Here is a 46553-nt window from a genome sequence, read left to right as displayed (position 1 = left end):
AGGTGGCCGAGCTTGTCGAGGTTGCGGCCGTGGCGGAAGCCGGGGCGGTCGGTCTCGACCAGGATCAGGCTCATGCCGCGCGAGCCGCCGTCGGGATTGGTCCTGACGACCGCGATCACGAGGTCGCACATCTGCCCGTTCGAGATGAAAGTCTTCTGGCCGGAGATGACATACTCGTCGCCCTCGTGGACCGCGCGCGTGCGGATGCCCTGGAGATCGCTGCCGGTCCCTGGCTCGGTCATGGCAATCGCGCAAACGGTCTCGCCGGCCACCATCCGTGGCAGCCATTTCTTCTTCTGCTGCTCGGTGCCATAGCTCAGGAGATAGCCGCAGCAGACGTCGCTATGCACTGAGAAGTCGGTCGCGGGACCGGCGAAGCCGGAATAGGCCAACTCCTCGATCACGACGGCGTTGTGGCGGAAGTCGCCGCCGATACCGCCAGATGCCTCGGGCACCTGGGGGCAGAGCAGGCCGGCCGCGCCGGCCGCCGGCCACAATGCGCGATCGATGATCCCGGCCTTCTCCCATTCCTGGAAGCGCGGCGCGATGTTCGCAGCGGCAAAGCGGCGAACGCTGTCGCGCAGCAGAGCGTGCTCTTCGTCGTAGACCGGGCGGTTTGCCAGCATGTCTGTCAACGCGCGAACTTGTGGAAGTCCGGATCGCGTTTCTCGTTGAAGGCCGCGACGCCTTCCTTGGACTCGTCCGTGTCGTAGAACAGCTTAACGGCATGCAGCGCGAAATTGCTGATGCCGCGAATATTGTCGGAATCGGCGTTGAACGACCGCTTGGCGAGCGCGATCGCGGTCGGCGAGCGCTGCGCGAGCTTGTCGGTCCAATCCTTCACCGCGGCGTCGAGTTGTGCGGCGGGAACGACCTTGTTGACGAGGCCCATCTCGCGGGCCTGTTCGGCGGTGTATCGCTCGTTGAGATACCAGATCTCGCGCGCCTTCTTGTCGCCGACGTGACGCGCGAGGAAGGCGGTGCCCCAGCCGGCGTCGACCGAGCCGACCTTGGGGCCGACCTGGCCGAACTGCGCCGTGTCGGCCGCAATCGTCAGATCGCACAGCGTGGCGAGCACGTTGCCGCCGCCGATGGCAAAGCCGTTGACCCGGGCAATCACCGGCTTCGGCACGTCGCGGATCAGGCCTTGCAGCTCGTCGATGGGAAGACCGACGACGCCGCGACCGTCATACTGGCCCTCATGCGCGGACTGATCGCCGCCTGTGCAGAATGCCTTCTCGCCGGCGCCGGTCAGCACGATGCTCGCCACCTGGCGATCGTTGGCGGCGAGCTGGAATGCCTGGATGAGCTCCTCGAGCGTCTGGCCGCGGAACGCGTTGTAGACCTTCGGCCGGTTGATGATGATCCAGGCTGCGCGATCGCGGACCTCATAGACGACATCGGTGAATTGCTTGGGATCGGTCATGGCGTTTCCTTCCGCGCGTTAGATCATGTTCATTCCGCCGGAGACGGAAATGGTTTGTCCGGTGATGAATTTGCCGTCGTCGGATGCCAGCATCGCGACGATCCCGCCGTAATCTTCCGGCTCGCCCATCCGCTTGAGCGGGATACCCCTGACCATGGCGTCCTTCCACTTCACCGCATGCTCGCCCTCGCCGAGCACCGCAGCCATCATCGGGGTGTTGGTCGGGCCGGGGCAGACTGCGTTGAGCAGGACGTTCTTGCGCGCGAGTTCACGCGCCAGCGACTTAGTGAAGGAGATCAGTCCGCCCTTGCAGGCGGAATAGACCGCCTCGTCGCTGGTCCCGACGCGCGCGGCATCGGAAGCGATGTTGACGATGCGGCCTCCGCCGCGTTCGGCCATCAGCGGTGCGATCGCCTTGTGGGTATTGAGCGGCCCATACAGGTTGATGCGGATGATCTTGTCCCAGAGGTCCTTGTCGGTCTTCAAGAACGGCATCGGGCGATCCCAGCCGGCATTGTTGACCAGGAGCCAGATCGGACCGAGCTCGGCTTCGACCTTTGCGACCGCGGCCTCGACGGAGGCGGCATCACCGACGTCGACGGCGTAAGTCTTGATCGTGGCCAGCGGTGCGAGCTTTGCGGTTTCTTCGCCACCTTCAGGATTGATGTCGAAGATCGCAATCTTGCAGCCTTCTTCGGCCAGCCGCAGCGTCAATCCTCGTCCGATGCCCTGTCCGCCGCCGGTCACGACGGCAACTTTCCCTGATAGGCCTTTCAACGTCGATCTCCCTTGTCGCTTGTCGTTCTCTGGGCTCGTGCAGATGACCTAGGCCTCCCGAAGGAGGGAGGCCTATCCGGCCGACCCGTTCTTCTGGATGTCGAATCCGCGCTGGGAATACATCTGTCGCGCGATGATCGTCTTCATGATCTCGATCGAGCCACCGGCGATCTTGACGATCCGTGCGTCCGCATAGGCCCGCGCAATCGGATATTCCCACATGTAGCCCCAGCCGCCGAACAGCTGCAGGCATTCATCGACCGTTTCGCAGTGCAGCTCGGACGTGAACATCTTGGCCATCGCCGCGTCGACGGGATCGAGCTTGCCCTCCATGAAGAGTGCAATGCACTTGTCGGTAAAGACGCGCGCAACGGCCGCCTTTGTCCTGAGCTCGGCGAGCTTGAACTGGGTGTTCTGGAAATCGGCCAGCTTCTGGCCGAATGCGCTGCGCTCGGAGGTATATTGGAGCGTCCAGTCGATCACCGTCTCGGTGACGGTCGCGGACCGGATCGCCTGCGCCAGCCGCTCCTGGGACAATTTGGTCATCATCTGGGCAAATCCCTTGCCCTCCTTGCCGAGCAGATTGCCGGCCGGAATCCGGACATTGTCGAAGAACAGCTCCGACGTATCCTGCGCCTTCATGCCGAGCTTTTCCAGGTTGCGGCCGCGCTTGAAGCCGTCGCGATCGCTCTCGACGATGAACAGGGTCACGCCTTTGGCGCCGGCCTGGCTGTCGGTTTTGGTCGCGAGCACGACGAAGTCGCAGAGCTGGCCGTTGGAGATGAAGACCTTCTGGCCGTTGATGACGAACTCGTCGCCGTCGCGCACCGCGCGCGTTCGGATCGCCTTGAGGTCGCTGCCGGCATGAGGCTCGGTCATGCCCAGCGACCCGATCGCTTCTCCCGAGACCATCCTGGGCAGCCATTTGCGCTTCTGCGCTTCGGTCCCGAACGACAGGATATAGGTTGCGACCAGGTCGGTATGGATCAGAAAGCCGGGGCCGCTGGCGCCCGACCGCCAGAGTTCCTCGAAGACGACGACGTCAAAGAGGTAGTCCAGTCCCATGCCGCCATATTCCTCGGGCACGGTGCAGCACAAAAGGCCGGCGGCGCCGGCCTTCAACCACAGCTCCCGCGGCACAATGCCGTCCTCTTCCCATTTGGCGTGGAAGGGCACGATCTCGCGGTCGACGAAGCGGCGGACCGTCTGCCGGAAAAGTTCATGCTCCTCGCGAAAGATCGTGCGCTCGATCATTGTCAAATGGTGTCCCGTCTGATTTAGTTTGCTAGTGTACGGTATTCGGATTGGGTACGCAACCCGAAACTGAGCCAATGCGAATACGATCGTACATCAATGAACGGTTGCGAGTGGAGCTAGATCGATGGCAAGCCGGCCGGAACTGAAGCAATTTCGGATCGAGGTGACGGGCAGTGGCGTGCTGCAACTCATCTTCGACATGCCCGGCCGCTCGATGAACGTGTTCTCGAATGCCGCGATCGAGGAAATCGGTCGATTTGCCGACTGGCTCAGGGAAAGCGATGTGGCTGGTGTCGTGATCCGCTCCGGAAAATCCGCGGCGTTCTGCGCAGGCGCGGATCTCGCCGAACTGGAGACCGCCTACGACATGATCATGGCGGCCCCCGCCGGCGAACGAGATCGCCTGGCCTTCGATCATTTCTTCCGGCTGAGTTGCGGCCTGCGCAAGCTCGAGACGGCCGGCAAGCCGGTCGCGGTGGCGGTCGCCGGCCTTGCCTTGGGAGGCGGCTGCGAGTTCGCCCTTGCCGCGCATCACCGCGTGATCGCCGACCACCCGCAAGCGACGTTCGGCTTGCCAGAGTCACTGGTCGGTTTGCTGCCGGGAGGAGGCGGAACCCAGCGGCTGCCGCGCCTGATCGGAATCGAGGCGGCGCTGCCGGTACTGCTGGACGGTGCGCGGATCGGCGGGCAGGCCGCCATCGCGACCGGCCTCGCACATGAACTGGTGGCACCAGGCGAGGAGGTCGCCGCCGCCGAACGCTGGGTGTTGTCACAGCCGCTGGCCCGGCAACCCTGGGATCGGCCGGACTGGCGCGCAGCAGACGCAGCGCGCGTGGCGGCCATGGTCGCACAAGCGCGCAGCAGCATGCTTGCCGAGACGCTCGGACACTATCCGGCGCCTTCAGCCATTCTCGACTGCATCGAGCAGGGACTTCCCCAGGATTTCGACACGGCGATCCGCACCGAGATGCAGATCTTTGCCAGGCTCATTCAGCGGCGGGAGCCGCGCAATATGATCAGGACACTGTTTCTTGGCCGGCTCGACTACGAGCGGTTCAAGAAGAAGGAGATCAATCCGAAGATCATGGAGGCTGTCGCGGCGGTGTCGGAGGTCCTTGGCGCGGGTTCGGAGCTTGGCAGCGAGCTTTCCGTTGCGTTTGCACGGGCCGGTTTTCACATCGACGGGCAGCGCAAGCCCGACTTCGATGGTCGCATCGCAGGCGACGTCTACTGGCATGAGGATGAACCGAACAGCTGGGGCAAGGATTTGCTGCGCGCCCGGCTGGCGGATGCGGATGCAGCGGCCGCGGGCTGGCGCAGGCAGCTCAACGAGGCGGAGCGGCGGGCTGCCGATTACGTCCTGGTCACGCAGCGCGGCTTTCCGGCCTATCTGGGCGGCTTGTTCGCGGCGGGGCTGAACTAGCTCGCGCTTCAGGAAGGAGATACGTCGTGCCAAGACCTCTTGACGGTATCAAGGTTCTCGATCTTTCGAAGGTGCTCGCCGGGCCACTTTGCGCGCAATATCTCGGCGATCTCGGCGCCGAGGTGATCAAGGTCGAAGCGGTGGGGCATGGCGACGAGACGCGGGGATGGCCGCCGTTTCCCGCCGCCGGCCTCGGCACCGTGTTCCTCAGCGCCAATCGCAACAAGCGGAGTATTGCGATCGACATGAAGTCCGGCAAGGGACGCAAGCTCGTGCATGAGCTCGCGAAGTCGGCCGACGTCGCGATCGAAAGCTTCGGCACCGGCGTGGCAGAGCGGCTCGGTATTGATGCCGTCAGTCTTTGCGCGCTCAACGACCGGCTGGTCCATTGCAGCATCTCCGGCTTCGGCCGGACGGGTCCTCTCAAGAATTCGCCGGGCTACGACGTGATCTTGCAGGCCTTCAGCGGCATCATGTCGATGACGGGCGACGAGGGCGGCGGTTACATCCGCAGTCCGATTTCCCCGATCGACCAGATGACGGGCGTGCACGCTTTCAGCGGGATCTTGGCCAGCCTGCTGGCGCGCGAGAAGTCGGGCAAGGGCGCGGCGATCCAGGTGTCGCTGTTCGACACCGCGCTTGGGCTTCTCGGCTATAATCTCCAGACCTTCTGGGAAAAGGGAACGCAGCCCGCCAAATGCGGCTCCAGCCATGAATCGCTGTGCCCCTATCAGGCCTTTGAGGCGGCGGACGGTCCGATCATGATCGGCGTCGCCAACGACAATCTCTGGCGCAAGTTCTGCGCTGTCGCCGGCCTGAACGCGATCGTGGACGACCCGAGATTCCGAACCAATGCGGATCGGGTCAGGCATCGCGCCGAGACGCTGCAGCATGTGCAATCGGTGATCGCCGGCAACAGCGTCGCGCACTGGAATGCCGTACTCAACGAGGTCGGCATTCCCTGTTCGCCGATCAATTCGCTGGCCCAGCTGCTGGATCATCCGCACACCCGGGCCGACCAGCGGATCATGCAGTACGATCATCCCGCGGCGGGTCGCCTGAACTGTGTCGGCCACCCCGTCACCTTCGTCGGGGAGGAACGCAACCCCGGCCTGCCGCCGCCGATGCTTGGACAACATACCGACGACGTCCTGAAGGAAATCGGCCTGTCCGCGGCGAGCATCGCCGAACTGCGTCGCGAGCAGATCGTCGGTTGACTGGCGTGAGGCGGCGGTGCTCCTGCGTCAGTTCGTCGTGAAGAGCAGCAGCAGTGCACCGTCGACACGTGCCGGCGCTATTCGTCGAGCAGCTTCCAGGATGTCTTTTCGAAGATCGCCATCCGCAGGGCGCGGTAGGGAGCATAGTTCTCCTTGGAATTGGTCAGCTCGATTCCCGGCAGCAGCATGCCGACCCGATCCTTGTTGAAGCTCGTTGCCTGGGCGAGCAGGTTCTCGCGCGTCAGATTGTCGCCGCATCGCTGCAAGCCCTTCGCGATGGCCTGCGCATTGATGTAGCCGGACAGCGCGACGAAATCGTTCGGGCTGTCGTTCGGTGCCCACTTCTTCATGAAGGCGATGTAGTCCTTCACCTCCTGGTCGTCGGCCCAGGCCGGATCGCTGGCCTGCTTGGCGAACTGCGTCGTGTAGGCGCCCTGAACGTTCTCGAGGCCAACCGGAATCAATACGCCCTGTATCGAGTTGACCGGACTGGCGAGAAACTGGACCGGCTTCCAGTTGATCTCGTTGATCTTCTTGATTGCCTGTGCGGCAAACTTCGGGGTCGCGAAATAGAACAGCGTATCGGCGCCCGACGCCTTGAGCCTGAGCACTTCGGAATCGACCGTGGGAGAGCTGAGCTCGTAGCTCGCTTCCGCCACGATCTTCGCTGCGCTCTCTCCGCCGAGTCCCGTCTTGAGACCGGTGAGGTAGTCCTTGCCGTAATCGTCGTTCTGATAGAGCACCGCGATCTTTGCGTTGGGCATCTTGTTGAGTATGAACTTGCCGAAGGTAGCGCCTTCCATCTCAAACGGCGGATAGAACGGGACGGTCCACGGGAAATTCTGCGGATCGTTGAAGCGGCGGCCGCCGGCCGATATGAAGACCTGCGGCACCTTGTTCTGGTTGAGATACTTTTGAACGGCAACGTTGGGCACGGTGCCGACCGTTCCGACTTCGGCGAGCACGCCATCGTCGTCGACCAGCTTGCGGGTCTGCTCGATGGCCTTCGGCGGGCTGTATGCGTTGTCGAGCGAGATCAGGTTCACTTTCCGCCCGTTGATCCCGCCGGCTTCGTTCAGCATCTGGAAATAGCCGGTCATGACCCGGCCATAGCTCGAAAAGGCAGACGCCGGTCCGCTGTAGGGGACGGTCTGGCCGATTTTGATCTCGGTGTTGGTAACGCCCGGGCCGTAGTGCTTCTCGCCGGCGATGGCATCGACTGCATAGCACCCCAACAGCAGCGCCGAGACGGCACCCAGGGTCGAGACTTTCATGTTTCCCCTCCTTTTGCGGATTCTCAAGTGCGTCAGGCGCGGCCACCCGATATAAGTATGCAAGTGTACGATATACTGCAAAACGGAGGTCGCGTCATGCGATATTTGCCGCGGGCGTGTGGCGGTGCAGCGCGTAGCCTCGGAAATACCGTGCATACTCGAGCCCCTTGAACGCGAGCCGATCTATGCTATTGATCGTACTAAAGCGTACTAATTTTTTCGATCGGGAAGTGCGGCGTTGAGCCTTCCGGTGGTCGAAGGCGTGGGAGCGAACATGGGAACCTCAAGCGCGACGGCTCTGGCCGCGTTGAAGATCGGAGGGCGGGTGGCCTATGAGCGGCTGGTGCGGCCGAAGGCGCGGCAACATGATGATGTGCCATGCTCGCCCGGCGCGATCACCACGCAGTGGCTGACGGCAGTTCTATGCGACAAGGTGCCGGGGGCGATGGTGACGCAGGTCGAGGTCAAGCCTGCGAGCGCCGGAACCCATGAACGGCATCGTCTGGTCGTGACCTACAACGAAGCGGGGAGGCGTGCGGGCCTGCCAGGTTCGATGTTCACCAAGTCGCTGCCGAGCGTCGTCACCAGGATGATCGGCGGCTTCAACGGGACCGCTCGCGCTGAGGGGCGCTTCTACATGCAATTGCGGCCGCAGCTCGGGATCGAGGCGCCGGCCGGGTATCACGCTGCGTTCGACCCGCGCACGCTCGCCTCGATCCTACTGCTGGAAGACCTAGTGGCGGCGAAGTCGGCCAGCTTCTGCAGTCACAGGACATACGTCTCCCGCGCCATGGCAGAGGACATGATCGATCTGCTCGCTGCGCTGCATGCCCGCTTCTACGGCGATTCCGCGTTCGCGACCCAGTATCGGTGGGTCGCCCCTTACCCGCGCTGGTTCACCATCGGCGCGCAGAAGATGGATCTGGAGCATTACACAAGGAAGGCGTTCGATGCAGCCTCGCACGTTATTCCGCAGAACGTGCTGGCGCGGCGCGATGCGGTATGGCCGGCGGCCATGCGCGCGCTCGCCGTGCATGAAAGCCAGCCACAAGGCTTGCTTCATTCAGACGTGCACATTGGAAACTGGTACCAGACCGGCGCGGGGAAGATGGGCCTGTGCGACTGGCAATGTTTGGCGCGCGGTCACTGGTCGCGAGACGTTGCCTATGCCGTCACGGCGGCACTGACGCCGGAGGATCGCCGCAAGTGGGAGAGGGATCTGCTGGCCAGGTATCTCGAGCGCTTCGCCGAACTGACCGATTTTAAACCGGACTTCGAGGAGAGCTTCCGCAACTATCGGCAACAAATCGTGCATGCGCTCCTGATGTGGACGATCACACTCTGTCATTCGCCATTGCTGCCGAATATGCAGCCGGAGGATACGACGCTGACAATGATCGAAAGGATATCAACGGCAATGGCTGATTTGGATTCGTTGAAAGATTGATGGTCATCTCCATCATTAGCCTTTTGCTCGGGCAGCGAGCGGGCCTCGGCTCTTTGTCCATAATGCCGTTCGCTTCCGCCGTCCTGTCGAAGCTGGCTCAAACTGACTGACGAGGGACTGGAATGAGAGTTAAGGCTTTTCAACCGTACTGAGCAGGCAGTATTGTACCGCGCCAGTGGCCGCGTCGCGGCCGACACGGGTGCGACAACGCGTACGTGACATCTGCTGCAACCTCCGATACAGAGGGGCAGGGGATGGGGAATGCGTCGTCACTGGTTGACCGGTTTTTCTGTTGCCGCGGCTTTCGGTGTTCAACTGAGTTCGGCCGCGGCAACTGACCTTTGGGAAATCGACTTTACCTCGTCTCACGGCGGCGGTCAGTTCCTGATCAATCCGGCGAACTTCACGATCCCGGTTTCGGCGGGTTCACCGACATCGTTCTCAATCATCGGGACAAGTATCAGCATCGATGGCGGCGGCCTTCTTGGCCAGGTCCAGTTTGGCAACGGCAGTGCCTCGACAAGTGCGTGCACTCCCGCAGAATGCAGCGTGACATTTTCGTCGACGCCCAACGCTGTTCCGGGCTTCGGAACGTATGTCCCGCTCCTGCAGCTGAATTTCGAGCGCATCTGGGTCGACTGGAGTTCGCCCAGTCAGCAGCAGATCCAGATGTTCTTCAGCACCAACCCGAATACGCCGATCTTCAACTGGAATGACGTCGCAACAGCGACGCGCCAAGTCATATCCGTTCAGCCAGGTTGGCTCGCAACGCCGGCGAACAGCAACTGGAATACTGCCGCCAACTGGACAGTCGGATCGGTCCCGACTGCGACCGATATTGCTCAGTTCGGGGCATCGACCGTTACAACAATCGACATCAATCAGTCGACGCAGGTCGGTGGGCTGCGCTTCCTGAATGGTGCGGCTGCATTCACGTTCAATGTCACCGGAGGAGCTGGCGGATCTGCCTCGTTGGTGTTTGGCGGAGCTGGCGTTGACGATCAGTCGGGCAATCATCCGAGCTTTGTGGTCAGCGGTGCGTCCGGCAACTTAGGTACGCTTCAGTTCGCTAATTCCGCTGCAGCAGGCGACGCCATCATCACCACCAATGCCTTTGGCAAAACGCTCTTCACCGACACCAGCAGCGGCGGGACGGCGCAGCTCGTCACCAATGCGGGCGGTACTGTCGATATCTCCGGATTGACGTCGAACGGGTTGAGTGTTGGGTCGATCGCGGGCGCTGGCGACTATGTCCTGGGCGCCAAGAATCTGACCACCGGGTCGCTCAACACAAACACTGAGGTGTCCGGCACGATCTCTGGTAACGGCGGGAGCCTGACAAAGATTGGGACCGGCGCACTGATCTTGTCCGGCGCCAACAGCTATTCGGGTGGCACGCAGCTGGACGGCGGTACCATCGTCATCGGCAATGATAGTGCGCTTGGCACCGGCGACGTCAGGATGGCGGCTGGAACGAAGTTATCCTTCGCAGCCGGCAACTTCACCATCGGCAATAACATCAAGCTCTCAGGCGATCCGACCTTCACGGTTGCCCCTGGTACGACCACCGCCATTGCTGGCGTCATTAGCGACGCGCCAGGGCCTCCCGTCGTGCCGGGTGATGTCGTGGTCAACGGGGGAGGCACCTTGGTTCTCTCCGGTCACAACACCTACTCAGGTGGCACAACCATCTGCGGCGCATCGGGCGGCGCGGCCTGTGGCGCTTCTGCGGGCCCCAGCACGCTGCAGCTCGGTGTCGACACCGTGTTCAACACACCGGGACAGTCAAGCTCCGGCATCGCCTCCTCGGCGATCGGCACCGGAACATTGACTTTCGACGGAGGCAAGCTGCAGGCCCAGGCCGGAATCAGTGAACGGGTGATTGGCAATGCAGTCCAGATCACGGCCAACGGCGGCACAGTGGATTCCGGCTCGGGCTTCTTCCGCTTCACCGGCGATCTCAGCGACGCACCAGGGGCGAGCGGCGGCAAATTCGTCATCGAGAGCACCGGCGTCGGCGTCGAGAGGCAGGTGATCTTCGCCGGAAACAACAGCTATTCCGCGATCACCTATATCGACTCGGGGGCCCTGATCGCCAATTCGACCACCGCGCTTTCCCCGAATTCGGCCTTTCAGGTGAATGCGGGCGCAATGTTGACCCTGAGCGGCTTCAGCAACAGCATCGCTTCGCTCGCTGACGGCGTCGCGGGCGGCGGCGCAGTACAGAACGCCAGCGCTTCGGGTCTGGCGACGCTTACCATCACTGGCGCGAAAGGCAGCACGGACACTTTCTCCGGCGCCCTGAGGGACGGGGTTGGCGGAGAGGGCGGTGCAGCGGGCCCCAAGCTTGCGATCGTCAAGAACGGCAGCAGCACGCAAGTTCTATCAGGCATCAATCACTACACCGGCACGACTATGGTGAACGGTGGTGCGCTTGAGGTCAACGGGTCGATTGCACCGTCCAGCATGACAACCGTGAACGCGCTCGCTCAACTGACCGGCATTGGTACCGTTGGCAATACCACGATCGCAACAAACGGCGCTTTTGCCCCGGGGAGCGGTGTCGCGGGCACCTCAATGACTGTGAACGGCGGCCTCGCGCTGCAGTCGGGCGCGCAGTATCTCGTGTCCCTCAATCCGACGACGTCATCGTTCGCGCAGGTGACCGGGATCGCGACGCTGGGCGGCGCGACGGTGAATGCGCGCTACGCCAACGGAAGCTATGTCTCGAAGCGCTACACGATCCTGAGCGCGGCAGGCGGGATGAACGGTACGTTTGGTCCTTTGGTGAACACGAACCTTCCGTCCAACTTCAAGGCCAGCCTGAGCTACGACGCCAACACAGCCTATCTCGACCTCGCGCTCAACTTCACACCGCCGGCCGCGCCGAATTTCGGCTCGGGCCTCAGCATCAATCAGCAAAACGTCGCCAATACGCTTGTCAACTATTTCAATACCACCGGCGGAATTCCAATCGCACTCGGCGGCCTAACCCCGGCGGGATTGACCCAAGCGTCCGGTGAAGGCGCCACAGGCTCACAGCAGGCCACCTTCGATGGCATGAAACTGTTCATGGGACTGCTGACCGATCCCTTCGTGTCCGGGCGTGGAGACGCCGCCGGCCTCAGTGGCACCTTGAGTTACGCCGAGGAGAGCCTCTCCTATGCGGCGAAGGGCTATGATACGCGCGAGCGCGATGCCTATGCGGCGATAAACACGAAAGCGTTGCCGGGCGCGCAGACCTTCGCGCAGCGCTGGAGCGTCTGGACTGCGGGCTATGGTGGCTCGCAGAACACCTCCGGCGATCCACGAGGCCTCGGCTCCAACGACTCCCGTAGCAGTATCTATGGCACAGCAGTTGGCGCTGACTATCGATTTTCGCCGGATACCGTCGCCGGGTTTGCGGTGGCAGGTGGCGGGACCAGCTTTAGTGTCAATGGCCTTGGGGCCGGCCGTTCTGATCTGTTCCAGGCAGGAGCGTTTGTCCGGCACGACGCCGGTCCTGCCTACCTTGTCGGCGCGGTTGCCTATGGCTGGCAGGACATCACGACCGATCGTACAGTGACGGCCGCCGGAGTGGATCGGCTGCGCGCCGAGTTCAACGCCAATGCGTGGAGCGGCCGGCTCGAGGGCGGCTATCGCTTTGTCGCGTCGATCGCAAATGGCGTCGGCATCACCCCTTACGCGGCGGGTCAGTTCACGACATTCGATCTTCCTGCCTATGCAGAAAACATCGTCTCGGGACTCTCAACCTTTGCGCTGAACTACACCGCCAAGAATGTCACTGATACGCGAAGCGAGCTCGGACTTCGCGTCGACAAATCCTTCGCGATGCAGGACAGCATCTTGACCTTGCGCAGCCGTGCCGCCTGGGCCCACGTCTTCAATCCGGACCGCTCGATTGCCGCGACATTCCAGACGCTGCCCGGCGCGAGCTTCGTGGTGAACGGTGCCGCGATGGCATCCGATTCCGCACTGGTCACTGGATCGGCCGAAGTGAAGTGGATTAGCGATTGGTCGCTGGCTGCCACCTTCGAGGGAGAATTCTCGAACGTTACGCGCTCATATGCCGGAAAGGGAGTGGTACGTTACGCGTGGTGAGCGCGGTTAGCGCGATGCCTCAGTCAAGCAACCAAACAGTGGCTCCGACGATCTATCGCTTGCTATTTGGAGCGGTATGCCAACTTCTTGCGTGAGCCGGCCGGCTGCTGCCACTTCCTGCCTCTGCTCGGAACAAATTTGCGCGCGGCGGCGTAGCGAGCTTCCATGGCGGCCACATCTGCCTGCTGGGCGGACTGATCGTCAACCGACACGGACGCCACGATTGCATAGCCGCAAAGTTGCCAACGTAGCGGTTTCCGACCCGGAACAGATTCAGGATGGCGGCTTGGTTGGTCGTGATTGAGTAGAGGTTGCACATGAAGTTAGGAAAATTCTGCCAGGCTAGTCTTGGGGCCCCATGCTGCGCTCGATCAGTGGCGAGCGCTACCCGACTTTCTTGCGGAGCGATTTGTTGTTTGCGCCGGTATCTGACTGAGCTCGCGGAAAGAGGTTAGGAAGGTCGCGTTTTCATGTTGTTTCGCCAGAGGAAGAGCGCCAATTCTGCTGCATTCTTCTCGCGACGTACGCAGCCTGCCATAGAGAGCTGCCATAACGGCCTCAAGGCTGTCGAGCCGCATTCGACTGAAGAGACGATCCGACACGCGTAGCTTCTTTCTGTCCTTCGTCAACGGAAGCGCCGCGGTTGGGAGAAGGAAATAGTCGCGAATGCGGCTATTGCCATCGTCCATCCGAATTAACAGCGTAAGTTCGGCCTTTTGGTACTTGAGCTTCCGTACCTCCCATCGGCGAGACCTGGTGTCGCCGTCCGAAACGGCGCGCGCCACTGCTACCGATACAGTCAATCCTCCGGAAATCGTAACAAGGTACAGCTCGTGCAAAAACGAGGCGTTCACGCCGCGCCCCCTAAGATTGATGATGATATCATCGACCACCGAGCAGATCGTGCGATCAATTTCGACTGCGATCTCCATAAAGCGGTACCGATTGCCGGGCCTGTAGCCAACTAGTTCATAGGCTCTCATGAGCGACCCAAATCTGTTTGTGTACACAGCGGGGTGGCGCACGCCCTTTGCCGCCTGGATGATGTGCACTGACAATCGGCCCTTTCGTCGCAGGAGAGCCGCCAAACTATCGAGCAATTGCTGATCAGTTTCCTTCTTGTTGTTTGCGACTTCAGCGAGCCGCTTTCGTGCCCGAGCGAAAAGACGCGAATCGACGATGCCTTCGAAGGCGTTGTCGTGGCGTATCCACATTTCAGGCGGGTTGTCGACACGTCGCCCGGCAAGCTTCATTGAGCTGCGATTGAAAACGATATGACCCAAGTAAATCTCATTCGCGAGGAGGTTGCTGACAGTCAGCGCGGTCCATCGTTTTCCACCGGGACTCAATAGGCCTTCAGCGTTTAGCTCCTCCGCAATTTGGGTCCTATTTTTCCTGTGGATCACGAACGACGAGAAGATGCGACGGACGATCTTGACTTCCCAGTTAGGCCCTCGGACGAGAACGACCCGTTCAGATTTCAAGTTCTTCTGCTGGCCGCGCTCCAGCACTCCCTTACGCTTGCCGTTTGCGTCGACCAGCATCCGACGCAGCCCGTAGGGTGCCGCTCCGCCCCGCCAATATCCTCGGTCGACGATATTCGACTGGCCCATAAATGCATTTCGCGACAGGTCCCGGCTGAAGCCAGCAGCTCCCGCGCGTTTCAAGTTCTTGAGTATCACTGATGACAGGCTGCCATCGTTCTCGAATTCTTCAGAGCAATAGTGGACCGATATTCCCGCCCGTGTGCAGATGAATTCGTAGAAGGCGCTTTCGTCAGTGTCTTGAAAACGCCCCCAACGGCTAATGTCGAAGACGAGGACACAATCAAAGTCCGACCGTCCACTGTCGACGTCATCTATGAGTTGCTGCAAACCTTTACGGCGGGCAATGGTAAGACCGCTGCGCCCTGGATCAGAATAGGTGCGCACGATTTCCATACCTCGGCGTGCTGCGTAGACAGCGATGGCGGCTACTTGAATTTCGATCGAGTATTTTTGAGGATCGGACGACATCCGCACGTATTGTGCTGCGCGAAGCGTCGGAGGCGACTGCTGACGCGCTTGGACGGCGGGGGTACTTGCAGGCTTTCGTCCGCGCGAAACCGTTGCACGTTCTCTGAACTTCGCAGAAGATGATCGTGGCCTGGGCACCGTCGAAGACCTACGATATCGATGCAACCGTGCAACCGCCGCAGGTCGGTAATGCCGACAATGCCCACATGGTTCCTTGGAAAAGCCGGGACGAGCAGGCTTATCCCTGCGGTTTCATTCCCAAGCGTTGGCCGCAAATGCTGCCATACATGCCCACGACTCCGCCGACGCATATCTGGTGTTTGATCTCGCCGCTTGCTCGTCAGCCGTGACGCCCGACCAATTAGCAAGTCGTCTGCACCATTCCGCCAACCCGCCTCGATTGGCATGTGATTGGCGGTCGTAACATTCGGCTCAAGGAGATCCACCGGGTTGAGACGCCAGGTGCCCCCCGCGCTGCTGCAGACGGCGCCTATCGCCTGAGCGGCGGACGTCGAAATACCCCGCCAGAAACTCCACTTGGCGGCCATTTTTCGTGCCATGATAGTTCCCATGGTTGCCGGAGAGGGACACGGGGAGATACCGGTCACGGCCCAGCCGATGCGGCCACAGCCGCCGCACGGTCTGGACGCGCACATGCCACGATGGCTATTGCAGGCGGCGTCCAGCGAAGCCGAGCCGTTGCGGCCATGGATCAGACCGCTGCGGGCCACGGCGCTGTTTGCCGATATCTCCGGCTTCAGCCGGCTGACGCGAATGTACCAAGACAAAGGCGATGAGGGAGTTGAGGAACTCTCGCTGACCATCAGCGAGTATCTCGGCCGCCTAATCGACTGCGTGTTCACATGGGGCGGTGATATCGAGAATATCTACGGCGACGCGATCCTGGCATTCTGGCCAGAGACCGTGCCTGATCCGGTGGCGGCTACGCGCCTGGCGCTCGGCTGTGCAGCCGACGTAGTCGGCCGGCACGACAATCACGTTGCACCGGGGGGCGTTGCATTGCGCATTCGCGTCGCGGTGGTAGCAGGCGATCTCTGCGCCGTGCAGGCCGGCGGTGGGGACGGAGAGTGGATTTTCATGCTGGGCGGCGACTGCCTCGGCGAGATTTCACCGCTGCTCCAGCTCGCCCAGCCAGGGCAAGTAGGCGTTGCCAGTGCGATCCGCGCTGCGTTGCCGCTCGTCCCGGAGATCGCGACGCCGCGGCTGCTGAACGGCCTGATCGGCGCATCGCCGACGCGGGTGGTGCGCCCAGCCGCGCCGCTCGCTGCAGAGGCAGCACTGGTGCGCGCTTTCCTGCCCGGGGCGATGCGCCGTCGTGGGTTGCTGCGTTCGGAATGGCTGGCGGAATTCCGCTGGCTGGCAATGCTTTGCGTCGGTATCCCCGGGCTGCGCTGTACCGCCGCCGACGATCTCGCGGCCATTCAGCAGGCCGTGCATTCGATCCAGGATGAGGTCGCCCGGTTCGAGGGCGCGCTGATCCGTGTCTCGGCCAGCGACAAGGGACCTATGGCGATGATCGCCTTTGGCCTGCCCGACCAGGCTCACGACGACGATGCCGTACGCGCGGTGCGCGCCGCACAGGAAATTCAGTTGGCGCTTGCTCGGCAAGGGTTGCATGCACGATGCACGGTGACGTTCGGCCTAGCCTATTGCGGCGTGGTCGGGAATCGCAGTCGGCACGTCTATACGACGATGGGCGATGCGGTGAACCGTGCCGCGAAGCTGCTCGATCAGCGCGATTTGCCGGCGCTGCTCTGCGACGCGGCGATCGTGCAGATGACAAGCCAGCGCATTGTTTTTGAACAGGTCGACGCGAGCATACTGAACGGCGTAGCGCTATTCCGCCCGATTGAATATCGGCATGCGGCAGCGCCGGTGGCCGGAGCGTTGATTGATCGTGTGAGTGAACGTGCCTGGCTGCGGCAGCGGCTTAGCCAGCTCGGTACGCCGATTCAGCGCCCGGTGGTGCATATCGACGGACCGCCGGGGATCGGCAAATCGGCTTTGGTCGGGGCGCTCGCCGCAATGACGGAGGGCCAGTTCCCTTGCTTGCGTGGTGCCGCCGACCCGCTGGCCGGCATTGCTGAGCCTTTTGCGGCCTGGAGCCCGGTGTTCGCCGCCGCCTTCGCCGCGGAGGTCATTGGCCCGGAGCTATGCGAAGCACAGCTGCGCACCGCTCTGGGGCGGCAGGGGCTGCCGCAAGACCATGCAGCGCTCGCCAGCGTCGTACTACCCGCAATGCGCGCTCCGGCGCGTGCTCCGCCCTACCTGCCGCCCGAGGATATGGCGCGGGTCACTTGCGAGACACTCGTAGCCCTGCTGCGCGATCGGATCGGCGGTGGCGTGCTGATCGTTATCGAGGACGTGCACAGAATGGACTCCGCCTCCTGGCTGTTGGCGGGCCATGTTGCGCGCTTGATGCCAGGCGTAGTGCTGGTGCTGGTGTCGCGATCGGACACGGTGAATCCGTTGTCGGGCATGCGCGCGCTGGCGGCGAGCATTCCGGTCGAACGGCTGGTACTCACGCCGCTCGACCACGATTCTGTGGCCGACGTCATTGCCGATGCACTCGGCTGCCGCGAGATCGCACCGGAATTGCTCGGGGTCATCCAGGAGCGCGCGGCCGGCAATCCCTTGTTCGCACGCCAGCTCGCGCTTGCGCTGCGCGACCAGGGGGCGCTGAGCCTGCGCGACGGGATCTGTCGACTGGCCGCGCCGTCGGCCGACGCGGCCTCGCTGCAAATACCAGAATCGATCCAGCGAACCATGGTCGCGCGCGTCGATCGGCTGCCGGCCGAACTGCAATTGACCCTCAAGGCGGCGAGCGTCATCGGCATCAACTTCTCATCCCGCGCGCTGACCGCGGCGCTCGGCGCCGCGGATCTGGGCGCCGACGAGTGCCTGACGCGGCTCGTCGAGTTCGGCATGATCGGCGTGCTGCGTCCCGGCGCCGATCCGCTCTACGGCTTCGACCACGCGCTGACCCAGGAGGCCGTGTATCAGCTCCTGCCGTTCGAGCAGCGGCGCCGGCTGCACACGACCGTAGCCGAATTCTTCGAGGCCGAACCCGAGGGCAATCGTCCGGCGCCGACACTGCTCGGCCTGCACTGGAGCCGAGCGAATCGGCCCGACCGCGCGTTGCCCTATTGGGAGACGGCCGGCGCGACCGCGCTCGCGGGCGGCGCCTACCACGAGGCCGTGATGGCGCTGGGCGAGGCGCTCGGCGCGATCACGGCGATCGAGACCGCGCCGGGCGCGGCAGCGATCGACGCCGATCGTGCCGGGCAGTTGCACCGCTTGCGCGGGGAGGCGCTGATGTTTGCAGGCGAGGTGCCGCAGAGTATCCATCACCTGACCAGCGCCCTTGCGAAATTCGGCTTCCGGTGGTCCGACAGCGTGCTCGGCAACTTCTGCACGTTCGCTCGCCACGCGCTGATGCAGACGATGTCGGAATGGCGCCGGCCGGCGGATGCAAGAGACGTCTTGCCGCAGCTTGTGGCGCAGGACGGCGCTACCGACCGTGTACGCCAATCAGCGCTCGCATTGGAGACGCTGGGGCAGGGGTTCGGCCACCAATCGAAGCTGGCGGCGATGGCGACGGCGACGCTGGCGGCGGTCAACCTATCGCAGCGCGCGGGCGACGGCGCCATTTATTCGCGGTCGGCGGGGCTGCTCTCCCTCGTGTTCCTGCTGTCCGGCATGCCGGGTTTGGCCGAACGCTATCTCGCCCGCGCACGGCGCACGACCCCGGACCTCGATAAGCCGCACGATCGGCTGATGACGATCGAATACATCGCGCTGTTCCTGCTCACGGCCGGGCGGCTCGCGGAGGTCGAGACGGAACTACGCGGCATGCTGGAGCTGGCTGCAACTTCGCACAACCGCCGCCGCCAGCTCGACGCCACGTCGCTGCTGATCCTGACTCTCACGGAAACCGGCGCCTACGTCGACGGCGCGGAGCTCGCGGCACGGTTCGTGGTGGAAGCGGATCAGGCGAGCGACCCGCAATTGCGTTGCTGGGCGCGGCTTGAGGCGGCCGGGCTGGCACTTTGCAGCGACGACATCGGCATGGCGGAGCATCGGCTGTTCGACGCCAGCGATCTTCTCGACAGCGTCGGACGCAACGAGCGGATCTGGACGCTGGGACTGCTGGCACTGGTGCATCTGCGGCGTGGGCGGAGCGACGAGGCGTTGGCGCACGCCCGCCAGGTGATGGGCGCACTAGCCGATTGGCGGTCGCTCGGTTTCTATGTCCAAGCCGGCGTGTTCGCCGCTGCCGAGGTATTCCTTGATCGCCTCGGCACGGGCGGCCGGCTGAACTTTGCTCAGCACTTGGAAATCTGGCGGATGATGCGCCGGGTCAAGTGTTTCGGCATGCGCCAGCCATTGACGCGTCCTAGAGCGCAGCTCGTGCTTGCACGCTACGCTGAGCTGCGCGGTCGTGGTGCTCAGGCCATGGCGCTGACGAAGCAGGCCGCGGCGGAGGCCGCGCGCTTGCAACTGCCGGCTGCTGGCGTCGCGGCGCGGGCAGCGCTGGAGCGGCTGAAAGCATGATCGGACGAGGCGATACCACCTGTCCGCGCCGCAATCAGATGTCCTTCTCGCCGGCAATGCGCCGGGGCTGTCCGGTTAGCGCGCGGGAGACACGCATCCCGGTGATCACCGTTGCCTCGATGCTCGAGATGTTCACACCGGAATCGGCCCATTCGCCGGCGATCGAGAGGTTGTCGAAACCGGTCTGGCCGGGCTGAATTCGGACCGAAGCGGTGTTCGCCTTGGCGATGACGTAGCGCTCGGTCGGATCGGTATTGGCGCGCCAGTACTGTGCCTTGAGCCGGTCCTCGCCCCGCAGGGACGGGTCGGCGTAGAGGAGATCGTATTTGAAACCCGCTTCGTCGACGGCGTTCGGCCAGAGCGGCGCTGCATCGGCGCTGAGGAAATCGCGCAGCCTGGCATAGACCGCGTCGTCGCCCGGGGCGGTCTGTTTAGCCAGCGGACCGCAAGTGTAGTTCAGGTAGCGCGGGGCATTGCCGGCGGGCCACGCTTCGCGCGGCAGCAGGTGAGAGAAGTCGACGAGGCTCGACCATGGCTCAAAATAGCCACCGAAAATCTCGGGCGTTGCATCCATGCCGAGCTGGGCGCGGTCGGCGGCGAACCACAGCTGCGCGGCCTGGGTATCGGCACTATCGAGCCCGCCGATCATGGCCTTCCAGCGGGGATCGGTGCTGAGTTCGTGCGTCACGTCCGGCAGGACGTCATACGAGATGCCAAGCACGACATGGTCGAAATCGACGCCACGCGCGAGAGAAAACTCTCCGCCGGTGTCGGTCCAGCCACTGTTCCAATGCTCGATATTGGCGCCGGATGCGCTCAGCGCGGCTCCGTCGGTGATTTGCCCGAACAGCGGCGCGGAGGGCCAGCAGAGGAGATCGTTGACGGTGATGAGCGGTTTGTACGCGGTACCGTCGGGGATCTGGACCTGACGGCTGAACGTCATGCCTGCGATCGACTTGAGGTCGGCATCGAGTTGCAGATTGGTGAGGCGGTGAAAAAAGGCGAAGTGCACGTTCCGCTGCTTGAGCACGAGGTAGAGCGGGGTGAAGACGGTGTCACCCATCCCGGCCTGCATTTCGAGGATGATCGGCCCGGCATAGTCGAACGCGATGCGTAGTATGCAGCGCAACGCCACGCTGGCGGCGGCGTTCGGCTGCTTTGCGTCGCCATCGACATAAGAGAACGACGCGTCGTAGAAAGCCTGCAGGCAAGCCGAGAAGAAAGCGAGCTTGTCGGCGAGAGGTGAATCGCCGGGCTGGTCGAACGAGGTGTGCTTGGCAAGCCAGTCGCGCATCTCGATGTTTTCGACCGCGTCGAAGCCTTTTTCGTACAGCTGATCGTCGAGCATGCCGCGGGCGAAGGTGATGCCGAGATAGGCGAGAATCCAGAGCCGCCGTGCTGCGTCATCCTTCGGTAGCTCCAGCTGCAGCAAAGGGAACAGCATGCGGGCGACAACCCGCATTGTGTCCGAGAGCACCCCTGCCTGACGGCTGGCGTCTTCCGTCCCCGGCTCGAGGAATTGGATCCGCGCTTTCGCAAAATCCATCAAGTGCTGCGCCGTTTGATTGGTGACCCCGGCGGGCCCGGCCATCGCTGCGATCGCAGCAGCTTCCTTGGGGTGCGCGGTCTTGGCGAAATCGGCGACGCGCAGTTGCTCGAACCCGGGGATGCCGGCGACGTGGCCGCTCAACCAGCCGATCAGCTTGCGCAGCAGGCCGAGCACGGTGAGGCCGTCGATCAAAGGCAGGTCGGGACTATCGATGGTCCAGGGGTGGCACTCTCCTTCGATCTCCTCCAGCAGCACGAGGCGTCGTTGCGGCTTGAACGCGTCATCGAACGTCGCCAGCGGCGCACCCGGGGGACGCCCGAGCTCGGCGTAGCAGCTCCGCATCAGCGCGATCGCGTTGTGATAGGTGCCGAACCAGATATGCAGTCCGTGCTCTTCGATGCGGCCGTTGCGCTTCTGGTTGCGGCCGCTGGCGCCCTTGCCGCCGAGCCGCCAGCCCATCGTGTAGACTGTGACCTCGTAGCGTCCGCCGAGACTGGGATCGGTCAGCCAATAGGCGGCGGTCAGTGCGCCCATGCCGCCGCCAACGATGGCGATTTTTTGCCGCGTCGCCGGAGCGCCTATGCCTGCCATAGCACCTTGCCGTTATCCAGTTGCATGTCCATCTCGACCCGCATTCCAAGACTGGTCTGGGTCGCCGGCGCGAGCCCGAGGGCGGCGGCGACGGGTGTGCTGTCGAGCGTCTTGAGGTCGATCGCGTACTGATCCTCGAAGCTGACGCTGATCAGCCTGGTGACGTTGTAGCGGGCAAGCGTGACGGCCTGGTAGCAGGCGCGCGTGCCGTCGGCGATGTCGCGAAACTGCTTGAGGAAAATCTGCGGCAGGCTGCCGGTGAGAAAATCGGCGAACGCGGCTGGCGCGATTGTTGCGCCGCTGGCTGCCGCCTGCATCGCCGCGGCGAGATTGCGTGCGGCTGCCTTCGGGTCAGGCCAGGGCAGGCCGAGCGGCGGGTGGGGCGCGGCCGCCGCCATGCGCCGCAGGGTGATGAGGCACTGCTGGCCCCAATTTGCGGTTGGGCTGAAGCTGGGGCAGCCATAGACATCGGCGGAAAACCCGGCGCTACCGGGGTCGTCGGGCATGCCGATCTGTCCAGTCTGTTTGAAGAAGCCGTAATTCTCCCGCCCCGTCATCAGCGCCACTGGATTGTCGAGGAACAGGAAAGGCATGAACAGGGCAAAGCCGATTTCGATGGGAATTGGCCCATCGAAGCTCGTGTATATGCCGGGGATGCCGAACGAAAGCTCGCGCTCGGTCGCGACGCCGCGGTTCGCGTAATTGACGAAGACCGAATGCGGGAATTCGGTGAAGCTCATGATGACGCTGGGCATCGGCGTGAACCGCACGCGCCCGCCGCTGGGCGTGGCGATCAGGCGGTCGCACAGCGTCTGCAATACGCTACCGTCGGCAGCGAGGTAGAACGCGGACATTCGTACGCTGGTAAAAGCAATCGGCCCGGGCAGTGTCTGGACGCTCGGATAATCGACATAGGCAGGCAGCGCGCCTGCCGGCTGTGGGTCAGGCATGGTCAGCTCTCGTCGAATGGGTTACGCAGGATCGGGCGCGGATCGCCGGTGATGGCGTTTGCCGCCATCAGCCCGGACATGACCGCGCCCTCGAAGCAGCCGAGATTGAGCCCATAATCGGTCCAGTCGCCGGCAAGGTAGAGGTTGGCGTAGCCGCTGGCACCCGGCTGCAGCCGCGTCTTGCTTGAGCCGACCAGCGTCAGCACATAGCGATCACCCGGATTGATTGCCGCCCCCCAATATTGAGCTTGAAAGCGGAGCGGGCCGGAGCTGGTGGCGGGGGCGGTGAGCGCCGACCAGTCGAAACCGTTGGCGCTGGTGAGCGCGGGCCAGAGCGGCGCCGCGGCGTTGAGGAATTGCTGACCGGCATTGGCCACGACCGCTGCCTCGGCGCCGGGAAACGCATGATCGCTGGGCGGCGGCGCGGCGCCCAGTTGCACCAGCGGGCCGCACAGAATTGCCATGTGAACCGGCGCAGGTGCGGGCCAGTCCTCGAACGGGATCACCTCGCTCGCATCAAGCCAGGTGTCTATCGAGGCACGGTCGTAGCCGGTGACGACCGGCGCGGCGCCTGTGCTCCAGCCGGTGTCGCGGTTGAGCCATACCTGCACGCTCTGCGTCCGCACGGTGCTTGAGCCGGCTAACATCGCAAGCCAGCTGGGCTGGGTGAGTTTCGTGGTGAGATTGCCGAGAGCTCCTACAGGGATTGCCAGCACGACCGCGTCGAAATCTCCGGCCGAGCGCGATAGAATGATCGGCGGCACAGGGTCTACCCAGGGCGTCCAGAAAGATTCAAGGTCGATGTGGCCTTCCCGTAGCGCGTCGCCTTGGACGAGCTGGTTATAAAGCGGCCGGTCTGGCCAGGCGGGCACGCCTTTGACGTTAATCAACGGCTGATATCCGCCAGCGTTCGCGGTCGCTTGAACGCCGATGCGAATGCTCTCGATGGTACCGTCGGCGGCCGGGATCAACTCATCGACTCGGTGAAAAAAGTTCACGGTAACGCCGCGCTGGACAAGCACCTGATACAGCGGCGCGGCAGTAACATCGCCGGTGCCGGTACGCATCTTGTAGGACGGCGCGCCGCGATAGGAGATCAGCCCCTTTTGCGTGAGAACCGCCGAACCAGCCTCGACGTTGCCGGGCACATTAACGTCCCCGCCAGGATAGGCGAAGACAGTGTCGTACATCGCCCGGACGATTGCCGAGTTGGCGGTCTCAGACAGAGCGCCGTGCCGCAGTAACCACGCGCGATATTCGAACTCGTTGGCTGCGGCGACCGATTGACGCGTCGGCCAGATCAGGTTGTCGAGGGCCATGCCGATGGCGGTGGCAATGGCGAGGTCGGCCAGTATCTTCAGCCTGCGCCACGAGACCGATTGGCCAGCGAGCCCTGGCCTTGCTGCCTGAATGGCACCTTGCAGCTGCTTGAGGCCGTGAGCGAAGGGGGCGGTGCCGGCCTCGCGTCCCTCCGGACTGGCCTTGATCAGTGTGTCTGCCTGCAGTTTCACCGTCGCCAGCGTCGAGACGATCAAGGCGCTATGGAGCGCATTGGGGCCTGGCGCTTGCTGCGCGGCAAGCTCGGTGGCGTTTCGCTCGATGATGCCCATCAGCGCGTCGAGGGCCTGCGCCTGTGGCTGCGGCAAGCCATCGCCGGGTCGGCCGGGCAAGGTGGGAAGGTCGATCACCCAAGGCAGCCAAGACCGGTCGTCTTGCTGCTCCATCGTGGCGAGGCTGTTATGGGCGACCAATGCCTCCTCAATGGTCGGAAATACCCGCGCGGGGTCCGCCGCGAGCGCCGTGTAGGCCTCGCGCAGTACGGCGAAAGCGTTGTCATAGAAGCCGAAGAAGATATGTGGCCCATGCTCTTTGGTGCGCAGCGCAGTATCGAGATCGCGCCCGCTTGCGCATTTGCCGCCAAGACGCCAGCCCAGTTGGTGCAGCGTAACCTGGAAACGGCCCCCGTGCCTCGGGTCGGACAGCTCGAAAGCAGCCGCCAGTCCGGCCACACCCCCGCCCAGCACGGTGACCTTGACCGGTCGCACTCCGGTATCGGCCCCCATTCGACTGGCCCCCCTTTGCGATCCGTTTCGGAGATTACACTATTGGCGTCTCCATGGGTGCGGAATCTTTGAGAACATCAAGCTCGCTTCATACAACGTGGCTCGGACCGTACATGGGCCCTGGGTTCGCGAACGCAGCTGCATGAGCCCAAAATCAGCTCGCTTGGTCAGAACGTCCGCGAGCAGGGACTTGCGCGCTGGTCTGCTGTTAAAGTGCAATCCACTCCGCGCTTCGTCAGCATATTTCCGATCTTGAGACCGCGAGCAGCAGCGTATGCTGCAATCGCCGCCTCTTGGCTTAGCGTTGAGTAATCCTGCTTGTCCGCATACGGACGTACTGTGCGGCTCGCCTAGCCATATCAGAGCTACGCTGATCGTCTTGTCGCACAACTGAATCGTTGGCCATCGGAACGTGCCTCCGCTGGGCGACCGTCAACCGATATTCGTCGCCAATTAGGCGGTGACGATCCTGTCCTCTTTTTCTTGGCCTCGCATGACGATCTTGAGGACGTTGTCCGGCAGTGGCCGTTGCAGCGCCTTCGCTTCGTCCCATGGTGCGCGCATCCAGACGTCGCGTTCTTCGTCGGTGGTGAGAATGACCGGCATGGCCTTGGGGTGAATAGGCTCGACGACTGCATTCGGTGCCGTTGTCAGGAAACCGTAGACGTTGTGTGGCCCAGGGATCGGTGTGGACTTCGTCCCACGGTCACCCCTGAACTCGGTCCAGATACCGGCGAAGGCTGTCAGTGGTCGATCGTCGTTAAGCGCGAACCAGACGACGTCCTTTTTCTTGGTCTCGGGGTTAGGCTCCGGCGCGTACTCGGCAAAGCTGTTGAACGGGACCAGACAGCGGTTTTCCGGCTTCAGCCAAGCGCGCCAGTGCGGTGAGGAAGTGTTGCGGATGTTGGTCACCGGCGGCCCGCCTGTTCGCAGTGGCGGGGGCATGCCCCAGCGCATCAACACGATCTCGCGTTCATCACCTGTGTTGCGTATTACCGGAGCGGGATAATCAGGGAAGACACCCGGCATGGGAGCGAGGTTGCCGACATACCGGTTGACCACCCGAAACAGGTTGAGGATCGCCGCCTGGTTGGTCGTGATGCTGTAGAGATTACACATCACTCAAACATGAGGCGTTCCGGCTTCGCCGTCGAGTGCCTTGTCGGCTGTGCGGCCTTCGGCCATGGCCTCGACAGTCTCGACAATGTGTCGCCGCGTCGCCCGATCCTTGATCGAGCGGAATGCCCGCAGCAGTCGGAATATTTCTGCGGCGTCGCGAGCGAGTTGCTCCTTTGTCAAATGTGAATCCTCGCAATGTCGACCGCTGGAACGGGCCGTTGAATCGAAAAGGACCGTCCCAGGGGCGGTCCTTTCCGGCCGGCTGCAATAGGCCTGTAAAAAATCAAAGGTGAAAAATGCTCTGCAAGTTACGGTAACAACGGCTGAGATTGTATTACGTCCGTCCTATATTTTCAGAAATCCGGATCAATACGGTGTTCTGGCCGTCGAACGAGCCGTAGTGTTTGCGACGGCCCGCGGTCCGCGGATTCGGTTTTGATCCGCCCGCATTGGCACTGTCATCGCTCCTCAAGCAACAGTTGTGAGTAGATGACGTCGCCTGCGACGACGGTCAGGGCGCGCCAAAATGGCACTGCAAATCGAGAGCGCGCTCAATCCTGCCTGGTTCTGCGAGGTCGGCTGCGGGCATAGCCCCTCGAACTCGCCGCATAGGCCTCATTCAATTCTGCCTCCAGGAGTCCTTTGGCGACGATCAGCGCGCGCACCGCGGCGCGGACGTCTCCGTCACAGGCCATGATCACCTGATCTGCAGCAGCATCCAGCGGGTCGATACCCTGAGGCGCGTTTGCATCGGTCTGCATGGTTTGACTTCCAGTTGGCGGCTGCAGTATGTTCTTGTTATGTTCTTTTGTCAATTGTGCGATGCTCATGCGTGCCGTCGCTCGCGCAGGCAGTGTCGAACTGTCGGGGACACCACCGTTGGGGGCTGAGACAGTGCCGGATGGCGCGGGACTGGCGATCCAGAGCGATCTTGCGCGCCGCTGGTCGCGGCCGGGCTCTCGTGAACCGTGCCGCTTCGTGTCACGGCCTCACGGCTTCGATCCCTCGCGCCGGATCAGGGCCGGGTTGAGTGCACTATGCGGCAACAACTGCAAAGCTGCTTTTCCCGCTCGCGACTGCGATGGCTTTGGCTTCACGATCGAAATTCCTGCGCAAGGCGAAATACAAGCCGAACCGAAAACACGTCTGCCTGGCCAAATGCCGACCCTCGTACATCAGTTTTTTCGACTGCCATGCGGTATCTCGCTACACGAGCAGGCGCGGTTGCTACAGCGTCAAGTTGTCACACAACTATCGTCGCGTGCGTCGCAATTGCGGCAAGTTCCGCTTGCAGCCAAGCTCAATTCGAGCTCGCTCAAAATTGCCTGCGTTCGAAATACGAGCTCATAAGGCATTGCAATCACCGCGATTTGGCTAACGCCGTGACCGTATCTGAGGTTGCATGCATGCAGCGTTCGAATCCAATCGCACGGCTTCCCGAAAATTCGAGTCACAATTTAGTTCGATTGTCTCGCGAATCCGCGCATCGGCGATTTAAACAACCTTAGGCTTTGCCGCCCTAGTTCGCTTCTGGACGCGACAATGCGTCTCGATAGAAACTGGGCAGGTGCAATGATGAAGACTGTTTTTAGTGCATTCTTAAGGGATGAGTCGGGCGCTACGGCCATTGAGTACGGGCTGATTGCGACTGGCATTGCTATTGCGATCATCGGAGCAGTCAGCGGTGTTGGTACGAACCTGAAGACGACCTTCGAGAGCGTTAAAACGGCTTTGACGTCCGGTTAGTGATAGCCTGGCGCGACCCCCTTGACCAAAGCGTTCTCAGCGCGCCGTGGCTGGTCAAGGCGTTGCACCGGGTGTCCTGTGTCACCCGGTGCGTTTGCCCAAAAGATAAACCGATCAAAGTCTGCCTTGGATCAAGCCCAAGAAAGTAACCGGGTGTGAAGTCGCCCCGACCAACAGCAGTTCAGGTTGCTGGAGCGCACGCCCCAGCGCCGGCGCGGTCATTCGTGAATGCCTAGAGCAAAAAGGCCGGAGGTCAATCTTGCAAGGCGGTCGGCGCGCGGAAAGTGTCCATGGGCCACACGCCGACATCCAGTGGACGCCATGGATGGTCCCTAGACCCTTATGGAAAATCGGTCGAACGCGGTGAGTGTCTGGGTCCGTATCTCGGCGTCTCTTTGATAGATCGTTCCCTGGAGGTATTCGATTTCGGCAGCCTGATCCGGTTCATCGACGTCGATGTACCAGGACCGCGGCCGGCCATCGGCGCCGTCGCTCCAGCGATAGCCGCGCCGTTTGAGCTCGTCCTTGAGTTCGAACGGCGATTGCTCGGCCCAGACCCTGACCGTCTTGCGGCGGGCCCGTTCCAGCAGAACGGAGAGCACGGTGCGGTCGAGCTGGGGCAGGGTGATCGCGAGGATCTCGAGCAGCGCCAGGCAATCGTCGACCGCCCGGTGCGCCTCATGAAACAACCCGGCCTTCATCAGGAGATAGGACAGGCGCGACCCCTCGAAACCGTGGCCGCGCCATTCGACCTCGCTGACTGAGCAGGCCCAGGCCTTGTGCGTGAACAGCGGCGCGTAGCGCTCCATGAACTTCCGATCGAAGCTCGCGTTGTGCGCGATGACCACGACCGCATCTGCGGCGAACTTCTTGATGCGCTCGTCATCGAGGCTGTGGCCTTCGACCATCCCGTCGGTGATGCCGGTCAGGGCGGTGATCTCGGCGGGAATTGCGATCGATGGCTGGTTGAAGCAGCTGAAGGTATCGATGACCCGGCCGATCCGTCCGTCGGGAAGATACGTGAACTTGACCATCCCGAGCTCGATGATCTCGTCGCGGGCGGTATCGAGGCCGGTGGTTTCGACGTCGAGCAGGATCGCGGTCTTGGTTGATTGTCCGTCGCTTGGGGCAAATTCGGAGCGGGGAACCAGCCGCCGCAAGACCCGGTAGTCGGACGACTGCTCAAGCAAGCCGGCGATTTCGGAGAGGGGCGGCTGGACGGTCATATCAAGCGGCGGACGATCATTTTGGTTGAAAGCTCGCCAATCTACCCGATCGGGCCGGTCCCGGCATCAGATGCCTGTGGATAGGATCATGGGCGGATGGATAGCGCCCGAGCAGCGCGACAGCCTTTCACGCTTGGAACTGGCAGGGGGCGGAGCCGGTTTGCGCGCCGTAGGATGCGGGCGGGCTCTCTTGAACCGTGCCGCTTCGCGTCACGGTAGGGTAGGCGTGGAACACCTCCGCGGAGGATGTCCCTACGCCTCCCCCCAAACCGTGCGGGCACCTTTCAATGCACACGGCTTTCCGTACGCGCATGCTCTCGAAGTGATTCAATTCTTCTCTAAATGGTAGCGGCCTGCATCAGCAGAACCTCTCCGTCAAAGAATCTCTTCTACGCATACTGCAAATGCCGTTGTTAGCGGCATCGTCCTTCCCCCGATCGGAGGCGCTTTCGGTCCGGCCGCCCAGCTTTATACGCATGATCGTCCGCCTCACGGCGGCGGTCCCGGCTATGCGCCGGGCATTTGGGTACTATGACGGCTCCGTCGCCATACAGGTCCTCGAAAGAACCTGCTGCAGGCAATCCCGTAGTTACGTGTGAGGGGAGTTGTGGTGTGTTTAGGTGTCCCATTCGCTTCCTTGACCCACGGATGGCGGTCGTCCCACGCGGACTGGTGGCAAATCACACTGGCCGGTGCGATTTGCCCCGCGTGGCGTAGCGTGTCAGCCGCGTTCGCTACTGCCAGCCCTTTGGCGACTGGAAACTGGGATTCAGGCAATACAGCTTTCACCATGCACACCTTACTCTGTACTCTCCACCGGGCTGCGGCGCTCGGTTTCGAGACGTTTCCCGACATGCTCTGGTCCCGTTCCTCTTTCGAGGTCTCAGTCGTTTCCGACACCGGTAAGTCGGGCAAGTAAGAGCCAAACCAGTAGGCTCCATTCTTTCGAACACTCCCTTCTTCTTCACGCCACAACGGCGCACGCCTTGCGGCTTCGATCCCTCGCCGGCTGCGAGCCGGGATGTAAGCCCGCTCATCAACAGTCTCATCCGTTCTGCAAGATGTGCACGAAACCAGCGCTGCCCAGGCCGGCGTTCTGTTGCAGACCGATGCGAGCACCTTCAACCTGGCGGGGACCGGCACGGCCGCGGAGTTGCCACGTCAGCTCCGCGATCTGGGCTAATCCGGTCGCCCCGAGCGGATGCCCCTTTGACAAGAGACCACCAGAAGGATTGACGACTATATCTCCTCCATAGCTGCCGCGGCCCTCGAGTATGAAGCGTTCGATCTCGCCGTCGGAACAAAAGCCAAGGGCTGAATACATCAGTGCCTCGTTGCTGGTGAAGCAGTCGTGCAGCTCGACGACGTCAATGTCTTTTGGTCCAACTCCGGCAGTCTCATAAGCTTTGTCCGCAGCGTCCTTGCCGAGCGCACGGAACATCAGATCCAGTGGGTTGCCTGCAAAATGTTCGCTCCGATCACTCGTCCATCCAGACCCGATAACACGTACATTGGTCGGCAGACCGTGCCGCGCCGCGAATCTGGGGCCGCACAGAACGGCAGCTGCTGCCCCACAGCTCGGCGGGCAAGCGAATAGCTTGCGAAGGCCTCGAAAGAGCAAGGGGCTCGCGAGGACTTCATCTTCCTGCAGCGGTGTCCGGAACAGCGCATGGGAATTGGCTGCGGCGTGACGGCGCGCCTTAACGGCAATCTTGGCCAACGCTCGATCGCCGACTCCACACTGGTTCTGCAGCAGCTCGACCTGACAGCCAAAGAGCTGGATCGCCGGCGGTCGTGTGCGGTCGTTGGTGCTGAGGCTCATCATCTCTGCCACGCGGCTCAGATGCGGGCCGACCGGAGTGGGACGATCGCCGAATACGACATCGAGTGCGCCCGGAGCCATCTGCTCAAATCCGAGCGCAAGGACACATGCGTCCGGCTCGTTGCGGACTGCCTCGACGGCAAGCGCGAAGGCGGTTGAGCCACTTGCGCAGTTATTGTTCACGTTGACGATCGGGATTCCCGTTGCGCCAAGGTGGCCAAGCGCGGCTTGGCCAGCGCAACTATCGCCGTACACGTAACCAGCATAGGCTCGTTGCACGTTGGCATAGACGACGCCGGCGTCCTCCAGCGCAGCGCCTGCGGCTGTCGCACCCATAAGATCGTAGGTCTGGCCTTGACCGGGCTTGGTGAAGGGGATCATGCCAACCCCCGCGATCAGGACATCAGTCATGCTGCTCCACCTTAGTTCACTGCGCGCGTCCGCCCGTGCCAGTAGGCTGCCCTCAGCTCGGCCTTGAGCACCTTTCCGGCCGCGCTGCGCGGCAAGTCATCGACAAAATCCACGCTCTTCGGTGCTTTCACACCGCCAAGAGCCCGCTTGACCAAGGCTATTAGTTCGGCCTCAGTCGCTTTGGCTGCAGTTTTCAGCTGGACCACAGCCTTTACGGCTTCGCCCCACTTTTCATCCGGGACCCCGATCACAGAGCAGTCCTGCACGGCCGGGTGGCTGGTCAGGATCTGCTCGATCTCGTTAGGAAAGATGTTGAAGCCCCCCGAGATGATCATGTCCTTCTTCCGGTCGACGATCGTGACGTAACCGTGCTTGTCCATCACGCCGACATCGCCGGTGTGGTGCCAGCCAAACCGGCGGATAGCCGCCGTTGATGCAGGGTCCTTGTAGTAGCCAGGCGTAACGAGAGGCCCGCACACACAGATCTCGCCGGGGCTGCCACGCGGCTGCTCTGCGCCGTCCTGATCGAGGATGGCAACCTTGTTCCACACGCCGGGCCGTCCGACGCTATGCAGGCGGTCCAGGTCGATTTCGCCGGCCGCGTTCAGATAATCCCATGGTGCCTTGAGGCAGATCGCGGCCGGACATTCGGCCTGACCGAACGTTTCGGACAGTACCGGCCCGAATACTCTTATGGCTTCCTTCAGCTTCTCCAGAGAGGAGGGTGCCGCCGCCACCAGCAGATGCCGCAACGACCCATAGTCATGTCCGCAAAGGTCAGGGTGCGCCAACAACATGTAGAGAACAGTCGGCGGAAGAAAGAGATGGGTGATGCGGTGGTCCTGAATCGCCTCGAGGATGGCGCGGGGATCAGCCTTTGCCATGATGACGTTGCATCCGCCCCGACTGAAATGCAGGCAGCCGAGAATGCCGGCCGAATGCGTCATCGGAGCCACGACAAGATGCCGCGCGCCCTCGTAGTAACCGAAGTGGCTCATGAAATTGCTGAACATAGCCGCGATATTGCGATGAGTTATCATCACCCCCTTCGGCTGACCGGTTGTTCCGCCTGTTGGGAAGATCGCAAACATGTCGTCAGGCGAATATTCGCTGGTGGGGACAGCCGCCTGATCCTGACTCGTCCAGGCCTCGAGCGAGGGGCCAACCAGGCTCTCGGCGTCGAGGCAGACTGTGGCGCGCAATTCAGGGATTTCAGAAGCGAAGTGTTGCGCGTCCCTTTCGTGGACCTTGCTGAAGAACAGCAGCTCACCGTCAAAGCGTCGCAGCAGGTCGGCATTAACGGCGGGCGGATTGCGGGGATTGAGCGGAAGCCAAACTGCATCGGCGCGCATCAGTCCGATCAGCGTCACGAATGCAATGCTGCTATTAGGCGCCAGGATGCCGATTTTGGCGCCCTTGCCAAATCCATGACCCCGAATTGCGGCGGCGAGCAGCCGCCCGCGATGATCGGCCTCTCGGTAGGTCAATGTTTCGCCGCCGGCGAGGTCGTGGAAGGCAACGGCGTCCGGATAATAAGCAACGCCCTGATCGAAATGGTCGATGATCCGCATGGCTATTCGCTTCACACAGGAGCAGTTCGAGGAATGGTACGATTGACGATATATTTGTACCGGATTGGATTTGTCAACTTGGCTCTGGGATGATCGCAGGATGTCGCGCTATATCGGGAAACCCAGGTGAGGAGAGATGAGATGAGCCCAAATACGCGCCGGAGCGAAGACCGACAGCTCCGGCGCCACGAGAAGATCCTCGATGATCTCGAGCAGATTTTCCTTACCGAGGGCTTCCAGACTCCGACCGTTGACGATCTGTGCGCGCGACTGCGGTGTTCGAAGCGCTCTCTGTACGAAATCGCCCGCGGCAAGCCCGAGCTCTTTCTGGTGGTCTTGCGGCGCCTGCTCGATCGGATTCGCCGGCGCGGCATGCGCGCCGCTCTCGAGAATGAAGATCCGCAGGCTCGTATTCTCGCCTATTTGCAGCCGGGCATCAGCGAGAGCTCCCGAGCGACACAGCAGTTCAACGAGGAATTGCGAGCCTTCGAGCCGGCTCGTCGGATGCTTGAAGAGCATCAACGGGAGCGGGTTGCAGTGCTACGTGATCTCATTGAGGACGGCATTCGTAAAGGGCTCTTCCAGCCGTTGCACGCGCACCTGGCTGCTGAAGTCTATTTCGCCGCCGCAAGGCTCATCAATCAACCCGAGGTGCTTGCCTCGGCCGGGCTCACGATGAGTGAGGCGTTCGCCGAGCTTCCAGCTCTCCTCTTCCAGGGCCTGTTCAAACGCGAAAATGCGGCGCCGCGGGGCGAGACGCCGAAAAAGCGCTAATCGGAAAATACCAGCCCAGAGGCAAAGACTGGAAACGTGGTGCCGACTCAAGGGCACTACACGCTATCGCTCCCGCACGCCCGCAGAACAAAACTTGAGCGAGCTACTTGACAAATCGTTCGGTACGAAAATAACGTAGTTCGTACCAAATGGCATGGCGAAGCAAGCTGTTGCCGATAGGGAGGCGGAATGGCGCAGCCGGTCGACGGTTCGCCATGTCGGTCAACTGTGCCCGGAGATCTCCCTTCGGCTGTGCTGCCAATAACAGAGGAGATTCCATGAGACGCATCATTGTCGGAAATGATCAGAGCGGAAAGTCAGACGTGCTGGCCGTCGACGACCTCTCAACCTTGCCACATCTCGGCTTCAACATTTTTGGCCGCGATCTATGGATCACGCACGAGACGCCGGCTGATCTTTCTTCGTCTCGGGACCCCACGCTCAACGCTCCGGTGCGACACGAGCCGCCAGATGGAGGCACGATCTTTCGTATCGTTCGCTTTGCGCCCAGCGCACAACCGCTTTCGGCTGCGGACGTGGAGGCGATGCATCGATCAATCCAAAGCGTGCACGTGCCGTCAAAGGACGAGATGGCAACCGCAAAGCACAGCTCCATGCACAAGACGGATACCTTGAACTATTTCATGATCGCTTCGGGACGGGTGTGGATGTTGACCGAAGGGCAGGACGTTCTCCTCCAGGCCGGCGATGTGATCGTGCAGAACGGCGGCATGCACGGCTGGCGCAATGACGGCCCCGATGAATGCGTTTTGGTCGGAGTGCTTGTCGACGGGAGGGCCGCGGCGTGAAACTCGTCACCTTCACTGCTGGGGGCTCCCGGTCGGTCGGAGCTCTCCTGGCTGACGACCGTATTGTCGACTTGACATCGTCGACCAGAGCAGACCAGCGAGGCAGGTGGTTCTGTTCGATGCAGGAGATGATTGAGGGAGGCACTGAGGCACTCCGTCTCGCGGAGCAGATCCTTAGCAATCCGCCCCGATCAGCCATTCTGCCGTTGGTGGAAGCGCAACTTCTTGCTCCACTGCCGAGACCGGTTCGCATGCGTGATTGCAACCTGTTTACGGAGCATGTGGAACGCTTCTTTGAGCGCAAGGACCAGCTCGAAGCAGAGGCTGCTGCCGGTTCAGAGCAGGCGGCAGCTCAACTCGCCCTAGCCAAGCGGATGCGCTTTGATCTGCTACTCAAGCGGTTGACCTATTATACGGTCGATCCGCTGTCCGTGTCGGCTCACGAAGAGGATATTGAGTGGCCGGCCTATTCAAAGGCCGCCGACTTCGAGCTGGAATGGGCTGTCGTCATCGGAAAACGAGGCAAGGACGTTCCACTCGAAGCGGCGGCAGGCCACATTTTCGGCTACACGATCTTCAACGACTGGAGCGCAAGAGACGAACAACTGATCCACATGGAAATGGGGATCGGGCCGGGCGGCGGCAAGGATTTTGACGGAGCCAAGACTCTCGGGCCCTGTATTGCCACTCCGGACGAGTTTCGCGACCTCTCCGACGTCCGCATGATCGCGCGGGTCAACGGCGAAGAATGGACCAACCGGTCCTCCCGGCATATGCGCTTCACGTTCGAGCAGGCGATCGTGGAGATGAGCCGCTCTCGCACGATCTACCCTGGCGACATCTTTGCCTCAGGCACGGTGCTCGGAGGCAGCGCCGTCGATCACGGACGGTCGCTCAAGGATGGCGACGTCGTCGAGCTCGAGGTTGAAAGCATAGGGGTCCTGAGGAATCGCCTGCGAATGCGGCACGGCTTGTCTGACCGATAGCGACGTTCCTGAATTCCATGAGAACGAAGACGGCAAGTCAGGCTGAGGAAGGACGATCAATGGATTGACCAGCGGGGGAACAATGGCGGTATGCCGAAGGCCGGGACCTGATCTGCGGTGCATTCGGTGTAGCGTGGGCAATCTCCGGTCGAGATCGCGATCGGGGTGGGAAGCAAGGCGGCATAAGCACAAGTAGTGCCTGCAGCATGACGTGATTGCCGGCGAGGGCGCCGTCGTCACGGATCACGTTGCAATCAAGCAGCCAATAGAAAACGACCAAATCACCAACGGTGATTCCGCTGGCGAGGATAGCTGCGCCTTTGTCTGCGAGGCAGAGCGACCCATCCTGATGATTTCCGGGCGCTGCGAGGCTTTACAGGAAAACGACAAAAACATTGTCAAGGGGAGGAGAGAATGCATCCAGAACGCATCGTCAGTACTCGAACGGAAGGAACGGTCAACGGGAGCGATCTCCGTCTATATTGGCGGAGAGTGGTTCGCTCGGGTTGCCTGGGCCTGGCGTTGCTTGCCGTCAATGACGCGTCGGCTCGTGCAGGGTCCGCAGAGCCAAATGCAAAGGAGGTTGCATCAGTCACTCACAAGCAAAAGGCCGTTGGTCCAAAGGGGAGAACGGTCGATGATACGAAGCGCGCATCGCCGCAAATCAAATCGCCCGTCGCACGAAACCCTGATCCGAAGATCGCCGACGCGATGCGTCAGCGCGAGCAGTTGAACGAGCTGAACAGACGCTATGGGGTAAAGGGCTGGAACATACCGTTTCCCTCCTATGCCGACTCGCTTCTGCGCGACGATGGCGGTTGGCGGTCGGCACTGGCGTCAGCAGGCTTTGGCCTGCAGGTCTACGACCTCGGCATCTTTGAAAGCAATATGCTGGACACGCCGCGACATGTGCCAGGCTACTTCCCGCCCTGTTCTCGCTACTCCCAGGCGACCGGTGCACTGTGTGCGGGAAACCAGACCTATCTCGGTCAGCGTCCAAGCTACATTAATGAGACGATCGCCTGGCTGACCTACGATCTGAGCCGCTGGGGCGTGCCCGACGGGCAATTGATGGTGGCCGGGCTATACAGCACGGGTAACGATGTCGGATACCTTCCCAACACTCTCCAGCTCTATCAGCTGGCCTGGTATCAAACGCTGTTCGACAAGCGGCTCGAGATCAAGTTCGGTTACGTAACCAACACCACCGAGTTCATGGGGACTTTCGTCGGTTCGAATCTGGCCAGTACATTCGGTCCAAGCGGCTCAATTCCGGTGCAGCTGGGGCTCTCGATTGTGCCGACTCCAAGCTTCAGAACGACCTGGCACATCACCGATACGATCTATAATCAAGCCGCCGTGCAACGCAGTCTCCCGATCAACAGTGTCACGGGCAATGTAGTGTTCGACGAAACACTGACGAACCCTTCAGGGTTCAACTGGAGCGGACCGAGGGGAACCGGGGAGCTGTTCATTGACGAGATCGGCTACAAGCGGCCGGCGAGCCCCGGAAACCCGCAAACCTGGTTGCGGCTTGACGTCCTCTACAACAATTCGACCTTCCGCGACTTTTCACATCTTCCGGGCAATCCGTTCGCAACACATGCTGGCAATGTCGGCGTGACCGTCCTGGCCGATCGGCAACTATGGCAACAGGATCCGTCGTCACCGCTGACGGCGCACCGCGGCATCTATGCGGGCATGTCGTTCATGTACGCGCCACCCGAGACGACGGGCATCTCTCAATATTATGAGGGCCGAGCGTACTGGATCGGACCGTTTGACAGCCGCCCAACCGACATGTTCTCGGTCGTCACGGCTCGAAACGTCGTCAGCCATTATCTGGCGGACGCGACCAACCAATTCTCACGCCTTACCGGAGCGTTTGCGGCGCGGACCTCCAATTCAGTCACCGCGACATACACTGCGCATCTCATGCCCGGTCTCTGGGGAACCATCGGGGTAGGCTATACGGATCATCCAAGCCTGGCGTACTTCAAGACCGAGGGGCCCTCTCTCAATGTGCTCGCATCCCTGCTCGTAAACATGTAGCAGCGCGTCACCTGAAGCCATCGATTGGATCGTCGGGTCGCGATCCAATCGATGGAGAACGCATCCATTGCTGGAGCAGGCCGGGGTGTGGGCCGCTGCTTGCGGCGCCGGAGGGCGAAAGCAGCTCGTTTGGTCCTGTGGCACGCTTCGTGTTTCTCCTTATGGCCGGCTGGCCGATGGCTCGATGATAAAAGCAGTGAACCGGTCATTTCAGGAGTTCGTCGATGCAATCTGGACGGCAGACGACGAACAAGGGTTCGAAAGTGTCGCAAGGCGCGTGACCCGGCGCCTCGGATTCCGATGGTTCGCCTATCTGCAGATCGCGAACCAGGCGCCCACGCTCGTTTCCTCCTATCCGAAGGCCTGGACCAGCCGATACTTTGAGCTCGGCTATCAACAGCTTGATCCCGTTGTGCGTCGGGCTCGTCACGAAAACGATGTTTTCTGCTGGGGGGACGGTGCACCGAAGCCCGCGGGAACAAGGCAACAGCGCAACTTCTTCGATGAGGCCATGACGTTCGGTATCAGATCCGGCGTCACCGTCCCGATCAAAGGCGGCTTTGGACGGATGGCAGCGTTCACTCTCGCAACTGACGAGCCGGTTGCCTCGACAAGTCGACTGGTCATCGATGCGAAGCTCGCAGTTCACCTTGTAGGCCTCTATTTTCACACCCACGCGGTCGCCCGACTGCGAAGGCCAACGCAGGGCAGCAGCGTTCTTACCCAGCGCGAGCGCCAATGTCTTGCCTGGGTCGCACAAGGCAAGACTGTCGCGGATATCGCCGTACTTGTTCAGATATCGCGCCGCACGGTCGTATTCCATCTCGAGAACGCCCGGCGCAAGCTGGATGCCGCCACAATCGCCCAGTGCGTCGGCGAAGCGCTGCGCCGGGGATTGTTGCCCTGAGTTCATTGCGAGCGGTTGGAATAACAACCCACATCTAAGCAGACCTCTCGTCTGCTGAAGAGGTGTCCTCGATTGCTGAGCTTGGGCTTATCTTTGCTAAAAGTGGCGTTGGCTTCCATTGGATCGGCTTTCGACCTGCAAGATTCGACAGGCGCATGGTCTGTATACCTCTGGTTCTGTGACCTCCTGTTATCAATCAGGAGGTCACCATGCATGTCGTTGCTCTCCGTCATCATCAATTCGGGCGGCATCTCGATCTACTCGCGGCGATGTTTCGTCTTCGCCGGCGGGTGTTCAAGGATCGGCTCGATTGGACTGTGTCTGTATCGGGCGAGTTCGAAATGGACATCTATGATGCTCTCAACCCGACCTATCTTCTGATTACGACCGAAGACCGGGACGTCGTGGCATCCGTTCGGCTGCTGCCGACCACGGGGCCCACCATGTTGGCCGATACGTTTCCTTCCTTGCTGGGAAGCCAGCCGGCGCCGCGAAGTGACCAGGTCCTGGAGAGCTCGCGGTTTTGCGTCGACACCGCTCGCGCTGCCGAGTCGACAGGGAGCGGGCTCAATCGCACGACTTTCTTGCTCTTTGCGGCCATGATCGAGGGGATGCGGGCCGCCCAAGCCGATGCGATCGTGACCGTCACCGACATGCGCATGGAACGAATTCTTCGGCGCGCTGGATGGCCGCTGGAGCGGATCTCGACGCCGCAGAGGATTGGCCAAACCATGGCATTGGCGGGCTTGCTGCACAATTCCGATGCGGCACTCGCTGCAATGTACAGACAGGCAACCGTTGAAGGGCCCGTGCTCAGGGAGGAGCCGCTGCCTCTCGCAGCCGCGTGACCTAGATACGTTCTGCCTTCAATGGGCGATCCGGTGCATTTCTTGGATCAATGCGATGCTGGCAGATCCGCGGCGCAGTCGTCTGATCCTGATCAATCCCGGGCGTACCAGACCCGGGACAATATCGATCGACCGCGCTGTAGACCGACAGGAGAGCCTTGCACTCCTGCCCGCGGTGTTTCAGGTGTTCAGCATTACGCTCAACCTCGTCGGAGAGCACGAGCCTTCGTGGGCCGGCCAGTTGCCTGGTGTTGTCACGATACCTGACGCGGATCCTCTGGAGCTGTGGCACGATGCGCGGTTTATCGCGAGCCTGACAACCTCGAATACCAGTCTGCTATTTTTGGGGGGAGCGTGGCTGGAGGAGGACGTGCTCATCGCCGCGCTCGAGGGCGCAAAGCTCGGTTACGACGTACGAATACTTGCCGATCTCTCCATGGCGCGCCGGGAGGCGGACCGCCAGCTTGTGCTCGATCGTCTTGCGCTGCACGGAATTCTGACAACGACGCTCCGCCAGACCCTGCTTGAATGGGCGGTATGCCTTGGTTGTCCGATCGCAAGGCAGAACGTGCAGCAGCTTCTGATCGATCCAAGGACCGAGCTGTCCTAGTGCATCCGCCAGCCGGACGATGCCGCGATGGACTCGCGTCCCCGTCAAATCGCCGCGCGATCAACGTGACGTCAGCACTCTCGTAAGAGGCAAGATCCGCTCTTTGCGCAGATGGCCTGCAGGATGGGAGCATCATCGTTTGGAAGAGGTGTTTTGGAAGGGCACCAGGAGCCTATTGGCATTGAGGCTGGCGACGCCCGCAAGCAACCAGGCTTGCGGGGCGGGCTCTCGTGAACCGAGCCCGTCCGCGGTCTCGGCCTTTGGCGTCGATCCCTGGCGCGAACTTCGTGCGCGCTCGACGTGGCGACCGGGCGCTTCAGAGGGCATCGAGCGCAATGGTCGACCGAGGTCGCTACGCCGTCACAAGCGCTTCTTGGCGAGCCGGCCGCATGCGCCCGGCGCATTTTGTAGCCCGCGGACGGCGGGGTGGGCGGCGCTCCCGTGTAGCCCCGAACCGGCAGGCCGCAACCGCGCCATTTCAAGGCAGTCCGAGACGAGTGCTTGCATGGCGCGGTCCTCCGCTGCCGCTCCGGCCGTTCCGGTGCTGCCCGCCGCCTGAGTTCGGGGCTTTCCGTCCGCTCTTCGCCGCCCACCCCGCCTTCCGGGGGCAGGGCGTGGAAGAAGGACGAACGGAGATCATCATGTCCAGGCGTTTTACGCGCAATCACGCCAGCAAGGCGAAGCCGAGCCTCTATGAAGAAGTCACCGCGCGGATCATCGCCGATCTGGAGGCAGGGACTTTTCCCTGGGCGCAGCCTTGGGCGGCGGGCTCGAGCGATGCCCGGCTTGGATTGCCGCGCAACGCCGCGACCGGCCGGACCTATTCCGGGATCAACATCCTGATCCTGTGGGCACAGCTGTTCGATCAGGGCTTTGCCTCGCAGCGTTGGCTTACATTCCGGCAGGCGACCGCCATGGGCGGAACCGTGCGTAAGGGCGAGCGTGGTGTCGGGGTCTGTTACGCCGACAAGTTCATTCCGAAGGATCGCCGATCTGAACCGACCGATCCGGCGGCAGCGCAAGACGACCGGCACGAAGCCGACGCAGTCCCGTTTCTGCGCCGCTACATCGTGTTCAACGTGGCGCAATGCGAAGGGCTTTCCGATCGCTGCATTGCGTCCGCTCCCGCATTGCCCGAGCCCCAGATCGTGCCCGAGGCGGAAGCGCTCGCGCGCGCAACGCTCGCCGATATCCGTCATGGCGGCGAGGAGGCGTTCTATGCCCCGCGCGAGGACGTGGTCTGTCTGCCGCCGCAATCGGCCTTCTTCGACCAGATCAACTACTACCGCACGCTGTTTCACGAACTCGGACACTGGACCGGTCACCATCGCCGGCTGAACCGCGATCAGAGCGGCGCCTTCGGGTCGACGCTGTATGCCGCCGAGGAGCTGGTCGCCGAGGTGACAACCGCATTTGTCTGCGCGTCGCTGTCTATCGTGCCGACAGTACGGCATGCCGACTATATCGGCAGCTGGATCGACGTGCTGCGCGCCGACAACCGCGCGATCTTTCGTGCCGCAAGCCAGGCCTCAAAAGCCGCCGACTTTCTGCTGGCCTTCCGCGCACCGGTTTCAGAGAACGCAGACGATCAAGCGCAGCACAGCCCGGACGCATAGCCGTCCCCTCGCAACGGGCGCAAGCCGCCCGCTGGGACGGGAGGTCGCTGCTGCCGATTCGTCGGAAACCGCCAGGGTGCAGCGAATCATCCGCGACTGCCTGAACGGCGAGGGACGGAACAAGACCGGCGGCTGAGGCCGCCGATTGGGCTGCGGCGGCCTCCGCCGCGGCCGTTTGCCGGAGTCTCCGAGTCGTGAATCAAACCCTAACGGCCCAAGAAATAAGCCTGAGGCGGCGGTGGTGCGACTCAGATTAAGAGTCGGGCTCGACCCTTCGGAGCAAGTGACGGAGCCGGCCCATGCAAAATGCATTCAGCGTATTTGTTGACGGCAGTGCCATGGTAGGGCGGTGTATCGCGCACGTTCTGGTCGGAGGGACGACGCTCGCCGCCACCGTCATGGTGTTGGCGCGGGTGGTTTCCTCGCTGACCGTTGGCTCACCGTAGGACGTGGCCCAGTCAGGTGGGGACCGGCGTTTCCAGACGATTGCGACCGTGGCATTCAATTGGCCGAACCGGACGTCCGGGCGGCGGCCGGCTCTCGGCCGAGCGCTCATCCTGCTGTTTACCGCCGCCACGCTGGCGGGCCCCGCCCGCGCCGGCGACGCGACCGGGCAGGCGAGCGTGATCGACGGCGACACCATCGAAATTCGTGCGACGCGCGTGCGCCTCTTCGGGATCGATGCCCCTGAACACGATCAGCTGTGCCATAACCGACACGGCGAGCGCTATCGCTGCGGGCAGATCGCATCGAATGCGCTTGCCGCCTTCATTGGCAGGCAGACGGTAGCCTGCGTCGAGGTCGACCGCGACCAATACGGGCGGACGGTCGCGGTTTGCTCCGCCGGCAAGGTCGACCTTGCCGACTGGCTGGTGCGCGGCGGGCTTGCGATCGACTGGCCGCGCTACAGCAAGGGCGACTATGCGGCCGCCGAGGCCGAGGCGCGCGCGAAACAGACCGGCATGTGGAGCGGACGATTTGTCGAGCCCTGGCGCTACCGTCAATGCATCACAGCTGGAGGCCGTCCGGGTGCCTGTTCCAGCGGCGCGAACAGTGGGACACGACAAGGCATGCGGCCGTTGGAAGCGCATTAACGTGATGGCTGAAGCGGCTGACGGCGGCGAGAGACGGGACCAAAAAAACCGGACCCATGTGCATCAATCCAGAGGGCTCTTGGGCCATGTGCACATGGGGCCGGTCTGATCGTCGCCGCGTCATTTGCCGGGGGAGCATCCTTTGATGCATCCGGCGCCGACATCGACGCGATGCCGCGGCAGCTTGAAGCGCGGAAAGCCGCGCTTACTTCTTCATCTTCTTGGTCTTCTTGGCGACCTTCTTGGTTGCCTTCGCGGTCTTTGCCTTTTTCGCTTTCTTAGCCATGTCGTCCTCTCGGTTTTGTGTTGGCCTGACGCGTTCGCGAGCACCGCAAGTGGCGCACGCATCATCAAGCTAATCCGATACTAGCAAAATTGATACCGTGTTGGGTTAACGCGGTCGTTCGAGCGTTGCGGTTGCATGACGAGTAGGCAGTACAAGCGTCTCACGCGTGCTGCACGGGCGGATGCTCGCGACCGGCCGACACCAGGAGCGCAATGCGAACTCGTCAGCGACCACCGTCACGGAAGGCTGTCAGGCGTGCGTCCGGCACGCTCGGGCGGAGGCTGTGGCGAGCCCACATAGTCCTTGCGGTCGCTTCCCCTCGTGCGGATTTAGCCCTGCGCCGATTCCGAGACCCAGGATGACGACGCGGAGCCTGCGTGTGTCCGCGGTCTTGCCGCGGTTGGGCACGCTGCTGATGCTCGTCCGTTGGATGGGATCTTACCCTTGAGACCGGGCGCCGATCCGGACCATCCGGCACAGTCATGGCTGCGCTCCTTGAGCCTTGAAGGGACGATCTGCTGCTTGCGGGCGTGACGACCTATGGGAAGCGCTCCGCCGTCCGAAACCCTCGCCATCTCCTTTTTTTGCCCGCCGCTCCCTTGCGGTTGCGGCTCCTCGCGGCCGCTTCGCTTTCAAAAAACTCGTTCACTCGGGTGCGCCGCTGCGCTTCGCCCCTGACGGGTTCGGCGGCGGTTCGTTTCCCATCACGGTCTCGCCATCGCAGGGGATCGGCCTCTGCGGCATCAAAGGAGACAAACCATGACTGCGATCGGATACGTCACCAAGACCGAGAATGGCGGCTACAAGGGGCAGCTCAAGACCGTGTCCATCCGGGCCGACATCGAGATCGTGCCCAACCGCGACAAGGCCGCGGATACTCACCCGGACTTCCGGGTCGTCACCCAGGGTGTCGAGATCGGCGCGGGCTGGATCCGCCGCGGAGAAAACAGCCGCAAGGACTACGTCAGCCTGTCGCTGGCCGCGCCCGAGTTCGGACCGCGCAAGCTCTACGCCAACCTCGGTCGCGCCGCCGGCCAGGACGACGAGAACGTCTTTGCGCTGATCTGGAACCCGGCGGACTGACGCAAGCCTCATGGCCTCCGCGCCCCCAGCGCGGAGGCCACCTTGGCGCCGCAATCGCTTTCGACCATCGTCGCAGACGACTCGCCCGGGGGCTGCGCTTGGATCGACAAGGCTTCAGTGGCCCATGGCCGAACGCAGGCGTGGCGGGCGGCCGCGATGCAATGGATGCCTATGATTCAAGCGACTGGGCCTGGGAATTCCTCCGCCGCAACCCGGACTATGCCAAGGGTTGGCGCGCCTCGGTGCCAAGGCATCTTCCTTGCATCACTTTGTCCGACGGCACGAGGCTGCTGCGCCTGCGGCGGCGCTATCCGCACGCCGAACGATGGGGGCTCTGCGCCTTTGCCGATCCCCGTGCTCCGGCCCGGGCTGCTCCGGTCTTCTGGCTGCCATCCGCCAACCGCCGCCCGGTTCGCGCCCGCTGCAGGCCATCCGATGGCGTCAGTGGCGGTCGAACCTCACCGCTTGCAGCGTTCAAGGTTGACCGTTCGGTGACCATCGGTGCCAACGGGATTGCCGTGGTGATGCTGAAGGGGCAGGGCATGAACGTAGCCGTTGAACTTCACGATGTCGGGGTCCTGACCCGGCCGTCCCGCCTGGTGTTCGAGCTCGACGGGCTCGACGATCTCAACAGCCAGACCGAGCGGCTCAGGACCCTGCAGCGCTTCGAAAGGCCCGAGACGGCTCGCACCGGACGCTCGCCATTCGCCAATGATGAGCGCCTTTATCATGCGCTGATCGCGCTCGATGAAAGCATGGCAGGCAAGACCTATCGCCAGATAGCGATCGCGATCTTCGGCGAGCAACGCGTCGCCGACGAATGGAGCGGGACGAGCCAGTTCCTGAAAGACCGCACCCGCCGTCTGGTTGCCAAGGGCCAGGAACTGATGAGCGGTGGCTATCGCGAACTTCTCGCCTGACCGGACCGCGCTTCCCCTTGTGGGGTGGCGACAATTTCCCGGGCCATCTTCGACACTTCCATGAGCATTCGTCCTTGACGAGGTTTCCTCTCGCTCTCGCATTTTGCGGGCATGACAGGGAAACGTCGATGATGACGGAAGGCGAGAAGAAAGAGTCCGACTCTCCATTTCTGAACACGACAGAGGCGGCCGCCTGGCTGCGGCTGACCAAGAACACGCTTGAAAAGATGCGGGTCCAGGGCACAGGGCCCAACTATCGCAAGCATGGACGCTACGTCCGTTACGACATCGAAGACCTCGTCGACTATTCGAAGGCCAGCAAGCGAAAGTCGACCTCCGATGATCGCTAGATCGCGGCGCTTGCGCACAAGGGCCGCCGTGCTTGCGGTCATTTCCGTGTCGATAGTCGCGACCATCGTCGCGTCGGCGCCACATGCGCCGCTCGTCCTCTACAACGGGTCGGGCAGTGCGCCGCTCGGGTTCTATCGCCTGGAAAATCGCCTGCCCGAGCGCGGCGAGATGGCGGTGATCGAGCCGCCTGCGCTGGTCGAGTTGATGCTGGTTGCGCGTGGCCTCTTGCCGCCCTCCGTGCCGCTCATCAAGCAGATTGCCGCAGCCGGCGGCGACGAAGTGTGTCGCTCGGATGAGCCCAACGGAACAATTGCCATCAACGGAAAGGTGGTCGCCGAGACCTTCGAGAAGGGCAGAGATGGCCGAGCGCTGCCGGCATGGAAAGGCTGCATGAGGCTGATCGAGGGGGAGTTCTTCCTGCTACAAGCGCATCCGAATTCGTTCGACTCGCGCTACTTCGGACCGGTGCTCAGATGCAATATTCTGGGCGTGGCGCGTCCCATCTGGACGTGGAATCCTGACAACTGATGCGGCATGCAATGCCGATTGTGCGCGCTCCCGGAAGGGAGCGCGCATCGCTTATGTGCGCTTCCATCCCACGCGATCGTTGATCACGGCTTCGGCAACCGGAAGAGCCTGTCCATTGAGGTCCAGGGGCCGAAAGAGCAGAACGGGAGAGCAAGATTAAAGCACTGGCGCTCGACGAGCTCCAAGCCCTTGTCTGCACATCCAGGAGTTGGCGATACGGAGCGACGCGATGTCGCCAATGGCGCTTCAAGGCGGTGCAAGTGCTCACCGTTCGCGTCTGCGACTTGGCGATCGCCCACCGGCTTCACATATCCGCGGTCTTCTCAGCCGGGAGCTCGCGACATGCATGACGTCGATGACGACGAACTCAAACCCAAGCTCGGCCGGATCGGCAACCGCAAGGCCAGAAAGCCGACCGGATATCTCCGAAGTGTTCGCCAGGCCGCAGAACGCGCCGGTCCAAGAGTCGATCGCGGGTCGAATTTCTCGGGCGGCCGCATCGGCCGCGGTTACGCGCAAGGTGCGGTGCTTGCCGGGCGAGGCCGGAGCAAGGGGCGGCGCCGGGTCGTGATCAAGGCACGGATCGTACGCATCAAGGCCGGCGATACGGGCGCCGTCCGGGCGCATCTGCGCTACGTGCAACGCGACGGCGTGACGCGAGAAGGCGAGCCCGGAGAACTTTACGACGTGGGGAACGACCGGGCCGACGGCAAAGCGTTTACTGAACGCAGCGCCGGCGACCGCCATCAGTTTCGCTTCATCGTGGCACCCGAGGATAGCGCCGAGCTCTCCGACCTAAAACCATTCATCCGTGATCTGATGCGGCAGATGGAGAATGACCTCGACACCAGGCTCGACTGGGTCGCGGCGGATCATTTCAATACGGGGCACCCGCATAGCCATGTCGTGCTGCGCGGCAGGGATGATGCGGGGCACGACCTCGTCATCGCACGGGACTACATTGCCCACGGCCTTAGGGCGCGCGCTGCGGACCTTGTCACCCGTGAGCTCGGTCCCGAAACCGAGATCGAGGCCGCACGCAAGCTTCAACGGGAGGTAACAGCCGAGCGGTTCACGCGGCCTGACCGGGGTATCCTGCGTGACGCCCGGGATGGCGTTCTTGAGCTCG

At 62.2% G+C, this 46553-nt stretch carries 35 protein-coding genes and 2 pseudogenes (1 of these 37 only partly in view); 21 read left to right on the top strand and 16 right to left on the bottom strand.

From position 1 onward, the window contains the following. From QMZ05_RS07980 to QMZ05_RS07965, 4 genes are all read right to left on the bottom strand, one after another. On the bottom strand, positions 1-626 hold a 626-nt coding region (locus tag QMZ05_RS07980), incomplete at its 3' end, for an acyl-CoA dehydrogenase family protein (protein ID WP_353700297.1). A 5-nt stretch (positions 627-631) separates the two neighbouring features. Continuing rightward, positions 632-1426 carry an enoyl-CoA hydratase-related protein gene (locus QMZ05_RS07975; protein WP_353700296.1) on the bottom strand — a complete coding sequence of 265 codons (795 nt, stop codon included), beginning with the start codon at positions 1424-1426 and terminating at the stop codon, positions 632-634. Between the two features lie 18 nt (positions 1427-1444). After that, on the bottom strand, positions 1445-2203 hold the full coding sequence (locus QMZ05_RS07970) for an SDR family oxidoreductase (RefSeq protein WP_353700295.1): 759 nt from the start codon (positions 2201-2203) through the stop codon (positions 1445-1447). A gap of 72 nt (positions 2204-2275) precedes the next feature. Beyond that, the gene (locus QMZ05_RS07965; RefSeq protein ID WP_353700294.1) at positions 2276-3457 is read right to left on the bottom strand and encodes an acyl-CoA dehydrogenase family protein; all 1182 of its coding nucleotides are present in this window, start codon (positions 3455-3457) and stop codon (positions 2276-2278) included. Between the two features lie 127 nt (positions 3458-3584). Between QMZ05_RS07965 and QMZ05_RS07960 the strand changes: the two genes are divergently transcribed. Further along, positions 3585-4883: an enoyl-CoA hydratase-related protein gene (locus QMZ05_RS07960; protein ID WP_353700293.1), complete on the top strand. Its 1299-nt coding sequence runs from the start codon at positions 3585-3587 to the stop codon at positions 4881-4883. 26 nt (positions 4884-4909) lie between these two features. Further along, positions 4910-6100, top strand: a complete 1191-nt coding sequence (locus QMZ05_RS07955; protein WP_353700292.1) for a CoA transferase — start codon at positions 4910-4912, stop codon at positions 6098-6100. Positions 6101-6177: 77 nt separating this feature from the next. On the opposite strand, the gene QMZ05_RS07950 is transcribed toward QMZ05_RS07955, so the two are convergent. Beyond that, entirely contained in the window at positions 6178-7374 is a 1197-nt protein-coding gene (locus tag QMZ05_RS07950) for an ABC transporter substrate-binding protein (RefSeq protein ID WP_353700291.1), read from the bottom strand. A gap of 238 nt (positions 7375-7612) precedes the next feature. Here QMZ05_RS07950 and QMZ05_RS07945 point away from each other — a divergent pair, with 238 nt between their 5' ends. Next, positions 7613-8821 (top strand): aminoglycoside phosphotransferase family protein, encoded by a 1209-nt coding sequence (locus tag QMZ05_RS07945; protein WP_353700290.1) that lies wholly within the window; start codon positions 7613-7615, stop codon positions 8819-8821. Positions 8822-9082: 261 nt separating this feature from the next. Then, complete coding sequence (locus QMZ05_RS07940; protein WP_353700289.1) at positions 9083-12922, top strand: autotransporter domain-containing protein; 3840 nt, start codon at positions 9083-9085, stop codon at positions 12920-12922. 226 nt (positions 12923-13148) lie between these two features. Here QMZ05_RS07940 and QMZ05_RS07935 read toward each other — a convergent pair. Beyond that, positions 13149-13241 (bottom strand): annotated as a pseudogene (locus QMZ05_RS07935) (SOS response-associated peptidase); the annotation flags it as partial. A gap of 52 nt (positions 13242-13293) precedes the next feature. Continuing rightward, the gene (locus QMZ05_RS07930; protein ID WP_353700288.1) at positions 13294-14943 is read right to left on the bottom strand and encodes a recombinase family protein; all 1650 of its coding nucleotides are present in this window, start codon (positions 14941-14943) and stop codon (positions 13294-13296) included. A gap of 119 nt (positions 14944-15062) precedes the next feature. On the opposite strand from QMZ05_RS07930, the gene QMZ05_RS07925 reads away from it, so the two are divergent. Beyond that, on the top strand, positions 15063-15287 hold the full coding sequence (locus QMZ05_RS07925) for a hypothetical protein (RefSeq protein WP_353700287.1): 225 nt from the start codon (positions 15063-15065) through the stop codon (positions 15285-15287). 304 nt (positions 15288-15591) lie between these two features. Then, positions 15592-19512, top strand: a complete 3921-nt coding sequence (locus tag QMZ05_RS07920) for an AAA family ATPase (protein ID WP_353700286.1) — start codon at positions 15592-15594, stop codon at positions 19510-19512. Positions 19513-19546: 34 nt separating this feature from the next. Here QMZ05_RS07920 and QMZ05_RS07915 read toward each other — a convergent pair whose 3' ends face one another. From QMZ05_RS07915 to QMZ05_RS07890, 6 genes and pseudogenes are all read right to left on the bottom strand, one after another. Then, positions 19547-21316 (bottom strand): hypothetical protein, encoded by a 1770-nt coding sequence (locus QMZ05_RS07915; RefSeq protein ID WP_353700304.1) that lies wholly within the window; start codon positions 21314-21316, stop codon positions 19547-19549. A 93-nt stretch (positions 21317-21409) separates the two neighbouring features. Then, a pseudogene (locus tag QMZ05_RS07910) lies at positions 21410-21652 on the bottom strand (NAD(P)-binding protein); the annotation flags it as partial. Then, complete coding sequence (locus QMZ05_RS07905) at positions 21640-22602, bottom strand: hypothetical protein (RefSeq protein WP_353700285.1); 963 nt, start codon at positions 22600-22602, stop codon at positions 21640-21642. The pseudogene QMZ05_RS07910 and the gene QMZ05_RS07905, both read right to left, overlap by 13 nt. 2 nt (positions 22603-22604) lie before the next feature. Further along, positions 22605-24665, bottom strand: coding sequence for an FAD-dependent oxidoreductase (locus tag QMZ05_RS07900; RefSeq protein WP_353700284.1), 2061 nt, complete (start codon positions 24663-24665; stop codon positions 22605-22607). 453 nt (positions 24666-25118) lie between these two features. After that, positions 25119-25784, bottom strand: a complete 666-nt coding sequence (locus QMZ05_RS07895; protein ID WP_353700283.1) for an SOS response-associated peptidase — start codon at positions 25782-25784, stop codon at positions 25119-25121. A 551-nt stretch (positions 25785-26335) separates the two neighbouring features. Beyond that, on the bottom strand, positions 26336-26614 hold the full coding sequence (locus QMZ05_RS07890; RefSeq protein ID WP_353700282.1) for a hypothetical protein: 279 nt from the start codon (positions 26612-26614) through the stop codon (positions 26336-26338). Positions 26615-27359: 745 nt separating this feature from the next. Between QMZ05_RS07890 and QMZ05_RS07885 the strand changes: the two genes are divergently transcribed. Further along, positions 27360-27530: a Flp family type IVb pilin gene (locus tag QMZ05_RS07885; protein WP_353700303.1), complete on the top strand. Its 171-nt coding sequence runs from the start codon at positions 27360-27362 to the stop codon at positions 27528-27530. A gap of 332 nt (positions 27531-27862) precedes the next feature. Here the strand turns inward: QMZ05_RS07885 and QMZ05_RS07880 are convergent, their stop codons facing one another. From QMZ05_RS07880 to QMZ05_RS07870, 3 genes are all read right to left on the bottom strand, one after another. Further along, positions 27863-28756, bottom strand: coding sequence for a 3'-5' exonuclease (locus QMZ05_RS07880; protein WP_353700281.1), 894 nt, complete (start codon positions 28754-28756; stop codon positions 27863-27865). 1045 nt (positions 28757-29801) lie between these two features. Then, positions 29802-30989, bottom strand: coding sequence for a lipid-transfer protein (locus tag QMZ05_RS07875; protein WP_353700280.1), 1188 nt, complete (start codon positions 30987-30989; stop codon positions 29802-29804). Positions 30990-31000: 11 nt separating this feature from the next. After that, a complete protein-coding gene (locus tag QMZ05_RS07870) occupies positions 31001-32560 on the bottom strand; it encodes an AMP-binding protein (protein ID WP_353700279.1) in 1560 nt (519 codons plus the stop codon). Positions 32561-32701: 141 nt separating this feature from the next. Between QMZ05_RS07870 and QMZ05_RS07865 the strand changes: the two genes are divergently transcribed. The 14 genes from QMZ05_RS07865 to rlxS form a co-directional block, all read left to right on the top strand. Further along, entirely contained in the window at positions 32702-33334 is a 633-nt protein-coding gene (locus QMZ05_RS07865; protein ID WP_353700278.1) for a hypothetical protein, read from the top strand. Positions 33335-33612: 278 nt separating this feature from the next. Further along, complete coding sequence (locus QMZ05_RS07860; RefSeq protein ID WP_353700277.1) at positions 33613-34143, top strand: cupin domain-containing protein; 531 nt, start codon at positions 33613-33615, stop codon at positions 34141-34143. Positions 34144-34262: 119 nt separating this feature from the next. Then, positions 34263-35129, top strand: a complete 867-nt coding sequence (locus QMZ05_RS07855) for a fumarylacetoacetate hydrolase family protein (protein WP_353700276.1) — start codon at positions 34263-34265, stop codon at positions 35127-35129. 414 nt (positions 35130-35543) lie between these two features. Continuing rightward, entirely contained in the window at positions 35544-37181 is a 1638-nt protein-coding gene (locus QMZ05_RS07850; protein WP_353700275.1) for a carbohydrate porin, read from the top strand. A gap of 67 nt (positions 37182-37248) precedes the next feature. Beyond that, complete coding sequence (locus QMZ05_RS07845; protein WP_353700274.1) at positions 37249-38088, top strand: autoinducer binding domain-containing protein; 840 nt, start codon at positions 37249-37251, stop codon at positions 38086-38088. 209 nt (positions 38089-38297) lie between these two features. Beyond that, positions 38298-38936 (top strand): acyl-homoserine-lactone synthase, encoded by a 639-nt coding sequence (locus QMZ05_RS07840; RefSeq protein WP_353700273.1) that lies wholly within the window; start codon positions 38298-38300, stop codon positions 38934-38936. Between the two features lie 55 nt (positions 38937-38991). Then, complete coding sequence (locus QMZ05_RS07835; RefSeq protein ID WP_353700272.1) at positions 38992-39546, top strand: hypothetical protein; 555 nt, start codon at positions 38992-38994, stop codon at positions 39544-39546. Positions 39547-40187: 641 nt separating this feature from the next. Further along, on the top strand, positions 40188-41162 hold the full coding sequence (locus QMZ05_RS07830) for a zincin-like metallopeptidase domain-containing protein (RefSeq protein ID WP_353700302.1): 975 nt from the start codon (positions 40188-40190) through the stop codon (positions 41160-41162). Positions 41163-41656: 494 nt separating this feature from the next. Beyond that, positions 41657-42256 carry a thermonuclease family protein gene (locus QMZ05_RS07825; protein ID WP_353700271.1) on the top strand — a complete coding sequence of 200 codons (600 nt, stop codon included), beginning with the start codon at positions 41657-41659 and terminating at the stop codon, positions 42254-42256. A gap of 1045 nt (positions 42257-43301) precedes the next feature. Next, positions 43302-43625, top strand: coding sequence for a DUF736 family protein (locus QMZ05_RS07820; RefSeq protein WP_353700270.1), 324 nt, complete (start codon positions 43302-43304; stop codon positions 43623-43625). A gap of 140 nt (positions 43626-43765) precedes the next feature. Further along, the gene (locus QMZ05_RS07815) at positions 43766-44545 is read left to right on the top strand and encodes a DUF2285 domain-containing protein (RefSeq protein ID WP_353700269.1); all 780 of its coding nucleotides are present in this window, start codon (positions 43766-43768) and stop codon (positions 44543-44545) included. Positions 44546-44673: 128 nt separating this feature from the next. After that, positions 44674-44895 carry a helix-turn-helix domain-containing protein gene (locus QMZ05_RS07810; RefSeq protein WP_353700268.1) on the top strand — a complete coding sequence of 74 codons (222 nt, stop codon included), beginning with the start codon at positions 44674-44676 and terminating at the stop codon, positions 44893-44895. Between the two features lie 28 nt (positions 44896-44923). Further along, positions 44924-45424, top strand: coding sequence for a S26 family signal peptidase (locus QMZ05_RS07805; RefSeq protein ID WP_353700267.1), 501 nt, complete (start codon positions 44924-44926; stop codon positions 45422-45424). 342 nt (positions 45425-45766) lie between these two features. Next, on the top strand, positions 45767-46553 hold the 5' end (the start) of the coding sequence (rlxS, locus tag QMZ05_RS07800; protein WP_353700266.1) for a relaxase/mobilization nuclease RlxS. 1184 nt of this gene lie beyond the right edge of the window; the window shows 787 of its 1971 coding nt (coding positions 1-787); the start codon lies at positions 45767-45769; the stop codon falls past the right edge of the window.

This window comes from Bradyrhizobium sp. INPA03-11B (genome assembly GCF_040446015.1).
GTDB lineage: Bacteria > Pseudomonadota > Alphaproteobacteria > Rhizobiales > Xanthobacteraceae > Bradyrhizobium > Bradyrhizobium macuxiense_A.
The sequence above is the reverse complement of the archived record's forward strand: the minus strand, read 5'-3'. Positions and strand labels throughout refer to the sequence as shown.

Excerpts from the sequence above, each read along its gene's own strand:
- QMZ05_RS07975 (WP_353700296.1), bottom strand. The coding sequence starts at position 1,426 with ATGACCGATCCCAAGCAATTCACCGATGTCGTCTATGAGGTCCGCGAT.
- QMZ05_RS07965 (WP_353700294.1), bottom strand. The coding sequence starts at position 3,457 with ATGATCGAGCGCACGATCTTTCGCGAGGAGCATGAACTTTTCCGGCAG.
- QMZ05_RS07960 (WP_353700293.1), top strand. The coding sequence starts at position 3,585 with ATGGCAAGCCGGCCGGAACTGAAGCAATTTCGGATCGAGGTGACGGGC.
- QMZ05_RS07950 (WP_353700291.1), bottom strand. The coding sequence starts at position 7,374 with ATGAAAGTCTCGACCCTGGGTGCCGTCTCGGCGCTGCTGTTGGGGTGC.
- QMZ05_RS07940 (WP_353700289.1), top strand. The coding sequence starts at position 9,083 with ATGCGTCGTCACTGGTTGACCGGTTTTTCTGTTGCCGCGGCTTTCGGT.
- QMZ05_RS07920 (WP_353700286.1), top strand. The coding sequence starts at position 15,592 with ATGCCACGATGGCTATTGCAGGCGGCGTCCAGCGAAGCCGAGCCGTTG.
- QMZ05_RS07905 (WP_353700285.1), bottom strand. The coding sequence starts at position 22,602 with ATGCCTGACCCACAGCCGGCAGGCGCGCTGCCTGCCTATGTCGATTAT.
- QMZ05_RS07900 (WP_353700284.1), bottom strand. The coding sequence starts at position 24,665 with ATGGGGGCCGATACCGGAGTGCGACCGGTCAAGGTCACCGTGCTGGGC.
- QMZ05_RS07895 (WP_353700283.1), bottom strand. The coding sequence starts at position 25,784 with ATGTGTAATCTCTACAGCATCACGACCAACCAGGCGGCGATCCTCAAC.
- QMZ05_RS07890 (WP_353700282.1), bottom strand. The coding sequence starts at position 26,614 with ATGAGCATCGCACAATTGACAAAAGAACATAACAAGAACATACTGCAG.
- QMZ05_RS07885 (WP_353700303.1), top strand. The coding sequence starts at position 27,360 with ATGAAGACTGTTTTTAGTGCATTCTTAAGGGATGAGTCGGGCGCTACG.
- QMZ05_RS07880 (WP_353700281.1), bottom strand. The coding sequence starts at position 28,756 with ATGACCGTCCAGCCGCCCCTCTCCGAAATCGCCGGCTTGCTTGAGCAG.
- QMZ05_RS07875 (WP_353700280.1), bottom strand. The coding sequence starts at position 30,989 with ATGACTGATGTCCTGATCGCGGGGGTTGGCATGATCCCCTTCACCAAG.
- QMZ05_RS07870 (WP_353700279.1), bottom strand. The coding sequence starts at position 32,560 with ATGCGGATCATCGACCATTTCGATCAGGGCGTTGCTTATTATCCGGAC.
- QMZ05_RS07865 (WP_353700278.1), top strand. The coding sequence starts at position 32,702 with ATGAGCCCAAATACGCGCCGGAGCGAAGACCGACAGCTCCGGCGCCAC.
- QMZ05_RS07860 (WP_353700277.1), top strand. The coding sequence starts at position 33,613 with ATGAGACGCATCATTGTCGGAAATGATCAGAGCGGAAAGTCAGACGTG.
- QMZ05_RS07855 (WP_353700276.1), top strand. The coding sequence starts at position 34,263 with ATGCAGGAGATGATTGAGGGAGGCACTGAGGCACTCCGTCTCGCGGAG.
- QMZ05_RS07850 (WP_353700275.1), top strand. The coding sequence starts at position 35,544 with ATGCATCCAGAACGCATCGTCAGTACTCGAACGGAAGGAACGGTCAAC.
- QMZ05_RS07840 (WP_353700273.1), top strand. The coding sequence starts at position 38,298 with ATGCATGTCGTTGCTCTCCGTCATCATCAATTCGGGCGGCATCTCGAT.
- QMZ05_RS07835 (WP_353700272.1), top strand. The coding sequence starts at position 38,992 with ATGCTGGCAGATCCGCGGCGCAGTCGTCTGATCCTGATCAATCCCGGG.
- QMZ05_RS07830 (WP_353700302.1), top strand. The coding sequence starts at position 40,188 with ATGTCCAGGCGTTTTACGCGCAATCACGCCAGCAAGGCGAAGCCGAGC.
- QMZ05_RS07820 (WP_353700270.1), top strand. The coding sequence starts at position 43,302 with ATGACTGCGATCGGATACGTCACCAAGACCGAGAATGGCGGCTACAAG.
- QMZ05_RS07810 (WP_353700268.1), top strand. The coding sequence starts at position 44,674 with ATGATGACGGAAGGCGAGAAGAAAGAGTCCGACTCTCCATTTCTGAAC.